Source organism: Methylobacterium sp. Leaf117 (assembly GCF_001422985.1).
GTDB lineage: Bacteria > Pseudomonadota > Alphaproteobacteria > Rhizobiales > Beijerinckiaceae > Methylobacterium.
The window spans coordinates 114,804-172,474 of record NZ_LMNL01000038.1; the positions used below are offsets into that span (position 1 = coordinate 114,804).

Here is a 57,671-nt window from a genome sequence, read left to right on the forward strand (position 1 = left end):
GTCACGGCGACCACCGGCAGGGATGCGGCATCCACATGCGCCAGACCCTCCGGCTTGATCGCCAGCATGTCGGCTGAGGCAAGGGCATACTCGGCATACCCATCCGTGAAGCGCTTGTTCGTCACACCGAAGACGGCGTCCGACAAACTGAACCTGGAAACGCCCTGGCCTAGCGCCGCAACGGTACCTGACACATCGGAGCCGAGCGTCAGCGGCAGGGGCTGAGGCAGCAAGCTTCGCCCCGCCCGGATCCAGGCATCCCAGGGCCCGACCCCAGCCGCATGGACCTTCACGAGGACTTCACCCTCGCCAGGCTCAGGACGCGGGATATCCTCCAGGGTGATGACGTTCGGGCGTCCGAACTGATGGACGCGGCAAGCCTTCATGGTCTGCGACGTGTGGGTGGTGTTCCGAGACTGATCGGGAAGCGATGTCGTCATGACGTGTCTCCTTCGTGTGCATGCGTGTGAGGCGTGCCTGCGGCGCGGCGGCGTAGGACAGGTTCAATGCGCGCCTCCCGCATCGAGGTGATCTGGCCTCTTGAGAAGGAGGCTTGCCAGCAGCGCCACCACGAGAGCGGCGCCGAGCAGGAAGAAGGTGTCACCGAAGGCCATGACGTTGGCTTGCTGCCGAACCCTGAGGGCGACGGCGACGACCGCCTTGTGGCCGGCCACGGCGGGGTCTGAGACGCCGTGGTCGAGGAAGTAGCGGGTCAGGCCCGCCAGGCGGGCGCGGGTGGCCTCCTCGAACAAGGAGACGTGGTGCGTCAGGATGTTCGAGTGGAACTGCTCGCGCTTGGACAGGAACGTCTGGAGCGTGGCGATGCCGATGGCGCCCCCGAGGTTGCGCATCATGTTGAAGAGGGCTGAGGCAGAGCCCGCGTTCTCCTTCTCGACGCCGGCGGTCGCCACGGCCGAGAGCGGCGCGAATACCAGCGCCTGACCGAGGGCACGCACCACGTTGGGCCAGAACAACTGGTCGGCCGCTGTATCGGCCGTCATGTAGATGTTCATGAAGTTGGATGCCGCGAACAGGGCAAATCCGGTCCCGATCACCAGGCGTGCATCGAAGCGCCGCATCAGACGGGGCACGAGCGGGATCAGGAGAAGTTGCGGGAAGCCGGTCCAGGCCAGCACGAAGCCGATCTGCTCGGCGTTGTAGCCTTGGATGCGCGAGAGATAGACCGGCAGGATGAAGACCGAGCCGTAAAGCGCGATCCCCAGCAGGAAGTTCGCCAGGATTCCGAAGCCGAAGTTTCGGCGGCCGAGCAGGCGGAGGTTCAACAGCGGCCGCGTCGTGGTCAGCTCGATCCAGACGAACAGGGTCAGTGAGACCGCCGCGACGACGGACAGGCGCACGATGAAGGGCGAGCCGAACCAATCGTCCTTGTTGCCTTCCTCCAGTGCGGTCTGCAGGGCGGCGAGACCGACCGCCATGGTCACGATGCCGGCCCAGTCACCCTGGCGCAGGAGGGACAGCTTCATCGGCGTGCGGTCGAGGGAGAACCACAGCAGCGCGACCATCAGGGCGCCGGGTACGAGATTGACGTAGAAGATGTACTTCCAGCTGTAGGTCTCGGTGAGATAGCCGCCGATGGTCGGACCGATGGCCGGGGCGAAGGTGGCCGAGAGCGCGAACAGCGCCAGTCCGACGGGCTGCTTGGCCTTGGGCAGGAGCGTGATGATGATGGTGAAGGCCATCGGGATCAGGACCCCGCCGGAGAAGCCCTGGACCGCGCGCAGCACGATCATCTGCGAGAGGTTGGTCGCGAAGGCGCAGGCCACGGAGAAGACCAGGAACAGGACCGCNTCGCCCTTCAGCTCCTGGGCCTTACCCTCGGCCTTCAGCTTGGCCATCGGGATCAGGACCCCGCCGGAGAAGCCCTGGACCGCGCGCAGCACGATCATCTGCGAGAGGTTGGTCGCGAAGGCGCAGGCCACGGAGAAGACCAGGAACAGGACCGCGTTTACCAGCAGGTACCGGCGCAGGGAGAACACCTGCGCGAGCCAGCCGGAGAGGGGGATCACGACGATCTCGGCGATGAGGTAGGAGGTCGAGATCCACCCGCCGTCGTCGGTGCCGGCTCCGATGGCTCCTTGGATGTCGGCGAGCGAGGCGTTGACGATCTGGATGTTCAGGACCGCCACGAAGGCACCGAGCGTGGCGCCGATGACCGCGGACCACATCTTCACGCCGGAAGGCGCATGGGATTGCTCAGCGTCGGATTCGCCGCGTTCCGCGAAAGTGGGGACGGCGGACTCGGTCGGGGTGGCATCGGCGACGAGGGAGGCCATAGGAAGCTCCTTCCTGCTCTGGTGAGGCAGGATGCGCTGCCGGCGCGCCAGCGAGAATGCAGTGATTGGGGGAAGGACTATCCGGCGAGAGTTGAAGATGGCGCCGGCTCAGGGACGGGTCCCCGTGTCGGTCGGGGCACCCTTCGTATCGATGATCGACTCGACCGACATGCCGGCGCGCAGCGCTCCGGATGCGGCCCGGTCCTCCAGCACGATCTTGACCGGGATGCGCTGGACGATCTTCGTGAAGTTGCCGGTGGCGTTGTCCGGCGGCAGCAGGGCGAACTCCAGGCCACTCGCCGGGGACAGGCTGTCGACGTGGCCCTTGAGCTTACGTCCGGCGAAGGTGTCGACCTCGACCTCGACGGNTCCGGCGGCAGCAGGGCGAACTCCAGGCCACTCGCCGGGGACAGGCTGTCGACGTGGCCCTTGAGCTTACGTCCGGCGAAGGTGTCGACCTCGACCTCGACGGGTTGGCCCGGGCGGACGTCGGTGAGTTGGGTCTCCTTGTAGTTCGCCACGATGTATGTTGCGTCGAGTGGAACCACCGCCATGAGCTGGGTGCCGGCCTGCACGTATTGCCCCACGCGTAGGGTGCGCGAGCCCACCGTTCCGTCCACGGGCGCGGTCACGATCGTGTAGGACAGGTTGAGCTCAGCCTGCCGGGCCAGCGCTCGGGCATGGTCGCGCTGGGCTTCGGCCCGGCCGACCTCGGTGCTCAAAACCTCGATCTGTTGTACCGCGGCGAGCTTGGCAGCACGATCGCGGCGTAGCTGCGCCGTCTTCTCGCTCAGGCCGGCCTCCGTCGCCTGTGCACGCTGGAGCGTGCCGGATCCGTTCCTGACGAGCGTCTGATAGCGCTCGGCCTCCGCATTCGCGAACTTGAGGGAGGCCTGCGTCAGGGTGATCTGCGCATCCTGCTGATCGACGACCGCTCGCTGGAGAACGATCTGGGCTCCGAGGTTGCGAACGGCGGCCTCGGCCGCGGCGACATCGGCCTCCGCTTGTGCGAGCGACGTACGCAAGTCGCGGTCGTCGATGCGGGCAAGGATCTGCCCGGTCTTGACGAGTTGGTTGTCCGCGACCTGCACATCGGCGATGTAGCCGGAGACCTTCGGGGCAATCGTCGTGTAGTCCGCCTTCACGTAGGCGTCATCGGTCGAGACGAGATACTGCCCGGTGCTCCAATACTCGTATCCGTAGTGCGTGCCGGCACCTGTAGCAGCGAGGAGGGCGATAGCGAGAAGCGCACGCTTGAGAGCGCGACGCCCAGACTTGGTCGTGTGAGGTCGAGCGTCAGCCGATGCTGTCTGGTCGGCTACGGCAATCGCCTTCTGAAACGTCGTAGAGCGTGGCATCTCGGACATGGCATCCTCCGGTCTAGCGAGGCGCCATTCCTGTTGAAGGATGCCTCAATGCATGACCTGAGAGTGCGCCTCAGCCCGTAAAGTGATAATCCTTGAAAACCGATAAGGACTGTCAACCGGGAGCGGATAATATCCGGTCGATCATGGATCGTCTGACGAGCCTCACCGTATTCGGCCGGGTGGTGGAAGCTGGCGGCTTCTCGGCCGCGGCCCGGCGCCTCAACATGTCCGTCACCATGGTGAGCAAGCACGTCCAGTCCCTGGAGGACCGGCTGGGCGCGCGCCTCCTGAATCGCACCACGCGTAAGGTCAGCCTGACCGAGATTGGACAGGCTTACTACGAGCGGTCCAGTCAGATCCTGGCCGAGCTCGATGAGGCGGATCGGATTGCCGGCGCCTTGCATGCCACGCCCCGGGGGCGGCTGCGGCTCCACATAGCCGGACACATCTCGAACTTCGTGGCGCCGGTCCTGCGCGAGTACCTCGCCCTCTGCCCAGCCGTGACGGCCGATCTGACTGTCGGGGACCGGATGGTCGACCTGATCGAGGATGGCTACGACCTTGCGATCCGCACCACGCCCCCGCCGGATTCGGGAATGATCGTTCGGCAGTTGACGCCTTGGCGGCATATCCTGACCTGCGCGCCGGGCTACATCGATGCGCACCCGAAACCCACGCAGATCGCCGATCTCGCCCACCATAACTGCCTGCGCTACGCTTTCTATCCTTACGGAGACGAGTGGCGCTTCGAGGGACCCGATGGCAAACATGCATCGGTCAAGGTTGCAGGTAATATGAGCAGCAACAGCGCCGACCTCCTTCGCACGCTCACGCTGGAAGGTGCCGGCATCTTCCTCGCGCCGACGTTCCTCGTTGGCGACGATGTCGAGACCGGCCGCCTGGTACGGCTCCTGCCCAAGCATCGACCGGTCGAATTCGCGATCAACGCGATCTACCCACACCGTCGCCATCTCTCGACCAAGGTGCGCAGCTTCCTCGATCTGCTAGCAGAGCGCTTCGCCGAGCACCGCCGCTGGACCGATCCCGCTACAGCTCACGCGTGAAAGAGTGTCGGCGCGAGTGACCAAGAGCAGACCGTGTTTTCCATCGGCGGGTATAGCGAGCGGATGATCGCTCGCGCCGAGAACGAACATGGCCGACAGCCAGCGGCGCAGGGTTTTTCAAGACCCTGGCTCTGGATCATACGTGCAAGTCATTTACGAGCTTGTAGAGCGCCATAAGGGAGCCTCATGCAGCTACAGTAGTAGACCCGTGAGAAAATGCAGTTCAATTTGGCAACGGGACACTGAGACCAACACAATTACTGGGTCAATTCGCACCAGCAGGACCTCCACGTTACTGCTTGACCCGCCTCGGAGCGAACAAACGGCTTCCGACCCAACCATGCGGCTCTCTAAACGCCCACTTCTCGAAACTCTCACCCGATGGCAGATAACCGGAGATCCAGCCGATCCGTTCGTAGGGCAGAGCGGCAGAAGGCGGCCCTTTGCAGGCTTGAGGAAGGTCCGCTTCCCTGCAGCTTGGTGGAAGAAGGGCTAAGCGCGCTTTAGCTTGGCACTAAAAAGGCTGTCAAAAACTACTTGGCAGCAATGCGGTTCGATCAAATTCAATTTGAAGCTGCGCTCGAAAATCTGTTAGCATTTCTGCGCCAGTGCCGTTGATCTTAAGGCTGCGGGTGCTGGCACCAAAAAGTGTGGCACTTGGCACCGTAGACGAGGGATATTTGCCGACCCAACCTCGCCGTAGCAGTCGGGGTGCGTCGCCCATAGGAGCCGACGTTGGTAGCATCGTTGTTGCGGCAGCAATGCGCCATGAACGGACATCAGCGGGCCGCACGGTAGCGGACATTCAGTGTCGGATAACCGTCGCCGTGCCGGCCCCTGGAGCGGGCCGCTCCTATGCGATCAGTTCTACCGAGCTATCAGCCGAACGGAGACACGAAGTGTCCTCTCCTCCTCTGGCGCTTCTGACAGCGCAAACCACTTACGGCTGCGGGTGGGCCTGTGGCGTGGGAGCCATTTTCGGCTTGGCGGGCGTCGGCGGAGCCGGATCGGGTGGCGGGCTTGGCTCAGGCGGCGACGCGTTCGTCGGTGTGTTGGCTGGCGAGACAGGCGACGGAGGCGTCGGAGCCGGTGCGACAGGCGTCACAGCCGGCAGGATCGGTGTTGGTGCCGACGCCGAGACCGCACCCGACCAACAGCTCATGTACGGGACGTTGGTCACTCGATACGCGACGAACGTCGCCACCGCTGCCCCGACGACTGCGAGCACGCCAACAAACCCCAGAAACCTTAGCTGCCATTTGATCCGACCGGCGAGGGTGACGAAAATCGTATCGAACTGATTGCTGAGCGCCGCAAAGTCCCGCTGAAACTTGGTTTTTTGGCGCGCGATATCGTCGGATATGGACGCCAGCGTCGCCCATTGGTTTCCGATGGCGATCGCCAAGAGCGCGACGAAGATCCACGCTCCCACGACGACGGCGAAGTTGGTCCAAAACTCGACGCCGCAGGCGGATGTGACTTTCAGCTGCGAGGCGACGATGACCGTCGCGACAGGGATACCGAGCAACTGCGTCTGGATATCAATAATCGTTTTATGGATCTTGTTGAGATAATCGATGCGTGCGGCTTCGATCTCGTTGCGGATCTTTGAGTAAGAGAAGCTGGACGCGAACAGCTGATAGCCGTTGCGAACTTCCTCGTTCACCGAACCGAGGTTTGCGATGAGGTGGCGAAACCGGACTGCGACCGGCTGAGACGCGCAGATCCCGATGACGGCTTCGGCGAGGATCGCGAGCTTCTGGTCTCGGTGAATCTCGTCGGCGCACGCGCTGAGAATGGCGTCGGCGTCGGAGACGCTCACACGGTCCAAGTCGGCGGCCTTATACGCCAGCGGAACGCTGAACTTGCCATCCTTGATGAAGATCAATTCCCTTTTGGATTGATCGACATAGGCCGCTGCTTCGCCGACGAGCTTCGTGAACTCGAGGACCTTGCGATAGGTCGCTAAGCGCTTGGGACAGGGATCGATGTCCGGTGTGATACTGCCGTCGATGACGAAGTAGGCACGCGGTTCTTTGACCCGCGCTTCCGGGGTATCGAGCAACCCGTCGAAGTCACGAACGAGGGAGCCGAGCGCAGTCCGGGGTGGGCCGACGCGGACTGATACGATCTGACCGACTTGAAGCGCGTCGTCGTCGAGCACCACGATGTCTGCGTCAACAGCGACATCCTGGTCATCGTCGATGAGTTGGATGACCTCCAAGACTTCTGGGGTCGCAATCGACAGCCTTCCCTGATCGCCGTTCTGATCGAAGGCGATATGACGATACAGCAGGGTCAGCTGGTCGAATGTGATCCTAGCCATCTTGGCTGTACTCAGCGCGCAGCTGCGCTGTGAGATCCTCGGGCAGGCCGGTCAACGTGAGGGTGTTGTCCTCAGCGTTGAACCGCACATTTCCGCGGGTGATCGCGTCGCGGTTGAACTCGATGCTCCAGGTCGGAGTCTTTCCCTTGAATTTAATCAGCGGTCCGAGGGCGCGGCGATCAGGCACGAAGCCGTCGTTGAGGCGCAGATCGGGATCGGCCAGAACGGTCATCAGCCTCTCGGGATCCTGCGGGCTCAGTTCGTTAGCCAGCGCCTCGAAGCTGAGTTCCTCCTGAGCCTTGGCAGAACGCTCGCAGATGGTTTTCGCGCGGGCAAGGAAATCGTCCTTGCTCGGGGTGTCCATGCCTTCATCGGTGGCGAATGCCATCAGCGCCTGGACGAGCTCGGCCGTGTCGCGGCGGTTCTGGACCGTGGTGTCACAGCCGAGGAATTCCATGAAGTACTCGGAGACCTCCCGCTTGCCCTTCAAGAAGCCGATGTAGCGCTCCTCGCCGTTGGCCCAGCCGGTCATGTTGATGCGGCCCGCGAACCGAAAACCGTCCATGTCGAGATGGCGGACATCCTGGACATCGAGGTCGCTCGTCATCGACGCGCCGAGCTTCTCGTTGACGATCGCGATGAGTAGGTACTGCCGTTCTTCGCGCTCGAAGTGAGCGAAGAAGACGTGGCCGCCCGTGGCAGCGCCCTTGTAGCTCGCCTGGGCTTTCAGCGTTTCCATCATCTTGTGCGTCAGCGTCGTGAAGTCACTAGGCTGGACGTTGAGGTAGGCACGGAGGTGCTTCTCGGTCGGAAATCGATCTTCATCGACCGCGAATTTCCCGTAAGATTTCGAGGTCCGCTTGGCGTAGAGAGCGGTGAGGTCGTCGATCACGCGTTGCATCGTCTGAGTAACTTTCAGGTCACTTTTTCCGTGCTTAACGACGAAGGACCCCTGGGTTTTGGTCAGGTCGTGGATCGCGACGCGGATAATGGTGTTTGTCACCTGCCCTCCCAGCGGCGAATGCAACGACCTCAGGTGTCGTTCACTGCGGCCGAGACTGGCTTGGCGCAAGGACGCTGACAACCCAGACGATACGATCGCCGCCCCCTGTCCCGAGCTCCTTTCGGAGTGAGTTGGACCGTGCAGAGCGCTGACCCCGCATCCCACGTGACCCCGCTGTTTTACATTGTGAACGAAACAAGAACAAGCGTGGGTAAGCAGCGGAGTGCTCGCTACGTCAAAGCGCAGAAAACCTGCGCCGCTGTATGCAAACTAGGGTTTTGGATACAGCACGTTTCGAAGTGTCGGACCGCGTGGGACTGACGGTCACTGTCGAGGATGCGACTGGCGAGAAGGCCCGCCATCTTGAAGAGCTTCGAATCTTGCCGCCATCGCATTGGGGTGGCGGCCGGAGCGCGCGGAGCGTCTCGCGGCGTTTGTCCGTCCCAATGGTCGCAACCTTTCCGAGCTGGCGGATCGATGATTGATAGGGTGTCGGTTTTGGGGAGGCTTGCCCATGCTGACACGGATGACGGACGCGGATTGGACGATTGCCCTGGAGGTGTTCCGCGCGGTTCGCTCGCGACGGGGCGACAAGGGGCGTGACGACCGCAGATTTCTGGAAGCGCTGCATTATTTCACAGTTCAGAGCGTCACGTGGCGGACACTGCCGGCCGAGTTCGGGAACTGGAATTCGATCTGGAAGCGGTTCTGGCGGCTGCGCGAGAACGGGACGATCGATGCCTTCTTCGAGGCGCTGGCCGAACTGAGCTCCACCGCGGACTTCGTGCAGATGTTCGACTCGACGGTGGTCCGCGCTCACGTCTCGGCGGCCGCCGCAGAAGGGGGCAGCAGCATCAGGCGCTCGGCCGCTCGCGAGGCGGCTTCTCGACAAAAATCCACCTCAAGACCGACTTTTCCGGCCTGCCCCTCGCGTTTGTCCTGACCGGTGGAGAAGCTGGTGACAGCCCACAGTTCGAAACGCTGCTGGATCTCGGGCCGGACGTGAGGCCCCGCGCCGCCATCACTGACAAGGGCTACGGCAGCAAACGCAATGGCGCCGCCGCCCGCATCCGCGGCATCGCGCCGATCATTCCCGACAAAGCCAACGCCAAGAACAGACCTGTCTTCTTCCCTAAAGATGGTGAACGCGGGATAGACGATCTCTCAGGATCTCGTCGAACGATCCCGACCTCTCCCGGAGGGTGATGCCGAAGGTCAACTCGGCGGAGACGCAGCTTTGATGGCAGGAATCATCGCGACGCGAACCGTCCTCGCGATCACCTCGATTCCTCGTGTGATGATCGGACTCGACCGGATCGGACTGCTTTGACATGGACCGGCGGTGCAGCCGAACGGCGACCGCTCACCCGCGGTGAGCGGCCTGCGAGCCGTCGCGGACCCGCACTGCGGAGTGCGTCATGTCTCGGCTGCGCGAGGCGCGACGAGCGCGGGTGCCCGGGTACCGGGACCGACCCAGGCGTCGAGGAACCGGCCGAGATGGGGGCGGCCCGCGCGTTCCGCCTCCAGGTACGCGGCTACGCGGTGGATCGCCTCTTGGTAGGCGTCGGCGTGGACGCGCCCGGAGAGATGGGCCCAGCGAAGATAGAGGATGGCGAGGTTGAGGCAGTCCGTCTCGCAGTAGTCGCGGACCCGCCCGATCTCGCCGGCCTCCATCAAGGCGGCGACGTTCGCGCCGTGCTCACCGAGCTTGCCCGGGGCTCCGACCAACGCGGCCGCTTCGTCGAGGGTCAAGCGCGGAGCCGCTCCGAAGTCGGCGAGAACCTCCATCAGGTCGATGTGCCATTCCGTGGCGTAGCGGTTGCCGTACCCCGCCCAGCGGGTACCGCGCCGGAACCAGGCGGGGGTGGCGATGCAGTGACGCATCGACCGAAGCAACAGCGTCGGCACGTCGAAGGACCGACCGTTCCAGGTCACCACACGGTAGTGCCCCGCCTCGAAGAAACGCCAGAAGGCTCGCAACAGGCGCGCCTCGTCCCAACCGGGTTCGCCTCCGCTGCGACAGGACCGCATGTGGTAGGCTTCCCCGCGACCGGCGCCGCCATGGGCGATGCCGATCTCGACGAAGCTGATCGCCACGACGCGGTGCCATGCCGGCTTGGGAAACCGTTCCGGGTCCCAGGCATGAGGCAGCAAGTCGGCATCGATCACCGTCTCGATATCCAGCGCGAGGAGCGCGTCGTGCGGTTCGCCTTCCCCGACGACCCGGGGCCGCGCGGCCTTGCCGGGTGACGGGCGAGTGCCTCCTCGGACACGGCGATCCGGGCTCCCGAGCGGGTCCGATCCGGAACCGGGACCCGCGGCCTGTCCGGGCGGAGGCGTCGCATCGGTGGGGGGCATCGACATGCGCTGGGTCCTCCGGGGCGGGGTGATGTCGGATCGTCCCGTCATCCGGCGCTCGGACGGGACGATCGCGCCGGGGCCCGGGCGTCACGCCGACGCGCCGCGCGCGGCCTTCCTTCGAACAGAGCCCGCACGTCGGCGTCGTCCAGGAAGCCGTGCGCGGCGAGGGCCCGCGTCATGCGGTCGAGGGCGGCGCGCTCCACCCTCATCAGATCCAGGGCCCGCTCGTAGGCGAAGCGCAGCCTGTCGCGAACGGGCCTGAGCAGCCAGGGCAGCCTGGTCAGGTCCACTCCGTCGCCCGAGCCGAGGCTTACGAGGGGATACTCGACCGAGAAGCCGTAGCGGCACTCCATCAGTGCCGCGGCTTGTGTGGCGGCGGAGAGATCGGCGGCGGCGCCGGCTGAAACGTCACCGAGGACCACTTCCTCGGCCGCGCGGCCGGCGAGGGTGACGACGAGCGAGAGGATGAAGGCCTCCTCGGTCGCACTTTCCGAGAAGTCGGAACAGCGGATCTCCGTCAGGCCGCCGCTGGCGCGTACGGAAAGCGCGATCGATTGCGCCGTGCCGAGTGCGAGGGCCGCCACCGCGTGGCCGGCCTCGTGGACCGAGGCGCGCAGGCGCATCGCCTCACCCAGGGGCGAGCTATCCCCGTCGATGCCCGCCTGCAGGTCCGAGAGCGTGAGGGTTCCCGGCGGCCTTCGGCGCGCGAGCCCGCGCGCGCGGCGGACGATCGCCGCGACGTCGGCTCCCGTCAGCCCCAGCGCCTGCCCGGCCAGCGGTCCGAGATCGATGCCGGGCAGGCTGTCCCCGAGATAGTGTCGGAAGATGCCCTTGAGCGCTGCGACGTCGGGCGGCGGGATGCGGATGTGCCGGTCGAGGCGGCCGGCGCGACGGATCGCGGGATCGACGCGCTCCGGATGGTTGGTCGTGCAGACGACGACGACGCCGTCGAGCGCCATGGCCCCCGAAAGGATCTCGAGCAGTGCGTTGACGACCTGGCTGCTGTAGTCCCGGTGACTCTGCGCGAAGGTCGAGCGGTCCCCGAAGGAATCGAGCTCGTCGATCAGTACGATGCAGGGCGCGCGCCGGGCCGCCTCGAAGAAGGCCCGCATCGCGGCCAGGGTGTGGCCGAGGTGGCCCTCGCGCGCCGCCTGCCACTGACCGAGGGATCCGGCGAGGACGGGCAACCCAGTGGTACGGCCCAGGGCGATGGCGAACTGGGTCTTGCCGCACCCGGGGGGCCCGCTGAGCAGCAGCGAGCTCTCGCAATCGGAAAAGGCGATCTCGCCGGCATTCCAGCGGACGAGGTCGGCCGCGAGGGCCAGACCCCATTCGCGCGCTTCGCCGTATCCGTGCAACTCGTAGAGGCCCGGTCCCGCATCGGGGCCGGAGCGCCGGGCGCCGAGGATGCATTCCAGGCGGTCGAGAGAACCGTCGGCCCCGCGGGACGGGTGGACGGACAGCCTGAGGTCGGCGATCTCGCAGACCTGCGCGAGCCGGACGTCGAGCTCGCGCCGCGGCCTGCAACCGACCACGGCCTCGATGGCGAGCGCGACAGCCGACGCGTCGAGATGTCTGGTCTCGATGTGGGCCTCGGCGGCGCGCACGAGATCGCGGGGCAAAAGACGCGACGGTTCGGGCGCGATGCCGACCACCGCATGCCCGGCCTGAACCGCCTCGCCGACCTCGTCGTTTCCCTTCTCGGGGCGCTGGGCTGTCGAGGTTCCGTCTCGCACGAACAGCAGGGCTTCACGCCGCTCCGCGGGTCCGTGGCCGGCCCTGTCGATGTCCCCGTCGCGGATACGGCAGGCCGAACCCAGGGCACAGACCTTCACGACCCGTTCGATCGGGTGGGTCCAGTCGGCGGAAGGTACCGCGATCGATACCACCGGGTTGTCCCGCCTCATGGCCCGGAGGACCCCCTCGCGGTCCTCCAACGCCCGCGCCAGCACGATCGCGGCGGCGGCGAGGTCGGGCCGCAAGGCCTGCAGGGGCCTTCCCGAAGGCGGTGCCGCCGGGTCGGAGGGCGCGCCGAGGATGGCATCCAACCCGTCGTCGAACATGTCGGGCGCGCGGCTGGCCTCCTGAGCGGCGTCCCGACGCAGGAGCTCGAGGAAGGCTCGGGCGAGGACGTCTGCCGGCGGGGCGTTGTCGGTCATGCGGAACTCCGTGCTGGGGGATCGCTCGAACTCGGTGGGACTAGCGGCGTCGAACGCGGGCCGGAGAGGCCGACGGCCGGAGGCGGCGTGGGTGGCGCGGGACACCACGGCTCCAGCAGTCGGCGAGGCGGGGCAGGGCGGGGTTGGTCGGATCGAACCTGCCGATCGTCCGCAAGGCGTGGGCGAGGATCACCGGCGCGGTCGCATCGCCCCGCATCGCCAGCACGACGAGGTTGCCGAGGACGAGGTCGGAGATGCGGTTCGCTTCCCGGAGGCCCCGAAGATGGTCGATGGCTATGGCGGTCGCCGCGGCGGCATCGCCCGCCCGCGCCCTGGGCCAGCGCCGCTCGTGGAGGATCTCAGTCACCGCGAGACGGCGCGCGAGACGGCCGACATCCGCCCGCGAGATGCGGGCGCGATCCGTGGTGCGCCAGAGCGTCAGGGGATCACGGAACCTCGGCGACGACCGGCGTCGGATCCGCAAGGGACGTTCGGGAGGGATCGGCCCGGGGTCGGGGACGAGGGGGGCGCGCATCTGGGTTCGCTCCGAAAGGAGGGCAGGGGGGAACGGCACACGGCGCGCCCGGACCGCGCCGTGGGGAGGACGTTCGGTCGCTCGCCACGACGAGCGGTCAGGCTTCGACGACGAGACCTGGATCAAACCCCGCGTTGCCGCGGGCGGGGTTCGTGAGCACCTGGGTGCCCTCGATCCGGTAGCGCACGCTGCCGGGCACGTTGCCGTGCACCCAGAGGGGAGGGGCGCCCCAGCCCTGCGCGATCTCCTCCAGGTTCGAGACCAGCGAGGCCGGCAGCCAATCGTCCAGCAGCCATCCCGGCCAGTCGTCGGGCAAGGAGTGCCTCGACGGTCCGTGGCAGCTCAGCACCACGCTTCGATCGCCTGGCCTCACCCCCGTTACGAGGGCCGCATCGGGCGCCGGGCAGCCGAGTGCCTGATGGGCGATCGACGACAGGACGTCCTCGACGTAGGCCCGCGAACGGGCGTGGACCCCGAGAGCGTCGAGGGGGGACCAAGGTCGACCTCGCCGCAGCGTGATCTGTCCAGCGTCCGGCCAGGACCGCCGGGCGGCGACCCGCGCCAAGCGGCCGCCGAAGCGCCCGTCGAGCGACCAATCGGTCCACAGCGTGGCTCCCACCACGTGGACGCCCGGCCCGTCGTCGGGCCCGATCCTCACCGTATCGTCGGAGAGGAGGTGGAAGCCGAGATCCGCCGCGAGGACGCGTCCCCGGGCGAGTGCCTCGACCAAGGGGACGTCGGACCAGAACTCGACGTTTCCCGGCACGAGGACGATGGGGCGCCGACCTTGCCGCCCCCCGAGTGCGTTCGAGAGCCAGCGTAGGGCTGTGTCGAGACCCGGGCGGATCCCGCCGGCGACGAGGAGGGCGTCGAAGGGAGGCAGCGGGTCGGGCAGCGCGAAGGCCGGATCGAGGTCGACGCGCAGGTCCGACAGGATCCACAGGCGCCGGGCGCGCACGATCCGCGGTGCCGCCAGGTGGTGCGGCGCCATCGGTCGCGAGGCGCCGCGCGAAAGCCTCACGGGCGGGAGTGGCGGGAGCGTGGCGGGTATGCGGCCGGAGGGATGCCGCGCCCCCGACCGGCCTGCTTGGCCCGCCACCGCGGAGGCGGCCGCCCCGATGCGACTCATTGCAACGCCGTCCGGTCGCCGCGCTCCCGCGCGCGCAGGACCCCTTCGACCGCGCGCTGAAGGCGACGAATGGATCCGCCCTTCCACCGTCTCGCCAGAGCTTCCCGCTCCACTGCGTCGGGCGGCGGCAGGAAACGTGGGTCCATCCCACGCTCCGCCGCCATGGCACGCATGAGGCCGGGCAGGAGGCCGTCGAGGTCGGACGCGGCGGGAGCGGGAAACCGGACGACCCGCATCCGGTCGAGCAACGCGCCCGGCATCCCCGCCGTATCGTTGGCGGTGCAGACGATGGAGACCCAGGATATGTCGAGGTCGGTCTGTAGGCAGGGATCCGGGAAGCGTGCCGCGTTCTCCGGCTCCAATGCCTGAAGCATCGAGTCCCATATTCGCCCATAGTCGGAGCGTGTCGGCGCCTTGTCGACCTCGTCGACGAGGAGGATGGGATTGGCTTGCGAGAACCGGGCGATGGCCATGAACGGCCTGCAGGGCTCCGAGGAGAACCAACGGCGCTCGGTTCCCCCGAAGGAGGCCCCGCCGTCGTTGGTGGCGTCGACGCGGAACACGCCCAGGCCCATGGCCTCGCCGAGACGGCGGACGAAGCGGGACTTGCCCGCGCCCGGCGGTCCCGCGACGACGAGGGGACCGCACTGCGCGTACGGCTTTCCGACGAAGGCCCCGAGCACGCTGTCGAGCGCGGCCTCGGCGTAGGGGAACTCTGGAAGGAGCTCGCGCCGCACTTCGGAGAGGTCACGCGTCGCGATCAGGGGAAGGGGCTTGCCGATGGCATGTCCGTAGCCGCGCGTGACCTCCTGGCCTTTGCCGGCGCCCGTGAGCGGGGTTCTCGTGCAGACGACGACATGGCCCGGGGGCACGGGTTCGTCCGCCGGTCCCGCCACTTCGCTACGAGGCTCCGGGACGGGTTCCGGTTCCCGCGGCGGCGACGCGCGGGAGGCCTGCGCGGCATGGGACACCGCGGAGCGCGCACGCTGGCGAGCCGTTGCCTGGCGCTCGATCTCCCCGGTTTCGGCCTGTCCGACGGAGCGGGCGAGCGCGGCCAGCGAGTCGTCGCCGTAGTACGGGAGCACCCGTCCGACGCTCAGCGCGGAGAGGCCGAGGGCGAGGACGTGGGCCTCCACCGAGAGCGTCGCGAACGCGAGGAGCATGGAGTTCTGGCGGGTTCCCGGGCGGGGCTCGCCCGAGGCGCGCGGAGCGAGGGTGAGCGCCGCGTTCAGGTTGTCGAGGTCCATGGCCCACGGATCGATGGGTTCGCCGAACTCGCGGTCGCCCGGGGGCAGCAGCGCGAGCCGCCGCAGCGTGGATTCGACCTCGGGAAGCCGGTCTATGGAGTTCCAAGCGCTGAGAGCGAGCCGCGAGGCCTCCAGTTGCACGGCGCCGGAAACGCCGAGCAGAAGGAGGGCGTCGGCGATCTCCCGGACGACCCCGTCGTCGAAGGCCGCGGCATGGGCGTCGAGCGCCTTGAGGCCGTCCGGTCCCGGATCGACTTCGCGGTCGGCTCGCGATTCGACCGCGATGCCGACCGCACGCAGCATCGCCACGATCCGGGATGACTTGCGGTTACCGTCGATCGGAGGCGCCGGCGGGGTCGCCCCGGATTGTGCCGCGAGCCACAGCTTCGCTGCCGAGCCGAGGTCTGAGCGGATCGCCGCGACGTCCCGCACCAATCCGGCGGCCACCGCGCCGTTGCGTCCGTCGGCGTCGAGGCCGGCGCGCAGAACCCGCGGGAAGTGGCGCAGCACCATGGAGCGAGCGAGATGGGTCGGAAGCTGTGCCATGATCGTCCTGGGATGAGGGGGCGGGAGCGCACGCGCTCGGGACGGTGGCCTGGGCTTAGGAGGGGATCTCGACGACGAGGCCGGGGTCGAATGCCCGGTTCTCCGTGCCGTAGCCCTTCGGGTTGCAGACGACGCGCGTGTCCCCGATCCGGTAATCGAACGACGTGTGGGTGTGCCCATGGACCCAGAGGTTCGGTCGGCAGGTCTCGATCAGGCCTTCGAGGCGCGAGACGTAACAGGGATTGAGGGACTTCCCCTCGAAGGCGGGGGCGATCGACCGCATGCTGGGGGCGTGGTGGGTCACCACGACCTTGGCTCGCGCAGCGTGCGTCGCGGCCGACGGGTCGGAGAGGGCGCGGGCCAGGAAGGCGGTGGAGGCCCGGTGGAGGCCATAGGCCTCCTCGGGCCGGAAGCGCTTCCACTCCGGCTTGCGCGTCCACGCGATGAGGCGGTGGTCGTTCATGCCGCGGCGAGCGTCCTCCATGGAGGACCGCATCAGTTCGTCGCCGTCCGCGCGATAGTCGGTCCAAAGGGTGCATCCGAAGAAGGCGACCCCGTCGATGTCGACGGTCCCGTCCTCCAGGAAGTCGACGCCCTGCAAGCGGGCCGCCTCCCGGCCCAGGGGGAGTTCCTCCAGGAAGGCGCGACGGTAGAACTCGTGGTTTCCGGCCACGAGGACGACGCGCATGTGCGGACGGATGGTGGCCGAAAGCCATCCAATGGTGTCCACGAGCCCCTGCCCGACATCACCGGCAACGACGGCGACGTCGGCGCGGGGAATCGCGACGGGGTTCCAGGGCGTGCCGACCTCGCGATGGAGGTCGGACAGGATCCAACAGCGCATGGAGTCTCCGTTGTTCGGGATTGTCGTCGGGGCCGACCGGGCGATGCGGGGCAAGGGCTCCCGCACGACATGATCGAGGCGAACGCGAGCCCCCGGCGGATCACCGTCGGGCCGTTCGGAGAAGGCCTCGCGGCCTGCTACTGAAGGAGATGCGCGGGCGGGCGCTCTCCAGCGGCCGAACCGAGTACGTAGTACCGGGAAAGGGTACGTGCCCACGTCGCGTTGTCGGTCGCCATGACCTGCGTGGTGACGACGAGCCGCCCGGTCGCGATGCTCGGATGTCCGCTCGCCACACCGCGCAGGACGGGCACGGGAACCGTTCCGACGGCCCAACCTTCGAGGACGGGAGCATCCGCGAGGATGTCCGCCGTCGGACGCTTGCCGCGATCCAGCGTTTCCAGGTCGTCGGCGAGTTCGCGAAGCCGCTCCGGGAACGAGCGGGAATCCCTGGCAGCGTCGTTCGAGAAGCCGTCACCCGAACCGATGGTCGCGAGCGAGGGATCGGCCGCGATGCGCCGCAACGTCGAAACGAGGGCCTGCGAGACCGCGAGGAGGCGCGCACCGATGACGCCGGTGCCGAGGTCCTCCCCTTCCAAGCGGCTGAGCACCGGCAGCGTGCCGGGGATCAGGCGGTTCGGCCGTCCGAGGTCCGACATCCGCGCCGCGAACCTGGATGCGGCCGGCTGCCCGCCGGAGCGCCGGCAACCGAGGTACCAAGCGGGCGGTGCACCGTCGTGGCAGGCGAAGGGATCGGGCCCAGCGGCTTCGCGCTCGTCGTCGGCATGAGGTCCGACCGTGACCACGAGCGCATCGACGAGCCGTCGCAGGGCCGGGTCGCTCCGGGCCGCGTGGGGTACGTTGAGCACGACGTCGTGGTCGTTCCGGCGCGCTTCGCGAACTACGTGGACGGCGTCGACGAGCATGTGCGTCCGAACGCTGGCGACGGCCGGCATCGCCGGTTCCGAGGCGGGTGTGAGGACCCGGATGTGCGAGACGGACGCGCCCGAGGCTCTGATGGCGCCCGAGACGAGGAGGGACGCATGGAGGGCGTCGGTTCGAGACCCGAGATCGGTGAAGGCGACGATCATGATGGACGGCCTCCGAGTGGCTTGGACACGCGCCCGCAGGCCGGCAAGGGGCCGGTGTGCGTGCGATCGCGATGCTATTTCGAGAGAAGTCGAATTATAGGATAGAGAGGGATGGCTGTCCATCTTTTCCGCACCGCTTTCCAACGCGCGGCAGGTCCTATGTCGATCGCTGTGGACAAGGGGCGATTCCGGAAGTGGCTGGCCGTCTCTCGACCCTCGTCGAGGGCACGACGAACGCCGCCCCCCTCGCACCCGTCTTCGGGTCGCGGCGTGTCCGTTGTGATCCTAGGAAATCGGCCCCGTGACACGCCATGCCGGGGTCGCCTGTGTCGCCGTTACGCCGAAGATGCGATCGCATCGCTCCGACGGGGGGACCTGCGCGGTACGTTCGGTCCGGCAGCCGGGGACGCCGACGCGCGATACGGGAGTCGTCTTCCCACGCATGATGATGCCTGGTGCGGACGGCCGCTCAGGCGCGCGATTCAGTCGAGGCCTCGGGCGGAAAGGCGTCCGCATGCTGCCCTGCCGCCTCGCTTCCTTCGAGGAGGAACGCGGTCAGACCACGGATGACCATGGCGTCGGCCCGGCAGATCAAGGTCGTGGAACGACGCTCCTGTGCCACGAGGCCGGCGGCGACCAGACGCTGCAGGTGATGCGACAGCGTGGAGGCTGACGCGACTCCAACCTGCTCCTGCAGCCGACGAACCGAGATCCCGGACCGACCTGCACGAACCACGTTGTGGAAAACAGTCAGCCGCGTGGCGCTACCGAGGGCGTCGAGTTGCTTCGCGGCCAATTCGATATCCATCGAATTATCTATCTTCCGTCCGGGATCGCCGTCAACTCGGATCGCGAAGGCCAAATTCGTCCGATCACCACTCGGAACGGCGTGCCGTCGAAGGAGAGCGGGTACGATTTGCCTGCGTCGAACCTTCCGAAAAAGCGAGCCGCATGGCCCGGCCCCGTAGCCACACGCATCCTGCCTCCGAAGGCTCAGACCGCGATTCTGGGCTGCCGACCATGGGACATCAGGTACGCATGGCCAAACAGAAGCGTCCGGGATGCGGCGGCCAGGGCTCAGGCATGGGGCGGCGCGCATCGACCCGGCCGTCGGACGCGATGCGCGGGGCGGCTCAGGAAATCGCCGGACGAAACAGACGGCGCCCGAAGGCGAACGCACCGGGAGGCCCCTCCGCCCGTCGCCTGATCGAGAACCGTCCCTTGTCGTCTGGACGTCGGCCGCGGGCAGCGTCAAACAGGCGCCCCCTTCCTCGCCTCGAGGGAGGATGCACCTCGCTGCATCAGCCCAGGGATAAGTCGCGACCGCGCGCTGCCGACACTGGCGCCTTTCGCGCAATCCGGGATCATGGTCGAACGCGGCCGATTCGGACACACGAGGAAGACACTCCTCGACGATCACCGCCGACCTCGCGTGCGTCCCGGCCTGCTTCCGCGTCGGGTTTGCACGCGTCACAAAAAATCACTCGACGTCACGATGCGGCAGGCCTCGCTGCAAGGTCACGCTCCACCAGATCCGCAGGATGTCAGGCGTCTCCGGGCCCCTCGTCGAGGAGGAAGGCGGCTCGCCTGCACGACCATCAGGTCACATGGCGCCCGAAACCACCGGCTATGCTTGAGCAAGGTCGTGGGGGCGATCCGTTGACGGTACCGCTGCTGCTCATCCGGGGCAGAGGCGACGGCGAACGTTGGGCCTGACGGCCCATCCGCCTTAAGCGCTCCTCATGGCGCGCATGCCTAATGCTCGGTCCCGCCGCGCGGACGGCCTTTCCGGGCCCGCGGGCGATCCGTCTCCGCGAACAGGGCCTCGCGCTCGAACTCAAGCGTCGCGAAGGCCCTGCGTAGGATGTCGCCGTTCTCGTCCGCCCCCAGCGTTGCGGGGGAAGGCATCGGAGGCTTGAGGGTGCCCTTATCCAGGTCGCGGTAGTAGGCAAGTATCAAACGGACGCCATGGAGGAGCATCTCCGTCCGGTCCTCCGGTTGTGGCCGCTGGTCAGTCCCATCCGACAGGAATGCGATCAGACGATCGTAATCCAGTGCGCCGGACTTCGCCACGAAGCTCGCCATGAGTCCGATGACGGCCACAACCGCCTCACGGGATTGCACCTCGCCGCCATCCACGATGGCACGGAGGTATGCGAGGTCGGCCTCCATCCGAGAGACACGTTGCGCCAGGGTCAGTCGCGTTTCCATGCCAACAATGTCCTCTTGCCTCTTATGCAGGCCATCCGCCGATCGTTTCCTCGGCGCCGAGCCGCGTCCCGACCGGTTGGCATGCCCCAGCCAAGTGTTCGCCGATTCGGGGCATCGAGCAAAATCCACCGTGGGGCAGCCAGCCGACCGAGCGCTCGCGCGTACCTTTGCGAGAGGATCCCCGGGGGCATCGCGCGTAGCCGGCTCGATCGGAGTTGCTGTCAAAGGGTTCGTTCTGCCCGGGGCGAGCGTGGAAATGGACGCCGCAGCAGTGACGCTCGGCGACGTCAACCGTCACACCATGTGCAGCCTGACCTGCCCAAGCCGGTGCTGAACACGGGTCGAGGTCCTCGGCCACTGGATGCCCGGGCCCAGGCGTTGCGGGTGCGGTCGAGCAAACATACGTCCGTACGAGTGGCGATGTCCGAGACCGTGAGCTTGAGCCTCGGCAAGCCGACCATCGATGTATCGGTTCAATCGACGGTCAAGCTCGCCGGAACCACGCGGCTCTGTCTGCTGGCCCTTGATCCGATTGCCATGGGAGCATTTCATCTGGAGAGCGCCGCACGGATCTCGGCACCCGAGTGCTCGTTCTATTCAAACTTCATCGGTCCGGTCGGTATCTAGTGGTCCAAGTCAGACACCTGGTACCCACCGCGAGGGGCGCTTCCAACGCCGTGCTATCCTTGACAGCAGCCGCGTAATTGAGCCGATGGCAGCTATGGAGCCACGCATCAGTCTCGTGACCCTGGGTGTCACCGATCTCGTTCGCGCCACGACCTTCTACGAAGGGTTGGGATGGCACAGGAAGGTTATCGCGGCCGAAGGCGTCGCCTTCTTCCAACTCAACGGCATCGGCCTTTCGCTGTATCCCCGTGCCGACTTGGCCGCCGATGCCGGGGTTGCCTTGCAAACCGCACCGTCACAGGGCCTGACCTTGGCCTACAATACGCGAAACCGAGACGAGGTGGACACCGTGCTCTCCCAGGCGGAGGCGCTGGGGGGACGCGTCACGTGCCCCGCACGGGAATCGGTCTGGGGCGGCTATCATGGCCACTTTGCCGATCCCGATGGCTTCCTGTGGGAGGTCGCATGGAACCCGGGCTTTGCCCTCGCGGCCGATGGCGGTCTCAGCCTACCGCAATAGCGGCTTGGGTGTGTCGCTGCCGATGCAGGTTCATCACCCCAAGCCGACCTCACGAGTGGGTACCAAGTGCCAGATTTTGTCCACTAGGCTGAGAACGCATCCGTCGCGACAGTGCTCTCCACCTGCTCCGCCGGGTCCTACTCCGGTACGGGCGCGAATTTCACGCCGCCGGCCACCGGCTGCCCCGCACCGCGCCCCCCTGGGCGACCGTAAGCGCCCCGCCGCCGGGCCCCGCGTCATCCCGTCGGCCGGACTCGACCCCCTTCTGTCCCGGCTCGCGCTCGACGACCCACGCTACGGCAAGAACGTGGTCAGCATGCGCGCGACACTGAAGCCGGGCACCTATTGCGAAGGCCTGCATGTCACGCGGGGCGCCCAGGTCACGCTGGATCCCAGCGTCTATGTCATGAAGGACGGCCTCCTTGCAGTGGACGTCGCCGAACCCGACTGTGCCCGAAAGGGGGCGATCAGCCTACACCCGGTCCGCTACGATGTCGTTCCCGGCACGCGGGTCGAGCGCGAGTTCAGATGGCCTAGGCTGGCGGCGAGGGCCGCCGTCGAGTCGGAGACCGCACCGGAAACGATGTTGAAATTCCGTCCCCTCAGTGCATCGGAGAGGTCGGCGAGCGCGGCTTCGAGCTGACGCGTGAGGACGTGCTCGCCGAGGCTCGACAGTGCACGTCGGGAAACTTCGGCCAGCCGTTCGGCGGTGGGCTGGCTGACGTGGCGCAGCAGGATGGCGAGGGTCGTGACAGCTTCGGATAGGGTCTGGGACTGCATCGATTCGGAGGCGGCCACGATAACGGCTTCCAGGGCATCGGTGGCTACGGTCGGCGTAGCGTCATGGTAGACGATGCAGGACATCGCATCCTCGCTCGTCCCGGTCTCGCCATCGCTCCACTGCGAGATGATGTCCCGCAGCGCCTGGATGACCGAGATGCCGGGACTCGGATTGGACTTCGACGTTGAAACCGACGTCCAGGCGATGGTCGCGAGTTGATAAAGGCCGTACGCGGCATCTCGCTCCAGGTTGCGCCCGTCGTCGTAGTCGAGCGCAGCAAGCGTCTCATCGACGATGAACCTGCGTGCGTCTGAGCCCAAGGTGACGCCGGGCAAGCACCGGACCCTGAACACGGGGTCCTGGACGGCGCGATACGATCCAATCGCGATGTCGATGTCGATCTCGACCTCACCCTTCGCATGACGCTCGACGGCCTTCGCGATGCGAGCCAGGTCGATCCCAACGACGTATCCGCTTTCCCGGGACCGCACGGACGCGACGACGGTCCAACCCGGCCGGCAGGCCCTACGTGTCGCCCCGAGCAGGCGGAGGTCCTCCGTGCGGGCTTCGAGCACCCTGCCGTGGATGAACTGGATGATCTGCTCAGGTCGCATCTGGTCGATGGTGTTGTAGATCATCACGATGATGAGGCAGAGGGCCGAGGTCGTGAGCAGCAGGGCCAAAGTCGTTCCGAACACGGGTCGATGAAAGCCGGTGTTGGTGACGAGCGTCATCAGCACGAATACGGATAGGCCGACGAAGTAGCCGAAGTACAGCTGGTTAGTGCGCCGCGCCATGAACTGGTCGGTCACCTGCGCCGTCAGGGCTGCGGATCCTTGCTGAACCGCGATCAGCAGGAGCGAGAAGGTGATCGACGTGACCGTGATGATGCTCGATGCCACGGTCGTCAGAAGGCTGCCGAGCCCGGCACTGTCTCCCAGAAGGTCCCCGAGCCAACGGAAGCCGGCCGGCGCCTCGCCTCCGGACCAGGATCGGTCTGCGAGATAGACCACGGCGTTCAGCCCGACGAACCCGAGCACGGTGGCGAGGGGCAAGGCGAGGAATTGCCGGAACGACCGCTTGACGGCATTCAGGAAGCGCCGTGGGACCGACTTGATGGTTTTCATGTTCGAATGAGCGCCACCGGTTCGTGTCGAAAACGTCGAGAAGGAACGCATGACCACCGAGAGGATGTTCACGCGTCTAAGCTTTTTGGGGACATGAACCGGTGGTGGCCCATCGTGCAACTACCCGCATCTGTCGACGTGTCCTTGCGCTACCGCGCCAAACCACATCGTCGGGGCAGTTCACCCCTTGGATTTCCTCGTTGCGCAGTGGGGAGGCCGGCGGCGCACTTGGCGCTTGGGGTCACCTACCGGTCAAGGCCGACGCGTGCCGAGACGAGAAACGCCAAGTCCCAGACGATCGTGCCACCAACCACGCGATGCTCTTCCCGGAGGCGCTCCGCCAGCGTGTCGAGGCCCACCTCCTGCGCGCTAGCCACGCCGCGCTCGACCATGCGGGGAAGCATCGCTTGGGCAAGCGTCGGTAGGAAGGATGGCTCGCCGGCCTGGAGGAGTATCCCCTCGCTTCGCGCCACCTCAATGCCATGCCCCGCACTGAGCATGAGGTCCGCTAGACGCAGCGCGAGCCCGGTATCGCCTTCCTCCGCCGCGACCGTATCCCACAACAGATCGTAGAGCCGGCGATGGAGCGGCAACCCGCCGAGCCCGGCGGGAAGTCCGGCACGCCCGTGTTCCTGGAACGCCATGATCGCCCCGGGTGCCGCGAGGGCGGCGAGACGCGCGAGGGTCGCGCTGGCGTCTGGCAGGTACATGAGAACGCGACGCCCGATGACCGCATCAAAGCGACCCAGTTTGGGCAGCGCACCCGCGAGGTCCGCTTGCTGGTAGCGAATGGGTGCCGCCTTCGGACCTGCTTCTGCCGAGCGGCCCATCGCCATTGCCTCCGGGCTTCGGTCGATGGCGACGACCTCGCCGTCCGGTCCCACCATTCGGGCCACGAGGCGGCTGAGGTCCCCGTTTCCGCACCCGACGTCGAGCACGCGCATGCCGGAGGCGATGCCGATCTCGGCGAAGAACCGGCCACTCGGCGCGTTGGCGGGGTTGGGTGCTGCCTGTTGGATTGCCAGCGGCGTTTCGAGGAGGGTATCGGGCGAGGCGGTATACGACATGGCGTTGTTAGTAGGATCGAAGGGCTTCTCCACCAAGTCGCCCACCCCACGCAGTCCTCGGTCGCGAAACCTTTCCATCGCAGCGATTCTCATCTCCCGGTTCCCGAAACCGAGCGGGCACGAAACAACCCTTCCCGAACGTTCGGGGGATCGCCGCGCGTGATAGCATCCGGCATGGACGCTTTCTCGGACCCCCAGGCCGTCGCCCGCTACGCGGAAAACCCGCCGCGCATGGTCCCCGGCTACGCTGACATGCAGCGCATGGCGAGGCTTCTCCTCGCTGAGCGCGCCCCGGATGATGCCAAGGTGCTGGTTCTGGGTGCGGGGGGCGGCCTCGAACTCAAGGTGTTCGCCGAGGGCCGACCAGGATGGTCGTTCGTCGGGGTCGACCCGTCCGCGGCCATGCTCGACTTGGCCCGTAGGACAATGGGCGACCTCGCGGACCGTGCGCACCTTCATGAGGGACTGATCGACGACGCGCCACAGGGGCCGTTCGACGGGGCAACCTGCATCCTGACCCTCCACTTCATCGAGCGTCGGGAGCGGTCCCGCACGCTTCGGGAGGTTCGTAGGCGCCTGAAGCCGGGCGCGCCCTTCGTGGTCGCTCACTTCAGCATCCCGGAGGGGGAACGGCACCTCTGGCTTGCGCGGTATGCGGCCTTCGCCACGGACTCCGGCATCGAACGCGCCCGGGCCGAGAGTGCCAGGACAGGCATCGAGGAACGCTTGCCGATTCTCTCGCCCGACGAGGACGAGCGGCTTTTGCGGGAGGCCGGGTTCACCGGGGTCAGCCTCTTCTACGCCGGGTTCGCGTTCCGCGGCTGGGTCGCCTCGGCCTGACATCCAAGTCCGCCCGTGCGAGGGGCCGACCTGGACGGCCGGCGAACTTGGATGGGCGTCCGCCGAGATCCCCGCGAAGTTGAAAAGGCAACTTGGAACGAGAAAGGCGCGGCCTTTAGGGCCACGCCAATCGACTTGGGTCTGGGCTATCAGGGTGCCATGGCAAGGCCCATGGGCCCGCGGCACCATCGTGCCACTACATAGCGAGCAAGCGCTTCATGAGGTGGCACCTGGGTCGGCACAAAGGGTCGAAGTGGATGACGAACAAGCGAACGGGACGGTCGAGGGGCACGTCCTCCCGAGGATGAGGAAGGCAGCCTGCCCTGCGTGACGAGTGGTGCTCACGACGACCTGCGCACGACGCTGACGCACATGGATCAGGGCCTAATCGTGTTCGGCCCCGACCAGCGTGTCCGCCTGCTCAATCCACGGGTTCGCGAGCTTCTTGCAATGCCTGAGGCGGTGCTGCGCGAGACGGCAACCTTCGAGGACATCCGCGCCTTTCAGCAGGCGCGCGGCGACTTCCTGCGGCCTTCCGGCGAGATCGACCCACACGTCCAGGTCAGCGGGCTCCACGACCTGCCCCGCGTCTTTGAATGGCCCAGCCTCGATGGAGGCATTCTCGAGGTTCTGCGGGCCGATCTGCCGGACGGCAGCGTCCTGTTCACCTGCTCGGACATCACCCAGCGCCGGGCCTCGGAGGCGGCCGTTCAGGACAGCGAGCGCCGCTACCGTCTGCTTGCGGAGAACGCGACCGATATCATCGTGTGGTGCGATCTCGACACCACGCGGCGCTACGTTTCGCCCGCCATGACGTCGGTTCTGGGCTACGACGCGGAGAAGCTCGTCGGCACGCGTCCGATGGACTACGTGCATCCGGAGGACGCGCCGGCCTACCAGGCTGTCCTCGACGACCTGACGCGAGGAAAGACGGATCGCGCGCTGACGCGCCTGCGCTACCGACACCGGAACGGCGCGTGGGTGTGGCTGGAGAACTCCTTCAACCTCATGCGCGATGCCGAGACCGGCGCGCCGACCGGCTACGTCGCGACACTGCGCGACATCACCGCCAGCAAGGGCATGGAGGACGCCCTTCACCAGAGCGAGGAGCGGCTGGCGCTTGCCCTCGACAGCGGCTCGGAGGGACTCTGGGATTGGGACATCGCCACCGGCCAGACGTGGTTCTCGGACCATTGGTACGCGATGCTGGGCTACGCCAGCGGCGAGTTGGATCGCGATCTTTCATCGTGGATGCGCTTGGCACATCCGGAGGACACCGAGCGGGCCACGACAGCCATGTCCCGGCATCTCGATGGACTGACGCCTGCCTATGAATGCGAGTTCCGGCTCCTGAGGAAGGACGGCGCGTACGCCTGGGTGCTCGTGCGCGGCAAGGTCGTCGGCCGGACCTCAGAGGGTCGGGCGGTACGCATCGTCGGCACGCAGATCGACATCAGCGCGCGCAAGCGCGCCGAGTTGGCCCTTGCGGAGAGTGAGGCTCGCTACCGTGCCCTGTCGGACGCGCTGCCGCAGATGGTGTGGGTCATGCGCCCGGAGGACGGTCGTGCCAGCTACACCAACCAGCCGTTCCAGACCTATTACGGCTCGGCCGGCGTGACCCGCCAGGAGCGCCTGGACCATAACCATCCGGACGACGCCGAGCGGATGGAGATGGCCTGGCGGGATGCGCTCGCCCGAGGCGGTACGTTCGAAGTCGAAGGCCGCCTGCGACGCCACGACGGGGCCTACCGCTGGCACAAGCTCATGATGCTCCCGATCCACCAGCGTGAAGGCATCTCGGGCTGGATCGGAACGGCGCTCGACATCCACGACAGCGTCGAGGCGCGGCACAAGCTCGAGGAAACCGCCGATTTCCTGCGCCTCGCGCAAGACGCTGCGGGCGCGGGCATCTGGGACTGGAATCTCCGGACGGGCCTCGTCCGTTACCCGCTCCCGAGTGCCCGTATGCTCGGCCTGACGGTGCCGAACGGCTTGGGCGAGGATGACGCCGTCGAGGTCAGCATCGAGGACTGGAAGGCGCTGGTCCATCCGCAGGGAGTCGACGCAGTCCGCGCGGGGGTCGAACAAGCGGTCGCGGCCCGATCAACCTACGCCTCCGAGTTCCGGCTTCTGTCCGATGGGGCCGATGGGTCGGAGCGTTGGCTCCTTGGCTTCGGCCGCGTGGTGTTCGACACGGCGACCGGCGAGGCCACGCGCATCGTCGGCCTCAACCTCGACATCAGCGATCGCAAGCGCGCGGAGCAGCAACTGGCGCACCTTGCCCGTCACGATACGCTGACGAACCTGCCCAACCGCGCCCTGTTCCGGGAGCGGTTCGAGCAGAAGCTGGCGGAGGTTCGCCGCGAGGGCAAGAAGCTCGCCCTGTTCTGCCTCGACCTGGATCGCTTCAAGCAGGTCAACGACACCCTCGGCCATCCCGCGGGCGACGCGCTGCTCATCGAGGTGGCCAAGCGCCTGAAGTCGGCCCTTCGCACGGAGGATACGCTGGCGCGCCTAGGCGGCGACGAGTTCGTCATCCTGCAGACCGGGGTTCATGGCGGGGACGATGCGGCCGTGCTGGCGAACCGGTTGATTACGGCGGTGGGGCGCCCCTTCCTGTTCGAGGGGCACGCGATCACGGTGGGCCTGAGCGTCGGCATCGCGTTGATCCCGGAACACGGCCTCGACCAGGACGCGGTGTTCAAGCGTGCGGATGCTGCGCTGTACAAGGCCAAGGCGTCGGGTCGGAACACGTCCCGCGTTCATCGCAAGATCGAACACGAGGCCGCGTGAGCGTCCAGCGTTGTCCGGGCGCCGCCCCCTGTCCAGGTCGGGCGGGTTTAAAGGACTACTATGTCCTTGATCCTGCCGGTTTGCCCCACAGTACGATTGCAAATCGGTAGAATTCAGAAATTTCCATCCCGGCGAAGACTATATTCGAGCCGGCAAATGTGACGGATCGCTAACGATCATGCCGAACGCCTTGCGCCGAACGGTCCATGGAGCTCGACAACAACGGCGACAACTCCTATAATTCGATTGTTCCCGAAGTTTGGAATGAAAGTCGCAAGGGGGGTTCGAATGCTGCGTGTCGGTGTGTTTTCGGATGATCTCGGTGGGCCGATGGCCGCCATCCTCATCGCGCTGGGGCTCGCCGAAGGCGGCGATCCGGTTACGCTGGCCGCGCCGGCGCTTCCTGCCGACCGGCGACGGAGCGACGCCGATGCGTCGTCGGTCCGTATGGTGACCCTCGAGGAGGGAAGGGAGGCAGAACGGCTCGGCGGGCGGGACCTCGCCGAGAGCGACCTGGTCGTTTCGCTCGGGCTCGCGTCCCTGGGCGATGTCACCCTCACCTCCGGCCTCGATGTCAGCGTCGTCGTGGGCAAGGGACATCCCGCCGCGTCGAGGGCCTTGCGCGCGGCTCGTTGCGAGCCGTCCCGTGGGACCGGCGTCCCCTGGTTCGTCCCCTTCGCCACTCAGTCCGTGCTCCGCACGGAAGCCACCCTGCTGCAGAGCAGCATCCCCCTCCCTTACTGCACGCGCGTGCTTCCGACGACGCTACCCCGCCTGGACGCCATGCGGGAGGATCGCTTGTTGGGGGGCGAAACCCTGGAGGAGGCACGGCGTACCGGGATTATTCTCGCGGCCCTGTCTACCACGGCAGCCGCGATGCCCGCGGCGACGCGCATCGGGGCGGGGGACCTCACCCGCCTCATGGAGGCGCGGGCGACCGCGGGCGAGAGGCACGTGGCAGCGCGCCTGCTTCGGTTGGCGAACGCATACGAGCGGATCGAACCGCTCGCGGCGACGCGGGTGGCAACTCCCCCGAGGCCGACCGAGAGGCGGCTGAATGCCCGGCGCTGGTACCCCGCACGTGCCGTGGTGAGCCCGAATGCGGATCGCCCCGCCGCGACCTGGCTGCGCAAGCCCTGCTGAGGTCCTCCTCGATCCAAAGGCGGCTGCGGCCGCGTCCTGCACCATGCGACACCTGGAGACTTTCCCGATGGCCTCGAACAGTCAGACCGCCCGCACCCGGGAGCGCGACCGCCACCTCCGCAGTCTGGACGTGAAATCCGATCGCCGGAGGCGGCTCCTCGGAGACGCCTCCCGCCGCCGCGTTCTCATCCCGGGGTGGGCCGAGCGCTCGGTCCAGGCGATCGACGCCGACATGCCCGATCTGGCGACGGACGAATACCTCGACGCCTGCCGGCTGTTGGACCCCGGCTTCGACGACATCGACGCCCCGGCGGGCATCGGGCTCGGCCGCTGGCTCGGATGTACTGCCGCATTCGCGGCGGTCGCCGAGGACGAGGAGGATGCGTAGCGAGCCGAATGACACCGGGCGGGGCGGGGACCCGCCCCCCGACACGGCGACCAGCCGGGAACGGGTGAAACCACCCTGATCTTCCCGATAGCCGAAACGTGCCGACCGCTCGATGTGTCGGTCGGCGCGAAAGTGGGAACGGGGATCGGTGTCCGACAGGGCCCCGCCTGTAGCCCTCGAGTGGACCTGATGGCTGCGTACCGGAGATCCGCATAGACCCGACGTCCCTTGCGCGTGTCCCGGCTCGCCCCATGTCTCCGACCCGATCGGCACATCGCCGATCGCTGAGCACGGGACATCCCATGACCGACGTGCCTTCGGAACGATCATCTGCCGCGCAGGTCGGCAGGAGGCCGGACGAGTACCATGTCTACGTCAGGCATGCCGGCGTCACGTACTTCCTCGCGGACGACGGCACCTTTGTTCCCGAGCAACGCAAGGGGAGGAAGTTCATGGACATCGAGGATGCTCACGCCGTGCTCAACCGGATAGCCGATGGACGGGAGTTGGGTAAGGACGAGCCCGGGATCGTGCGCAACGCTTGGCGCTGGGTCGGCGAGTAGCTGGCGCTGCGGGATTACCGCAGAGTCCTCCACCTGTCCGATCCGCTGCGGCGCGAGAGCCTCCTTCCCCTGCCGGGGGGACCAACTCTGCGCGTGCCCCGAGACGGGTGTCGGCCCTTCAGGGAGCATTTTCGGCGATCGAGCAGAGACCGGTCGGGCGTCCTCTCCGTCGAGTTTCGAGCACGCCGTACGAACCGCATGCCGATGATCGGACAGCGGACCGGCTCGGGGCAGAGATCGGCCCGAGGGGCAAGCGCCGCGACAACCACGACGCTGCCCGTGGCGCCGCCTCGGCATGTCCCTGGAATGCAGTCAGGGAGACGGAGGTGAGCCTCGGGACGTCCCTCCGCCTCCAGCCACCGTGGCGACTTCGGGGGTACCCGGCCGGCATGGACAAGGCAGGGATCAGGGGCATCGCGGGTTCGCAGGTGCGGCCGCTGCTACAAGGAACAGCCGGACGACGGCCGGAGGATCGGCGTCCCGGTGTCGACGATGCGCGGTCCGAAGATCGGACCGGCGGCCACCAGTAGGTGGTTGTTTCGCTCTAGGGGGCAGGTTCCGGCTCAACCCGACCGACCGAACATGCATCGTTCGGACCGAAAGCGGGATCGTCGCATCTATCAGCCCCTCCATCCATCCGACCGGTATGCATCTTCGACGATGGATCCCTACGACCCACCGGCAGGCGGACGCCGGCTCGTTCCGTTAACCATGAACGACTTTCGAGCTGGTGCACGCAATCTTCCGACTGCAAGACGTCACAGCGGGCCGCATCGGTCGCCTGCGGGTACGTATGGGCTGATGATGGAGAGGAACGCGAACGACAATCCGATGCCGGAACACGCCGATCGCGTTCGGGCTTTGGAGCTGGTGAGACGTATGGCGGCGGCGCAGGACATGTTTGTCGTCGGCGCGGAGGAGGGGCCCACCTTCTTCATGCGCCTCGGATCCATCCTGGGAGTACTCGAACGGGCGGGCTTGGCGATTGTCCGTCGTGAGGCCGACGAACGCCCCGCCGGTGCGACCCTTACGGATTCGGGGATGGATGCCGGATGCAGGCTCCTCGCGGGCCACGTCGCGCTCTTCCCAGCCGGAGGGGGCATCAAGCTCGTCGCGAACCCCATCTCACTCGAGGATGCGCAGGTTCCGCAAAGGGGATCGGGTGTGCCCGTCTGGGTGAGGGCCGTCGCCCCGTCCCACTACGGTCCCGACGTCGTCGAAGGGTCGGCAACGGTGGTCATCGCTGACCCGATCGAACGTTGGGAAAGCCATCCTGCACTCCGCTGGTGCAGGCGCGACGACTGCCCGGTCCAGTGCGCCTGGGAAATCTTCACGCGTAGCGGACGATCGCTCGGCCTGATCCTGGGGACCGCCGGAGGGTTCGACGGCGTCGATGCGTTCGGCGGGTACCACACGGAGCACGAGTTCGCGGCGGTGGCCTGGCAGATCGCGGTCAACTGTTGACGCCGAAGTCTCCGTCGAGGGTGCGGTGAGTTTACGAACAACCACGGAGGGTCGACGACTTGGCTGGATGGAAGTTGCAGGCGACCACCACTGCGGAGCTCTACCAATCGGCCATGCGCCGAACCGGGGAGCCACCCAGCGACAAGGACACCATAGACCTACGCGGACGCCAGGCGCAGCAGACCCACCTCGCCCTCCATAGGCACATGCGGTCCAGACCTGACGACCTCCTGGGATTCGTCGAGGGACTTGTCGAAGCCAACGACCTGGTCTGGACGCTGTGGGGAAGCTCCGATGCCGGATTCGGCTGGGATCTGATCAAGGGTCGGAAGATGCTGGACGCGGCGGCGATGTTGGAGGAGGCCGGGATCCCGGAAACCGGAGGATGGAAACGGTCCGTCGAGACGACGGTCATGGTGCCGGATGCGCTGGCCTCGCAGCTTCTGTTCGCCAGCTACGGCGAGGGCAGGTCGATGACGAATCCGTTCGGCGCACGCGGCGCCGCGCTCTGCATGAGCCTGCCGTCCGAACGGAGGAACCCCTTACGATTCGCGGTCGTCGCCGCATCCGAGCCGGCCTGATGCGGAAGGACCGGTATCGCGCCTCGGAGTACCGGACGTGTTCGGCGCCATCGACGAAGTGCGTTGCACCGTACCTTCGCTGAAGACGTGGAACCGTGAGGCGTCGTGCCATGGCGGACGCCGGCTCGGCGAAGGGTGCCGGTCTCGTTCGCGTCGGAGGTCCCACGCGATGGCGTGGACCAGATCCGACCGTCGGCCACCCGAGCGCGACGCTCACCCAACGCAGACGACCTCGCTCCAGTCACCGGCAGACAACATTCCTGTGAGGGGTTGCCGACAGGCCGCTCGTCAATGTCGTCACGGACATGGCTGGACGTAATGGCGTTGCCGGGATGCCGCATGATCGAATGCTTAGGCCCGCAATACACAGGCACTCGACACCGAGGAGGTCGACGCTGCCCACTGGAACCTCTAAAATATTTCCTTTCCCCAATAGTTTGCGGCACTGGCGATCGGCTCCCCGAGTCGCAGGTCGGTATGCTCGCCTGTAGCCCGGACCGGGACAGCGAAGCGCACTCCGACAGTACGACGGCGTCGGCTGCGTACCGCGACCCGAGCGGCGCGCCAGGCGTCCGCGCGGAATCCACGTGAGCTGGTCGGCATCCCCCGGTGCCGCTCCAAACCCGGAGGTCGTTTGTACCATTCATCGCCGACACGACAATCCTTCGGACGTCCCATCCACGGACGTCGCGCCGAAGGGTCCCCGATACGACCCGACCGGTGCGCCCTCGCGCACCGGATCCATCCATGGACGTCGAACGAAACGACGCGGGCCGTCCCGACCTCGCCGCCGCACTGGATGCGGTCCTGGCCTTGACCCCGTCGGACCAGCGCAAGACGGCCGCCGGGACATTCGGGCGCCTCACCGATGCCGTCACCGACCGCGGCGTGGCGGTGTCCAATGTCGTGGGGCTGCGTTACACGACGCGACGGCACATCCGAAACGCATGGCATGCCGGCTTCATTCTGGCCATGGCTCGATCTCGCGACCCGGAGGTTCGTGAGAAGCTTCGGCTGCTTCCGTCAACGCTCGACTTGAATCGAGCGGAGGCTGTCGCCGAGACGATCGAGCAGGGCATCCGGGGCATCTCTCGTTCATCAGCTCCCATCCGGCAGCACCTGGAGATGGGCTTGGCCCTCGTTCGGGCGACCCCGACCATCATTGAGGCGCTGGACGGCCTCGCCGCGATCGCGTTGCCGCCAGCCATCCGTGCCGACCCGCCTGCCTCGAACGGGCGAGGCTCGGCCAGCGCCGACTACCGGCGCGTCCGCCGCCGCATACGCCAACTCTGCTCGACGCTCCTGAGGAAGAGGGTGGGACCGGCAATACAGACCTTGGAGGCCGAGCCCTCGGCAATCCGCCGGCTGTTCGAGGAAGGGACGACCGGCGCCCGACGCTTCAAGTCCGTCGCCTCGACGCTGGGCGGCCTCGCAGCGAAGCGTGCAGCATCTACGCCAAGGGGCGCCACATGGCGGCATGCGGTGGCCGAAGCACTCTGCAAGGACCTCGTAGACGCCATGCTGCTCACCCTCGTCGACCGCCTGCTCACACGCCATGCCGGACTGACGCATCGAGGGGAGGCATGCTCGATGGACGGGATGCGCGGATGGGTGGCCGTCGACCTCGGGCGCGGTTCCTCGACCCTGAGGGTCGGCGTCGCGTTCGACCTGACAGTTCCCGCTGCCGCAACGGGACTGACTATTCTGGGCGACGCCGCCGAGACCCCGCTGACCTTCGGGGAGGCAGAGCGCAGGCTCGACATGACGATACCGGAGGACTTGGACAAGCCGGCCTACCGCGCATTGAGGCATCTCACACGATGCGACCCCCACCCGGTCCGAGGCGACGTCCTCGATGCGGATACCCTCATGATCGCTACGTCAGCCGATGCTGCCACGGATCCGGTCCTTGCGGACCGCTTGGCCAATGCCTCAGAACGCTTCCAGGTCACGATCATGATGGCGCCCGGAAGCGACGCCGGCCTGGCGTTTCGGTTGGCGGAAGCCGGCTTCGCCTGGGAGCCCGACGAGCGCGGTTCCCGCCCGCACATGTGTCAACGGGCCCGGGACACAGACGAACCTTGTCTTCCATGATCTCGGGCCGCAGTGCCGAGCAGTGTGCGCATGGACGAACACGTAGGGATTCCTTCGGCGGAGTGGGGCGGCGGGTCGTGCAATCGGGAGTGCGAGCGGGGGACGACGTCCTGGATCGTGCGGGACCGCAATCGCCCGGCAGTAGGCGCGCAGGCTGGATTACCGGCTACCAACCGGTACGTTAACCAAGCGCGTATCGGGAGCCACCTCAAATCACAATACGGTTTGCCTTACGTACTGGTCTACCGTATGTCCGGTCGGAAGGCCATCTGGCGACCCGACAGGCAGGCGATGAACCTCGACAAGAACTTCCGGGCGGAACTCGCCCGACTCGACGAGCAGGAGCGCGAACTCATAGCGATCCGATTGAAGGAGGACGAGGCGGACGAGGCCGAGGCCAGGAAGCGGAGAATTGCCCGGGATGAACGGTTCGTCGCGCAGATGCAGGAGATCGCAGGCACGCGCGTCCGCTTGCAGACCGTCATCGCCTCGCTGGGTGGCACAGAGGGGTTACCGGCGATCGGGGCCTCCTCGAACCGCTCCGCACGCGCCAGGAAGGCGAGCGGGGACGTGAGGGAGGGCACGGTGGCCGCGGCGATCCTCAAGGCCCTCGACGAGGCTGGTCCGGCGGGATTGTCGGGCCGCGCCGTCAACGACGCCGTCGAGGTCGCCGGCTTCGGCATCCACAGCTCGGAGAAAGTCAAAGCCCAGCTGAAGCGTGAGATGCGGGTACGCCACGACGCGGACAAACGGTGGTGGTACGCCCTCAACGTGGACGCCACCGCTTCGGACAGCGCCGAAGACTGAATTCAGCGAAACGGAGATGGCACGATGACCCGTCACACACCGAGGGCGCGCGGCCCGCCGATCAGGACCAAGGGTCCACTCGACGTAGGGGAACGCGCGGCCCGTCGCAGGCCACGCGCTCCATACCTGGCGTTTCCGCTCGAGGAGCCAGGAAGGACGCGACCACGCTCCTAAGGTCTGAACACCCGAGGATATGCGGAAGGCATCCACGTCGACCAAAGACCACGCCCGACAGGCAAGCTCTGAATCCGACCGATGGAGCATGCCACCTCGCGCACTCCTGCGCAAGGGGCTGCACCGCTCTCGGATCAACGCACTCCATCGACCGGCCCCCCACGACGGGCCCGCCCCCGATGCCTCGCGCCACGAGAGACCCATGACCGAAGATTTCACCGCGCGCCCCGACGGTGCCCCGATCCCCTGGCCGCTGTCGGACCCCGAGTGGGACGAAAGCTCCCAGACCCCCCGGGAAATGCTGGGCTTCCAAACCTCCGAGACGGGCGGCGTGACGGACGACGATCCCACGTAACCGCCCTCGGCGGCGGGGATCCCTCCGCCGCCGTCCCTTGCCGCCGATCGCCCGACCGACATGGAGACGCGCCATGCGCATGCCTACGCAAAACCTGTTCACGTCCTGCGGGATCGTCCTGCCCGAGCAGAGAAGGCCCCCTCTCGCGCCGAAGCCGCCGCGCCGCGTGAAGTCCGCGCCCGCGCGGGACGAGGGGGTGGCAGAGGCCGAGGGACCGGACCTCCCGAAGACCGCGTGAGGACATCCCGCGCCGGACCAAGACGGCCGGCGCGGGACGCCATCCGGAGACTGCGCGATCCATGCCTGCCCCTACTGAGGCGGCGATCGCTTGGCCTCGCGGAAGCGCCCACCGCGCGCAAACTCCCGGACGTCCTCCGTGACGAACGGCATCATCGCGCCAACACGGGAAGGATCGGGTCGTCATGTCGAACGATGGGGTAAAACTGAAGAGGGCCGGGCACCGGCCGACTTCGGACGCGGGCCGAGCCCCGGGGTCCGCCGGACCGAACGGCTTCGTCCCGCCGAGTTTTCCGGAGGACCCGCTGTCCGCGTTTTTCCGCTCCCTCGCCCGTTCCGGACCGCCGGCCCGGATTCCGGACGTCTCGCCCGAGCCGATCGAACGTCATTGGCCCGCCTTCCCGAGCTCCGGACCGCTCCCGAACGGGACCTCGGTCATGTCCCGGCATCCGGCCTTCGAGGGTATCGGGAACGAGCCGGAAGTCGTCCTCGGCCGAAGCTCCAGGAGCGCGGCCCGGGGACGGCAGACCCGTTTGCACAGCCTCAAGAACCGGAGAACGATGTTTCTGCGTTCGACCCTCGAATACCGACATGCGCTAGATCTGGAGCTCGACGCCGAGGTCCTCGCCTTCTGCGAAGAGCCGGTGGCGTTGCGCTATCTGCTCGGGCAGCAGCTGGCGCGGCACCGGGTCGATGCGTTCGTCCGCACGCAGGACACGTGCGAGTTTGTTGAGGTCAAGTACGAGAGGGACGCCTGTCTGCCGAAGAACGAAACCCGGTGGCCGGCGATAGCCGCCGCCTTTAACGCCCTGGGCTACGGCTACAAGGTCGTCACCGAGCGGCATCTCCGCAGGGCGGGACGCGACGAGACGGTCGGGGCGATCTTCGAGCGTCGGCAGGCGAAGCTTCCGGACGCGGGGCGGATCGAGGAGATCGTCGCCGCGCTCCGAAGCGGCGGCATCGCGGACGTCGGCGCGCTGACGTCGGCCTTTCCCGACTGCATCGACCTGGCGACGGCTTGCGCGATGGCGCGTCACGGTCTCCTGACGCTGGGCCTCGACCACGGCTTCGGGCCGCAGATGCCGGTAGGGATCGGGCCGGGTTGCTACCGCCGCATAGGCTTGGCGACCCGGGGGGTATGGAAGTGAGGGCAGAGCGTTGAGGAAAGTCGCATTCGGCCCGGGTACCGTCGTCAAATCCGACGACGGTACCTTCGAGCTCCTGAACCACTACACGATCGAGGGCATCCCCAATTGGCAGATGCGGGACCAATCCACCGGGATCCTGTGCCACCGTCCCGAGGCGGAGATCCGCGCGGCCTACGACGTCGGAGTGGCGACCTTCGACAGCAGGCTTGAGCCGGAGACGCCCGAGGAGCGCAAGCGACGCCGCAAGAGGCACGGCGTGCCGCTGTCCGACTTGTCAGAGAAGAAGCGTCGGCGCGTCGCGTATAGGAAGGAGGTCATTCGGGAAGTCGAGAAGCGCCTTGCGCCCGGCACCGTGCATGCCGTCGTCGGCTGGGTGGAGCGCGGCGGCAAGAGCCGGCCCGTCACGAACCTGGACCGCCTCTGTGCCGAGCTGGGACGCGAACTCGGGCAAAAGCATTACGGGAAGCCGGCACCGTGCAGCGCAGCGTCCTATGCGCGCTGGGCGGCTCTGTATGCCGAGCATGAGGATTCGCGCGACCTTCAAGGCAATTTCGACAAGCGAGGCAGGAAGGCGAAGGTCGATCCCCTGGTTTCCGACGCGATCAAACGAGTGATGGCGCGTCTCCTGGAGGCGGCCAAGTACCGCAAGCCGGTGGGACGGAGGCCCGTCCTCTCGATGGCTCAGATCATGACCGCGTCGCTGGACGAGGTGAAGATCGAACGCAAACGGCATCCGGATCGGCCGCTCGTCCTACCGGACCGCTCCACATTCTACGTGTACTACAACCGATTTCCGGCCGAGCTTCGTTCCATCGCCCGTCACGGGGCGACCAAGTCCCGGATGCTCCATCGCCGGCCCGGCGACCGGGATGCGCCGGAGGCTGCCCTTTCCCACCTGATGTTCGACGAGACGCGGCTACCCTTCTTCGTCGTCCACGAGACGCTGGGCATCCCCCTTGGCCGACCGTGGCTCGCGATCCTCGTCGACGTGTTCAGCAACGCGATCGTGGGATTCTACATCGGCTTCGAGCCGCCCGGTGACCTCGTCATCGCGGCCACCATTCGCCATGCCTGCCTGATGAAGTCGTATGTCGCCCAGGACTATCCCGACATCGTCAACCCTTACCTCTGCGGCGGGGTCGGACGCTTCTTCACGTTCGACAACAGCCTGCAGGCGCACGGCAATTCGATCTTGCAGATCACCGCCGACCTCGACGTCCAGTACGACTTCACGCCGCCCCGGAGTCCTTGGGTCAAGGGCGAGGTCGAAGGAGCGTTCGCCGTCGCGGCCCAGACGTTCCTACAGGAGATGCCGGGCTACGTACTGTCGCGCGACCTCCATATCGACAACCACGACTACGACCCGACCCAGCACGCGGTGATCGGGCTGAGGCACCTGATGTGGCTCTGGCACCATTGGCTCCTCGGCGTCTACCATCCGAACGCGCCGCGCAACGGGACGCGTCTCAGCCCTAATCAGCGGTGGCTCGACGGGACGCGCATCGTGAAGCCCTGCTTCCTCGAACGCGGCACGGATCTCGACTTCATGTTCGGAATCGTTCGGGAAGGGCGCCGCCTCGACAATCGCGGGGTCGTATACGAGCAGATCTACTACTACTCCGACGGCATCGACATTTTGAGGCGACGTCGCGGCGCCTCGATCAGGGTGAAAGTCAAGGTCAACCCGATCAATCTCGCCAGGATCCACGTCTGGGATCCTGACGAGGAGATTTGGATACCGGCATTCGCACGCGACAGGTCCTATGCCGACGGGTTGGACCTCCATACCCATACGCTCTACCGGAGGCACACGGACCGGCTCTCGGGTCGCGACGACCTCGAGGGCTGGATCGAGAGCCGTGCCCATCTCCATGGCCTGATAGACAGGGCGCTGCCCGACGCGCTCGGGATCCAGATCCAGGCCAAGATCGCCCGCTCCATGGGGATGGGGTCCGACCGCATGTACGCGGAACTCGACCCGCTCGGTCGGCGGCCCGGGTCCCCGACGCCGCTTCTCGGTCCGACGGGACGCCCCCTTGCGATCGAGGGACCGCCGGCCGATCGCGGCGCCGGGCTCGCGGTCGGCGTCGGACCGGCCATGACGGAAACCGCCGCGGCGCCGCGCCAGGTCGCCCGGCGGGCACGGGCGATCCCGGTGTTCAGCACGGACCACTCGCTCGGGTAGCGAGCGAGCGTCACGAATCGGGTCCGATGCGTCCCACCCCGCGCGGACCCCGTCGGGCCGCAGGCCGCGACATCCATTCCAGGGAGACTGAATTGGCCGGGAACCTCTACCAGGAGATGCACGCCGTCTTTGTCGGCCACACGCACTTCCAGTCCGTCATCCAGGCGCTGGATTCCGCCTTCGAGCTCAGGGTCGAGGACGGCGACCCGGGCACGCTGCCGTGCATTCCCGTCGTCGGCCCTTCTGGGGTCGGCAAGACGACCGTCTTCAAGCGTTTCAAGCGATCGCACCCCATCGAGAAGGACGGCAGACGACAGATCGACCGCTCGGGCCTCGTCTCCGTCTCGGACCGGGTGCGGCTGCTCTGCGTCACCATGCCGGTCACCGTGAGCCCCACGAAGCTCGCCCGGGAGATGCTCCACGAGCTCGGCGACCCCCTCTACGAGTCCGGAAAGGCCGAGGGCCTCGACGACCGGGTCGACAACCTGATGCGGCGGTGCGCGGTCGAAGGCGTCCTGATCGACGAAGGCCAGCGTGTGCTGGATCGGGCAGGCGTGCTGACGGCGGAAAAGATGATCGATTGGATCAAGGACCGGCATGCTCGGAACAACGCGGTCTTCGCCCTCTTCGGCCTTGCCCGGATGCGCAAGCTCTTCGAGCAGGACGTCCAGTACGACAATCGTTGGGACGCCGAGTTGAGGATGGAGCCCTACGCTTGGGGTGGGGACGACGCGGTGGACTTGTCCAGCCGTGACAACTTCATCGGACTCCTCGCAGGCCTTCGCAGTGGTTCGCCCGCTCCCTGGGCCGCCGAGCTGACCATCGTGGACGAGGAAGGCGCCGTCTTGGACGAAGACGTCGCAAAGCGTTTCTTCTATGCGTCGCGCGGGTTGATGGGGGGCGTCAAGAACCTCCTCAAGATGGCGGCGCGCATCCTGATCGAGGACAGGAAGAACCAGACCGAAGGCGGAACCCCGGGGGTGATCGACATGAAGCTGCTCGAACGCGCCTTCGACCGGGAGGTCAGGAAGGAGAAGGCGAACGAGCGGCTCATCAACCCCTTCGGCGTGGAATGGGACGGGCGCCTGCCTCCTCCCATCCCGGAGGAGAACGAGGCGACCGCATTGGCCAAGTACAAGCGCCGCTCGGGTCAGGCCAGGGCGAGGCGAGGCGCGTCGAGGTCCGACCGTCGGCGGGAGATCGACGCGGCCCTGACGAAGGGATGAGCGCGGCCACGCGGCTCGTCGTCCGGAGCAGACCGGGCGAAGGCGAAACGCTGCACGGTTTCCTGCTGCGCCTTTCGGAGCTCAACGGCTATGCCGGGACGCGGACGATCCGAGAGCTGACGGGGCTGCCGCCGACCTTCGCGTCGGTCCCGTGCGGGCTCGAACGCCTCGACGCGGTCCTCGGTGGCCCAGCCGGCGCCGACACGCTCGCCGGGTCGGCTTGCTGGCCGGGCCGCGACGGGCTGATCGGGGTCGGAAGGGCGCGCCTCTCACCCGCGCTCATCGACCTCGCTCGGGCGCGGGTGTGTCCGGCCTGCCTCGCCGAGGGGCTCCGGGAACGTCCGGCCTGGGACGTTCGCCTCGTGACCGCGTGTTCCAGGCACGGCGTGAGGCTCGTGGATGCCTGCACGACCTGCGACCGTCCACTGCGCTGGGGACGAGCGCGGCTGACCGACTGCGACTGCGGATCGTCCATCTCCTCGCATGCCACGATCCGGGCAGGCGACGGGGCCCGGCTGATGAGCGCGACGTTAGAAGGCGAGGTGGGAGGTGCGGACCTGCCGCCCGGGCTGCGTCTGCCGGCCCTCGGCGACGCATTGGGGCGTCTGGCCTGGTTCGTCGGGACCGCCGCCGACGCCGGTTCGGACTGGCGGACACGCTACATCGCGAAACCAGACGTGACGGAAACGGAGTCGATCATGGAGACGGCGGCCGCCGTGCTCGTCGATTGGCCGTCCGGTGTCGGCGTCTGGCTCGATCGAATCCGCCACGTCCACGGGCCCCTCGGCCTGACGCGTACCGTCGCACGCATTCGGCAAAGCCTCGAAGGGGTCCAGTACGCGGAGTTTCTGTCGGCCGTGAGCCGGCACGTCGAGGCCTTTCCCGAGGCTCCCAGGAAAGGATGGACCCGCAGCATCGGCGTCGGTGCCGGCCAGACCTGGATCGACGCAACCCGCGCGGCAGGGAGGCTCGGAACCACGGCCGGACGGGTCGCCGACATGATCGAGGCAGGCGAGCTGACGGGCAGCTCCTCCGCGGCCGGGGGCCGGCGCCGCCTGCTGATTTCGAGCAATTCCGTGACGCAGCTCGCCTACCGCTTCGCGTCCGCCATTCCGGCCCGGGAGGCCGCGGCGAGACTCGGCGTGAGCAGGCATGCCCTGGAGGATCTTCGCGGAACGGGCCTTCTGCCCTACGTGAGGCCGCCCCGGCTCGGAGGCATCGCGCGTGCCTATCTCCCCGACGACCTCGACGCGCTGGCGGATCGCGTCGCATGCATGGCGACCGCTGCTGGGCCGAGCGAACCGACTTCGCTGTTCCGGATGAGCCTGGCGCGGAGCCGACGTCTGTCCGAGGTGCTCAGGGGCATATTGACGGGTACGTTCCCGGTCCATGCCATCGCGGGGGTAGATGATCGGCCACCGTTCGAACGTCTCGGCGTCGATCCCGCGAAGGTTCGCGGGATCCGTCTAGGCGCCGACGACGTCCCGACCCTGGACGTCGCGCGGACGGCGAGGGCGCTTCGCGTATCGACGCGGATGGTGCCGGTGTTGGTCCGCGCCGGATGCCTGAGCGCCACCGGCGGGTCGCGCCTCGGGCGGAACTCCGTCGATTCACGGTCGGTGCGAGATTTCCCTGACAGGTTCGTCATGGCGAGGACGTTGGCTGCTAGTCATACGACGAGCACCAAGGTGGTCGTACGTCTGCTGGCTGCCGCCGGGGTGAGCCCCGTCGTTCCGTCGAACGCGTCGGACGGGATCTCGGCCGTATGGCTACGCACGGACATCGAGGCCGCTCGCGGCGTGCCGTGGCCCAGAAGACGGCTTCGTCGGACCTCGGTCCGGAAGATCCCGAGCTTAACGCGGCGACCGGGCGAGACGTTACCTTGAGACCGGCTCCGCGGACCACCCCGCGCAGGCGTCGCCCGGCACCTCACCGGCGGGAGCCGCGCCGGGAAACGGACGGGTCCAGTCTCGGGTCGTCGTGATCTCGGCGCGGCCTCGGTTTCGAAGACCATGCGGAAGGACGGCATGGCTTCCGGGAACCGGCGGGACCGGATTCGAACAGTGCCATGCGATCGCGGCCATGCGGTCGTGGACGCGTCGGCCGGCACCGCACGACGGTCCAGCCGGGAAAAATCTCCGGTTCGGCGCACCTGCCCGAGAGCCTGTCGCCCGCCCGACCACGCGTTCGAACCACGGGGTCGAGGCGTACGACCGAGGGTAGCGTCGGCATCGAGCTTCGAGGCGACGCGAGGCCGGCCTCGAAAACGGGCCCGTCGCCTGGTCAAACCAGAGCAGATGGGGTGCGGCGGGCCGTTACCCTGTCCGTCGGGCTCGGGAGAAGCAGGTTCGAAGTGGATGACGTGATCGAGGCGAAAAAGCCTTCGTGTTCGAGGCGACATCGGGACCTGTCCGAGCCAATCCGATGCGAACGCGCGGACCTCGCCCGGCTCAGTCGCTCGCATCGCAGCCGCGGCCGATCCCGAGAGCCTTCGCGAACATGGCTCCAATGATCGGATCGGCCCAGTCGTTCGGCAGGCCCATGTATCTGCCCGGGCGACGGGTCATATCGCACGTGTAGCGGCCATCGTCGCGGACCAAGGCGGGGCAGGGCCCGTCGGCGAGGTCCGGTATGTACCCGCGAGCGATCGCGCATGGTTCGAGGAAGCAACACACGCCGCATCCGTTGCAGGGTTCCATGTATCCGGGCTTCGCAGGCGCATCGCGCCGGATGCGTCGGCCCAGCAGAGTCGACGTACGACGAGCGGCACCCTCGGCGGAAAGTTCGATGCCCGCGACGTCGCGCTTCGAGGGCCGTTCATCGTCCCACACCGTGATCTCCTCCGATCCGCTACTGCCTCGCCCAAGATCAGGATACCGATTCGCGCCGGCTGAGCCCATGCAAAAGCGAGAATATGCCGAACGTGACGCTCGCCGGCGCTTCGGTGGTCATCTTCTCGGCATTCCGAGTTGGAACGTAGGGTTGGTCCGATCCGCTCGGAATGGCGCACGCCCTTTCCTGAGCCTCCCACCTCGGAGGGGCCGAGCACGGGCGCCTTGAGGATGGTCACTCCCTGGCGAGCGGACGCTCTCTATCCAACCGCTGGTCGGCGAACATCAGTCGGCAGAGGCCTCTGACGGTGCCCATGGCCACTATTCCCGATGAGGCCACCTGTTGCCCATGTCCGTTCGACAAGCCCGGCTGCAGAGGTGTCCGTGTCGACCGGAGGAAGGGCAGGCGCGGGGGAGGGCCGAGCAGGCTTCCGAAAGAGTGATGACCGGGTTTCCCGATCTGGATCCGGCCCATCACCTCCTGGGATTGTGCACCACGAGGCCGGCCATGGCCATGACGATGCTCCTGGTTTCGCAGATGCGCCGGGGGTAGGAGGTTCCCGCGAACCATCCTCACGAGCATCGACCGAATGGAGCATCCGCCGCCACCCCATGGCAGTTCCCGGTCGCGGGGGAAGCCACCCGAGGCAATGTTGCCCGGTGCCGTTCCTGCCCGGCTTGCGGTGAGATTCGGCCCGGAGGAAGACGAGGGCCTGATGGGATGGATCCTACGCCTGTCGGAAGCCAACCGGTATCCCACGCCTTTCTGGATCCTCAATGCGGTCGGTGTAGGTGCACCCGACGCCGCGGAACGCGCCGACGTCGTGGCGAGGCTCGTTGCGATGACGGAAGCTCGGAAAGCGCTCGTCGAGCACGTCGTCCCGACGAGGCGTGGTTCGCGTCAGCCTCGTACCGACGTACTGGGGATGGGACTTCCCTCGGTCACAATGGACTGCTTACGTCCGAAGGTATGCCCGCGCTGCCTTATCGCTCGTAAGGTCTTGTCGTACTCGTGGGACCTGCGCCTCTGGACCTGCTGTCCGATTCACTTCTGTCGACTCGTCTCGACGTGCCCGGCCTGCTCGAAGCCTCTGACCTGGCGAAGGAGGGGAGTGGACGCCTGCGTGGATCCCGCCTGTCAGGGCCGTCCCTCGTTATCCGAGGTTGTCGAAGCGTCGCAGGCGGAGGCCGATCTTGCCGCCCTTCTCGCCGAGACGGTCGACGTCGAGTCAAGACCGGCCCTTTCGGCCATCCCCGAGGTTTTTCGAACCCTCGATTGGCACGACAGACTGGTGGCCATCTCACGCCTCGGACTAAAGCGGGGTAGTCAGTCCCGGACGCGCGAGGGGAACGTGGGGATCGGCCCTGATGCAGAGCCGGCGCGGAAAGCCGCGTCTCTCCTTCTCGATTGGCCTCGCGGTTTTCATCGGTTCCTCGATGCACTGGTGCCTCTGAGCCCATCGGGGCCCCGCACTGTCTCGTCCTATCCGGAGGTACGCCTACTGATCGCCTCGACCGGCAACAGGGATTTCGTCATGCCGGAGAAGGCGCGGACGGTCTTTCTCAACGAGTACCTGGCGTATCTCGACAAGATCGGGGCTCCCGTGAGCGTACGGACTGCGGCCGCTTCGTCGGAACAGCGGTGGATCTCGAGGCGAGCGGCCGCGAAAGCGCTCGACGTCGATCAGAGAACCCTGCTGCGCATGATCGACACGGGCGAGTTCGACGGTAAAATCTCCAAGGCCGGAGGTCGGAACCGCGTCTACCTCGATCGATCAGACGTCGTCCGATTGGCCGCTCGTCAGGTTCCCCGATCCGCCCGCGAGATCCTTCGCGAGCATGGGAGTGCGATGACCCTGGTGGAGGCCGGCGGGATGCTCGGCATTACGCCACCGAAAGTCCGATCCCTGATTGAGGAGGGATTGTTGGACGTCATGAGGTCGGGGGTCCGGGTACACGTGCCACGCCTCTCGGTGAAGGGGCTGCTCGATCGACTGCGCGAATGCGTTCGGCCCGCCGAGGATACCGTCGACGCCGGCGCGACCTACGATGCCATCCAAGTGGTTCAGCACATGCGCGGCCTTCGGCTCGGCCCCTTCCTCCGCGCGGTGCTCAAGGGCGAGATCGAACCTGCACGTATCTCGGAATCTGCCAGGGGATTGGCGGCGATCGAGTTCCTACGCTCGGACGCCGCGGCCTACCTTGCACGGAATAGGGCAGCAACCGGAAACATGCCCTTCCCCGAGGTGCTCGCCTTGCTTAAGTGCGACAAGCCCGGACTGCGGGGGCTGTTGCGGGATGGGCTCGTTCGTCAGGGGCGCACCAAAACCGACGTCGACGAGACGACGGTTCACTCGTTCCTCAGAAAGTATGCCTCGGCTCGCATGCTCGCGTACGAAGCCGGAACCAGGCCCAGTGGCCTCGTCCGACGCTTCGATGCCGCCGGCATACGGCCGGTTTCGGTTTCGCCAGGGGAACCCGGGGGCACCACGTTCTGGAGTAGGCAGGCAGTCGCAGCCATTCTGTCAGCCCATTTTTCGGACGACGACGTTGCTGGGGAGGAAGGGCGTGCTCCGGACGCATGATGCAGGGGATTCGACATGGAATCTCCTGGGGGCGGGAATGGGATCGATCGGGCCGAGCGATCTACCGTCAGCTGAGGATTGATCGAATCCATCCGATCATGAGGCTCCCGCGCGACGCGGCCTCACATTGGCGAACCGCGATGCGACACTCCGGTGCGAGTCTGCGGTAATCGGATGACCCTCTACCAGGGTGCATGGCCATCTGACGCCCCACTGACGCAAGCCCGAGAGTTCAGCACGAGCCAAGCGAGCTGCGAGCGTCGGCCAAAACGATGTTCAACAGAATTGTGTGCTTCAGGGCAAAAACAGACCTGAGAGGCGGCTTACCACTTTTGTCCCGACAGCAACTGCATTTTCGCAATTTCTCTGAGACACCCTCTCAATCTTAATCCGACAGACACACCCTAAGTTATTGAATAATCAAGGCGCTATCTCTCATTTACTCTACGACAGACCACTGGGCCAGCGCGCAGGCGCACCGGCGCACCACGGCGTGGCCGCCGGGCGTCGGCGCCTGTTCAAAAGGCGAGACCGCCGCGAGGGCCGGGCCCGTCGGGTTCCGCCTCGACCCGCTGCCGTCTCGCATCCGGCCGTTGGGCCGGGTCCGGTGCCGGCCCTATCGCGCAGATGCTCGGGCCTCATCGCCGTCGCGCGACACGGCGAAAGCCTTGACCCTGCGCCGTGACGATCCGGTCCGGCTGGTGCGCACAATCCTCGCGCAGGAGGCGCTCCGTGCGCCGCAACGGCTTCTCGGCGGCGCCGCCTTCGCGTCCAACCCAGGCCGCGCCGTGAGAATTCCCTGTCGGCACCCGTGATCGGCCGCCATTCCGGCAATGGCTCTCCCGGGGAAAATCTCTGAGCAGAACGCCACAGAAACGCCACGCCGGACGGGCTCGCCCCACCTCCGCTCTGCGGGTTGCCTAGCGGGTGATCCGCTTCGGGGCGATCGGGTCGCTGGCCGGGAAGGTTTCCTCGATCGCCTCGTCCAGAAGCCGTTCCTGACGGGCGCGAAGGTCCGCGTCGGGCGTCCATGGTCCGGGCGCCCGTTCGGCGGCCAGATCCGCGCGGGACCGACCCTGCGACCGGTCCGGATGGTCCTGCGGCGTCCGTCCGGTCCCGGACATCCTCGCGCCGTCGTCTCGCGGGGCGGGGGCAATCTCGCGCAGCGGCGGTTGTTCGACGACGCGCGTCCACCGCTGCCTGCGACGCATTCCGGACCATCCGGCGAGGCTCGCCGCCGCGAGGCCTAATCCGGCGAGGCCCACGGCGACGATCACGACCGGCCGGACACCCAGGCGCCGGGCCGTCCGGTCCAGCGCGACTTCGAACGCGCCCGCGGCATTGACGGCCACCGGGACGATCTGCGTATCGAGAAACATCTTTGGCACCGATGGTCGAGCGGGCTTCTTCCGCAGATAGTCTTGGGTAATCATGACGACAACCTTCGTTAAGCCCAGAGCATAATCTCTCGAACAAACGCCAAGTTTCGAACAAACGCCAAGGCGGCGGGTTGGAGGTGCAACCTGGGCAGGCGGGCAATGTTTCCCGGCTCCGACGGGAAAGGTCGATCCGGCCGGTCGGCCTCGGCCCCAGCGCGTCGTTCAGGTCGCGGCGACAGGGAGATCATTCGTTGAAAAAGCCCGTTTTCAAGCCCTACCGCATGCCCTCCGGTGGATGGGGGTCGGCCCGTTCGGTCGGCAACATCCTGAGGCGCGAGGGTGTGCTGGCGAGCGTCCCGATCGCGCTGACCCGCCACAACAAGGTCGACGGCTACCAGTGCACCAGCTGCGCCTGGGTGAAGCCCGCGAACCCGCTGCCGTTCGAGTTCTGCGAGAACGGCGTCAAGGCGGTGGCCTGGGAACTGACCGCGCATCGCTGCACGCCGAAGTTCTTCGCCGAGCACACCGTCACCGAGCTTCGGGGCTGGGACGATTACCACCTCGAACAGCCGGGGCGCCTGACCCATCCGCTTCGCTACGACGCCAGCAGCGACAAGTACGTGCCGGTCTCCTGGGGGCATGCCCTCGATGAGATCGCCCGCGAACTGCGCGCCGTCGACGATCGCCAAAAGGGCACCGTGTTCTACAGCTCGGGCCGCCTGTCGAACGAGGGGAGCTATCTCTATCAGCTCTTCGCCCGGCTCTACGGCAACAACAACCTGCCGGACTCGTCCAACATGTGCCACGAGACCACCTCGGTGGCGCTGCCCGCCAGCATCGGCCAGCCGGTCGGGACGGTCAATCTGGAGGATTTCGGCAAGACGGACTGCATCCTGTTCTTCGGCCAGAATCCGGGCAGCAACGCGCCCCGCATGCTCCATCCGCTTCAGGAGGCGAGCGAGCGCGGCGTCCCGATCATCACCTACAACCCCTTGCGCGAGCGCGGGCTGGAACGGTTCCTGAACCCGCAATCACCGACCGAGATGCTGACCGGGAAGGACACCCGGATCAGTTCGCAATATCACCAGGTCAAGGCCGGTGGCGACCTCGCGGCCCTCGCCGGCATCTGCAAATCCGTGCTGGAAGCGCACGAGGCCTCGCGGACGGCGGGCGGCCCGGGGGTGCTGGACGAGGCCTTCATCGCCGAGCACACCCACGGCTTCGACACCTTCGCCGACTGGCTCCGCGCGCAGAATTGGGACGAACTGGAACGGCGCTCGGGCCTGCGCCGGGCCGACATGGAGGCGACCGCCACCGTCTACGGCCGCTCGCACGCGGTGATCGGCGTCTACGGCATGGGGCTGACGCAGCACCGGGCCGGGGTCGAGACCGTGCAGATGCTGGTCAATCTCCTGCTGATGCGCGGCAATCTCGGCCGCGTCGGCGCCGGCATCTGCCCGATCCGCGGCCATTCCAACGTGCAGGGCCAGCGCACGGTGGGGATCACCGAGAAGCCCGAGCTGTTTCCCCTGGACCGGCTCGGTGCGCAGTTCGGCTTCGAACCGCCACGGGAGGCCGGCTACAACACGGTCGAGGCCTGCGAGGCGATCCTCAAGGACGAGGTCCAGGCCTTCTTCATGCTGGGCGGCAACTTCGTCCGGGCGATCCCCGATCACGGCCAGATGGAGCCGGCCTGGCGCCGCCTGCGCCTCACCGTCAACGTGATCACCAAGCTCAATCGCTCGGCCCTGCTGCCGGGCGAGATCAGCTACATCCTGCCGGTGATCAGCCGCATCGAGATCGACGAGACGAAGATGGGGCAGCAGGTCCTCTCGATGGAGGACACCTCCGCCTGCATCCACGGCAATCGCGGCGTGCGCCGGCCGGCCTCGCCCCACCTCATCAGCGAGATCCGGCTCATCTGCGAGCTGGGCCGGCGGGTGCTCGACCCCAATCCACGGGTGCTCTGGGACGTCTGGCAGGAGGATTACGCCGAGATCCGCAAGGCGATCGGCGAGACGCTGCCCGAGTCGTTCTGGGACTACGAGCGGCGGATGTGGGAGCCGGGCGGTTTCCAGCGTGACCTGCCGGCGCGCAAGCGCCAGTGGCACACCGAGACGGGCCGGGCCAACATCGTGACGCCCGGCGGCCTCGACGAGGATGCGGACATGCCGACGGTGGGGCACGACGTGCTGCGCCTGATCACGCTGCGCTCGAACGACCAGTTCAACACCACGGTCTACGGCTACGACGACCGCTTCCGGGGCATCAAGAACACCCGCAAGGTGGTGCTGATGAACCGCTCGGACATCGACCGGCTCGGGCTGAAGATCGGCCAGGCCGTGACTCTGAAGACGGTGGCGGACGACGGCATCGACCGCCGGCTCTCCGACATGCTCGTCGTCGCCTACGACATCCCCATCGGCTGCATCGGCGGCTACTATCCGGAATGCAACGTGCTTCTGCCGATCTGGCATTACGCGATCGGCAGCAAGACCCCGGCGGCCAAGACCATCCCGGTCACCGTGCAGGCCGACGACGACCGCGTGCTCGCGCCGCAACTGGAATACGCGACCGGCTGAGAGCGGGATCGCGACGAATGCCGCGGGGGAGGCGGCAAGGCACGCGCGAAAGGCAGGCGCGAAAGGCAGGCGCGAACAGGTCACACGCGAACAGGTCACGCCAGCACATCACCAGCCGGCATGATCGATCCGAGGCGATCGGGGCAGTCATCGCAGCCGTGATGGCACGACCTTGACAGTGAAATCCATGAAGAAACTGCTCTTTCTCAGGCGAAAGAACCGATTATAACATGCGTTAAATCCGTATTTTATCGAACATTGGGGAAGTGTCGGACACAACACCATCAGACACTGAGGGATAACAAACGCATACACTTTGGATTACGGTCGCGGACATCGCCCGTTTGTCTGCCGGCCTGCTCTGATGCTGCCGGCGTTCTGGGAGCCGCATCCATGAACGCCCGTCTTAGCCTCGTTCCCGCTACTCCGGTCAGGACGGCCGAGCCTGACCCCGGTCGCAACCCGCTCGTCCGGAAGCTCCGAAGTCTGGTGAACCTGAATGCGGCGGATGTCGCGGCCCTGGAGGAGATCAGTCTCCCGCCGCGGCTGCTCGGGCCGCGCGTCGACCTCATCCGCAGCGAGGAGGGATCGGGGGATGCCGTCATGCTGCTCGAAGGCTTCGCCTGCCGCTACAAGCAGCGTCAGGCCGGCCAGCGTCAGATCATGGCGTACCTGTTGCCGGGCGATCTCTGCGATGTCGATGCGTCCTATCTCGGTCGCATGGATCATGCGGTGGGGACCCTGGCCTCCTCCGTCGTGGTCCGTATCCCCCGCCAGGCCCTGGCGGATCTGGTCTCCCGCCACCCCAACATCGCGCAGGCGCTGCGCATGGCCAGGCTCTTCGAGGAGGCGACCACGCGCGAGTGGGTGGTGAATCTCGGCTGCCGCTCGGCCATGGAGCGGATGGCGCACCTCTTCTGCGAGCTTCTGACCCGCTTCCAGATGGTGGGCATGGCCGAGGGCGATTCCTGTCCCCTGCCGCTGACGCAGGCGGATCTCGGCGACACGCTGGGCCTCTCGAACGTCCACGTGAACCGCACGCTTCAGGAGCTGCGGCGCCAGGGTCTGGTCGAGCTCAGGGGCAAGAGCCTGCGGCTTCTCAAGGTGAGGCGCCTCCAGGAGATCGGGGAGTTCAACCCGGCCTATCTGCAGCCTGTCGACGGCGCGAAAGGGCATGCTGCCGTCGGGCTGGTCAGCGGGTTGGCCTGAGGCGCGGACAACCCCGTGCCGATTCCCCGCTTCCCGTCCCCGGCCGGTCGTTCAGCCGCGCGCGCACCTCGCGTCGCGCCGTGACCGCCGCCGTGGACATCGAGGCGCTTCGGAGCCGACTCGCGGCTCTCGAAGCGGCCCTGCGGGAGAAAGAAGCGGCCCTGCGGGAGAAAGCCGGTATCGAAACCGCCCTTCGAGAGAGCGAAGCGCTTCGCCGCATCGCTCTCGAGGGCGGCCGCATGGGCACCTGGTGCTGGAACCTGCGCGAGCGGCTGATCTGGGGCGACGCGGCGTTCCTGGCGCTGTGGGGATTCTCAGCCGCCGAGGAGGCTCGCCCCCTCTCCGCCTTCACCGATCGCATGTCTCCGCAGGGGCAGATCGCGATGAGCGAGATGGTGACCCGCGCCATCGCCAACCGTGAGGAGTTCGACGGCCTGCTGGAGGTCGTCGCGGGACCCTCCCGGGGGCGCTGGGTGCGCTGGCGCGGCGTTGCCGAGGCGGAGCGCCCCTGGATCGTCAACGGCGTGAGCTTCGATGTCACGGAGGAGCACCGATTCGACGAGCGGCTTCGCGCGAGCGAAGCACGGCAGGCGTTCCTGCTGCGCCTCTCCGACACGCTGCGCCTCCACACCGATCCGAACGCGGTCATCGCGATGGTCACGGCGGCCCTCGGCCAGCATCTCGGCGCCGGCCAGGTCACCTATGCGGAAGCCGACCCCTCCGGCGATCACGTCACGGTCACGCAGGATTGGAACGACGGCACCATCCCGAGCAACGTCGGCCGCCACCGTCTCGAGAATTTCGGCGCAGCCTTCATCGCGGAACTGCGGCAGGGACAGACCGTCGCCATTCCGGATGTGGCGCTCGATCTCCGCACCGCACCGGCGCGCGCGGCCTTCGCTCGGATCTCGGTCGGCAGCCTCGTCGACGTGCCGCTCGTCAAGACCGGCCGCCTCGTCGCCGTGCTGGCGGTTCACAGCCGCGCGCCGCGGGACTGGTCGCCCCACGATCTCGCGCTCATCGAGGAAGTGGCCGAGCGCACCTGGACCTCGGTCGAACGGGTCCAGGCCGAGACGGCCCTGCGGGAGAGCGAGGGCCGTCTGGCCGCGGACCTCGCCGGCATGCGGCGGCTGCACGACCTGCAGTCCCGGATCTCCGACACGGCGGATTTCGAGGCGGCTCTGGACGAGATCCTGGCCGCCGCCGTCGCGTTCACGAAGACGGATCGTGGCGTCATCCAACTGGTCGCCAACACCGGAGAGACCCTGGAGATCGTGCGCGCGCTCGGCTACGAGCCCGACGCCCCGGTCATCGAACGCTTCCGCCAGGACAGCTTCACCAAGGGCTGCGAACTCGCCCGCGTCCGCCGGCAGCAGCTGGTGGTGGCCGATATGGCGGACATTCCCGGCTTCGCGGGGACGCCGGACGGTGACCTCATCGCCGCTTCGGAGGTGCACGCCTTCCAGTGCACCCCCATGATCAGCCGGAAGGGCGATCTCGTCGGCGTCCTGAGCACCCAGTTCCGCCAGCCCCACCGCCCGAGCGACGACGCCTTGCGGCTGGTGGACCTACTCGCCTGGACGGCGGCCAACTACATCGCTCGCCACCGCGGCGACGAAGCGCTGCGGGAGAGCGAGGCGCGGTTTCGACAATTCGCCGAGGCCTCCTCCGAGGTTCTCTGGATCCGGGACGCCACCACCCTCGAATGGGAGTATCTGAGCCCTGCCTTCGAGGCCATCTACGGCCTGTCCGTCACCGATGCGCTCACCGGCGACACCTTCCGCAACTGGACCGACCTGATCGTCGCGGACGATCGCGAAACGGCGGCGGCCTGCATCCAGCGCGTCCGCGAAGGCGGGCATGCCACCTTCGAGTACCGGGTACACCGCCCCGACGGCGGTCTGCGCTGGCTCAGGAACACCGATTTTCCGATGCGGGGGCCCAGCGGAGCCGTCGAACGCGTCGGTGGCGTCGGCCAGGACGTCACCGAGCTGAAGCGGGTCGAGGCCGCGCTGCGGGAGAGCGAAGGGCGGCTGCGCACGCTGATGGAGGGCATCCCCCAACTGGTCTGGCGCTCCCGCGACGAGGGTGACTGGACCTGGGCGGGGCCGCAATGGCTCGCGTTCACCGGCCAGAGCCAGGAGGCGTCCCACGGCCTCGGCTGGCTGGACGCGGTCCATCCCGACGACCGCGAGGCGAGCCTGCGGGCATGGGACGAAGCGCGCCCGCACGGCCGGCTCGACACGGAGTTCCGCGTCTGGCGGGCGAGCGACGGGGCCTACCTGTGGCATCGCACCCGCTCGGTCCCGGTGCGCGACCCGTCGGGGCACATCCTGGAATGGCTCGGCACGACAACCGACGTCGACGACCTGCGCCGGCTGCAGGAGGAGCAGACCGTCATGGTCGCCGAGCTGCAGCACAGGACGCGCAACCTGATCGCGGTGGTCCGCTCCATCGCGCAACAGACCATGGCCCAGACCGGCCCCGGCGTGGATTTTCGCGAGCAGTTCAACGCCCGGCTCGGGGCGCTGTCGCGCGTCCAGGGTCTGCTCTCCCGGGCGCAGAGCGAGCCGATCACGATCGGCCAGCTCGTCCGGCTGGAGCTCGATGCGCTCGGCGCCCGGACCGAGGGTCATATCGCGCTGGAGGGGCCGGAGGTGCTTCTGCGCCCTTCGGTGGTGCAGACGCTGGCGCTGGCGCTGCACGAGCTGGCCACCAACGCCCGCAAATACGGTGCGCTGAGCACCGAGCGTGGCCGGCTCGCAGTGCGCTGGTTCGTCAAGGAATCCGAGGACGAAGGCCGGCGCCTCGTGCTGGCATGGATGGAGCACGACATCGGCCATTCCACGGAGGAGCGTTCCAGCCGGCGCGGCTACGGGCGGGAGCTGATCGAGCGGGCGTTACCCTACGCGCTGCAGGCCCGGACGCGCTACGAACTCGGGGCGACGGAGCTGCACTGCTCGATCGACCTGCCCCTCACCGAACGAACCAGGAAGGTCAGCCCATGAGTCGCGTCAGTTCCATGAATCCAACCCATCCAACCCATCCAACCCATCCGGCCGGTGCCTCGCATTCCGCCGCTCCCTCGCTCGCCGGCCGCCGCGTGCTGGTCGTGGAAGACGAGTACTTCATCGCGGACGACCTGCGTCATCAGTTGGATGCCTGCGGGGCCGAGGTGCTGGGGCCGGTGCCGCGGGTGGGGGAGGCGCTGGCGCTGATCGCGGCGACGCCCGAGATCGACGCGGCGGTGCTCGACATCAACCTGCAGGACGAGACGGTCTACCCGGTGGCCGATGCCCTGCAGGCGCGCGGCGTGACGTTCCTGTTCGCCACCGGTTACGACAAGGCTGCCATCCCGAGCCGCTACGCCGGCGTGCGCCATTGCGAAAAGCCCCTCGAGCTGTCGATGGTCACCGACGCGCTCTTCGGCTGACGGGGCGCCCCGGAACGACTTCTTCCTTCAAAGCAGGGCAGCTTTCAGGGGAGGGCGGCTTTGAGGCGAAGGCCGCCGTCAAGGGAGGGCGGCTCCCGCGCAGATCCGGTCGGAGAGCGGCAGGATGATGGTGCAGGCGAGACCCGCCGGTTCGAAGCGCAGATCCGCGCGGGCCTTCAGCTCGTAGGGCAGTCCATCCTCGAGCAAGCCCAGGCCGAACCCCTTGCGCGGCGATGCGGCGACGGGCGGTCCCCCCTGCTCGCGCCATGTGACGACCAGGTTCGGCCACGGATCGGCGCTGACATGCCAGGACACGGTGATCCGCCCCTCCGCATGGCTGAGGGCCCCGAACTTGACCGCGTTCGTCGTCAGCTCATGGAAGACGAGACCGAGGGTCCCGGCGACCTGGGGCTGCAGCAGTACGGGCGGCCCCGACAGAGCGACCTGCAGGCCTTCCTGAGCCTGGGCCGACAGCAGCTCGTCCGAGATCAGCGCGTGGAGATCGAGCTTCGCCCGCGGATTGAGCGTCATCGCGCCCTGTACGCGGGCAAGCGCCGCGAGCCGCCCGTCGAGATGCATGGCGTAGTCCTCGACGCTCTCGCTGGTCTCGGCCGAGCGCTGCGCCACGGCACGCACCACGGCCAACATGTTGCGGACATGATGCTGGAGGTCGCGCGCGAGCTGATGCTGCTCGGTCTGCAGGGCGGTGTAGCGGGCCTCGGACTCGATCAACCGGCGCTCCGCGGCCGCCGCCTTCGCATTCGCCACGGCCAGAGCCTGCCGTAGGGTGGTGTCTTCGGCGTTCAACGTTGCCCCCGAAGGTTGCGCGCTAGCGGAAGATCCGAGCCGGTGCGGCTCGAGCAGAAGATCCGAGCCGGTGCGGCTCAGGCTTCCGAACCTGCCGGCAAAACACGGTGGGAGCGTGACGGCTCCATCAAGGTTCGGTGAAAAGGTCGGCCGCCGCGTTTCGCGCCGGGAACCCCGAACGTCAGGGCGAACACATCCCCCTCGATCCAACGACAGCCCGGTCTCGCCTCGGGCCCTTTGCCGAAAGTTTGTCAGGGATCAGTGGAAACCGGTTGTCCCGACGAGACAAACGAAAACAACAGACTCCAGGGAGTCCACCGGGCGAGCCGGGACCGCCGCGGGACTTGGGGTCATGAGGTTCAGGCGGTGACGGCGGCGCGGGCCGCTTCGATCAGTTCCTGGGCCAGCGTCTCGTCGTCGACGGCCCGGGCCAGCACGATGGCGCCGACCAGGGTCGACAAGGTCGCCAGGGAGCGCTGCCGCCGGCGCGCGCGGGCGGCTTTCGGCGACAGGTCGGCCAGGAGGGTGGCGAGCGTCTCGACCCCTCGGGTGAATCGCGCACGCACGGGGCATCCCTTCGGCTCCCGCGCGACGTCGTTGGCGAGGGCCGCGAGCGGGCATCCTTTTCCGGGGGTCTGGACGTGGGCCTCCGAGAGGTAGTTCGCCAGAAGGGTCTCGGGACCGCCCCGGTACTCCTCCGCGATCGCGGCGTCGAACGCCTCGGCCGCCAGGGCCTCCTTGTTGGCGAACTGACCGTAGAAGCCGCCATGGGTCAGGCCGGCGGCCGCCATGATGTCGGCCACTCCGACGCCGTGCAGACCGCGCTCGCGGAACAGGGCCGAGGCGACCTCGACGACGCGCTGGCGATTCAGCCGGGCCTGCTCCTGGGATACCCTCGGCATCTGCCGCTCCTCGTCCGTCGCCACCCTCGTCTGCGCCCCCTCATATGGATGCGCGGCATCATTTAAAACAGCTTCCGCTTCCTCCGCCGATCGACCGGCCCGCGCGAGGGGGCACAAGCGTGGGCCGGTCGATGGACCGCGCGCGCCGATCGGGCCGCGCGATTCCGGAACGCCCCGCCCCGGACCGGAGGGCCGGGAGGGGTTCGATCAGCTCCGTGCCGATCAAGCCTCGGCCGGGTTCGCCAGCGGGGCTTGTCCGGCCGGCACCGGCGCGGGGGTTCGGGCCACCCGGAACCACAGGGCATAGAGGGCCGGCAGGAACAGCAGGGTCAGCAGGGTGCCGACGCCGACGCCGCCGATCAGGACGTAGGCCAGAGCCCCCCAGAACACCGAGTGGGTCAACGGGATAAAGGCCAGCATGGCCGCGGCCGCCGTCAGGATCACGGGCCGTGCCCGTCGCACCGTGGATTCCACGATGGCCTCGTAGTTCGACAGCCCCGCCGCCTGATCGTGGTGAATCTGGTCGACCAGGATCAGGGTGTTGCGCATCAGGATGCCCGACAGGGCGATCAGCCCGAGGATCGCGTTGAAGCCGAAGGGCTGGTGGAAGAGGAGCAGGGTCGGCGCCGCGCCCACGAGGCCGAGCGGGGCGGTGGCGAAGACCATGAACATGGTGGCGAAGGAGCGCACCTGGATCATGATCACCGTCAGCGTCACGATCAGCATGATGGGGAACACCGCCACCAGCGACAGCATCGCCTTCTCGCTCTCCTCCACGGCGCCGGCCGTGTCGATGCGGTAGCCCGGCGGAAGCTTGGCCTTGATCGGCGCCAGCAGGGGGAAGACCTGGGCGTGGATGTCGGGCGGCTGCTTCCCGTCGAGCACGTCACCCTGGACGCGGATGTAGGTCTCGCGGTTGTAGCGCTTGAGAACCACGTCCTCGGTGCGGCTCTCCAGCCGGGCCACCTGGGAGACCGGCACCTGCCGTCCGTCCTTCGTCGCCAGGGTCAGGTCGCCGATCTCGCCGAGCGAGCGCCGCTCGGGGCCGGGGCTGCGCAGCAGCACGTCGACGGAGCGCAGGTTTTCCCGCACCTGGGTGGCGGGCGTGCCGTTGAGGTAGGTCTGCAATTGCTGGCCGGCCTCCTTCGGGGTCAGGCCGATCAGGCGCAGGCGCTCCTGGTCGAGGGCGAGATGCAGGCTCGGGGTCTTGTCGCCCCAGTCGAGGTGGACGAGGCGCATGTTGGCATTGGCCGCCATCACCTCCCGAACCTCGGCGGCGATGCCCCGGATCACGTCGAGATCGGGTCCGACCACCCGGAAGGCGACAGGAAAGCGGATCGGCGGGCCGAACACGATCTGCAGCACGCGCACCCGGGCCTCTGGGAAGCGGCCCTCGTCCACGAGTGCGCGGACCTTGCCCCGCAGGGCGTCGCGGGCCTGGGCGTCGGCCGTCTGCACCACGATCTGCGCGAAGGCCGGATCCGGCAGTTCGGGGTCGAAGGAGAGCACGAAGCGGGGCATGCCCTGACCGATGTAGCTCGTGATCTCGCCCGCTTCCGGCAGATCGCGCAACGCCGCCTCGACCCGCTGGACGCTGGCCTCGGTAGTCCTGAAGGCCGAACCCGCCGGCAGGGTGACCTCGACGATGA

44 protein-coding genes and 3 pseudogenes (2 of these 47 cut by a window edge) are annotated in these 57,671 nt (G+C 67.2%); 25 read left to right on the plus strand and 22 right to left on the minus strand.

Features of this window, described 5'->3' with window-relative positions:
• From ASF57_RS22595 to ASF57_RS22605, 5 genes and pseudogenes are all read right to left on the minus strand, one after another.
• A protein-coding gene (locus tag ASF57_RS22595; RefSeq protein WP_244477072.1) for an NADP-dependent oxidoreductase crosses the window boundary here: on the minus strand, window positions 1-440 show its 5' portion. 547 nt of this gene lie to the left of the window's left edge; 440 of the gene's 987 nt are visible here — the first part of the coding sequence; the start codon lies at window positions 438-440; its stop codon lies off the left edge, out of view.
• Between the two features lie 63 nt (window positions 441-503).
• The coding region (locus tag ASF57_RS22600) for a DHA2 family efflux MFS transporter permease subunit (protein WP_156376297.1) at window positions 504-1,808 on the minus strand (1,305 nt) is incomplete at its 5' end.
• A 1-nt stretch (window position 1,809) separates the two neighbouring features.
• Window positions 1,810-2,192 (minus strand): annotated as a pseudogene (locus tag ASF57_RS26045) (MFS transporter); the annotation flags it as partial.
• A 210-nt stretch (window positions 2,193-2,402) separates the two neighbouring features.
• Window positions 2,403-2,662: pseudogene (locus ASF57_RS26635) on the minus strand (HlyD family secretion protein); the annotation flags it as partial.
• Between the two features lies 1 nt (window position 2,663).
• Window positions 2,664-3,661: pseudogene (locus ASF57_RS22605) on the minus strand (HlyD family secretion protein); the annotation flags it as partial.
• A gap of 143 nt (window positions 3,662-3,804) precedes the next feature.
• On the opposite strand from ASF57_RS22605, the gene ASF57_RS22610 reads away from it, so the two are divergent.
• A complete protein-coding gene (locus ASF57_RS22610; RefSeq protein WP_056487806.1) occupies window positions 3,805-4,725 on the plus strand; it encodes a LysR family transcriptional regulator in 921 nt (306 codons plus the stop codon).
• Window positions 4,726-5,665: 940 nt separating this feature from the next.
• On the opposite strand, the gene ASF57_RS22615 is transcribed toward ASF57_RS22610, so the two are convergent.
• Both ASF57_RS22615 and ASF57_RS22620 read right to left on the minus strand, forming a co-directional pair.
• A complete protein-coding gene (locus tag ASF57_RS22615) occupies window positions 5,666-7,051 on the minus strand; it encodes a hypothetical protein (protein WP_056487809.1) in 1,386 nt (461 codons plus the stop codon).
• Window positions 7,044-8,054 carry a nucleoid-associated protein gene (locus ASF57_RS22620; protein WP_162241586.1) on the minus strand — a complete coding sequence of 337 codons (1,011 nt, stop codon included), beginning with the start codon at window positions 8,052-8,054 and terminating at the stop codon, window positions 7,044-7,046. Before ASF57_RS22620 ends, ASF57_RS22615 begins: the two co-directional genes overlap by 8 nt.
• Before the next feature lie 514 nt (window positions 8,055-8,568).
• Here ASF57_RS22620 and ASF57_RS22625 point away from each other — a divergent pair.
• Window positions 8,569-8,997 carry a transposase gene (locus ASF57_RS22625; RefSeq protein ID WP_056487815.1) on the plus strand — a complete coding sequence of 143 codons (429 nt, stop codon included), beginning with the start codon at window positions 8,569-8,571 and terminating at the stop codon, window positions 8,995-8,997.
• Window positions 8,976-9,260, plus strand: coding sequence for a transposase (locus tag ASF57_RS26535; protein ID WP_244477080.1), 285 nt, complete (start codon window positions 8,976-8,978; stop codon window positions 9,258-9,260). The genes ASF57_RS22625 and ASF57_RS26535 overlap by 22 nt, the downstream gene beginning before the upstream one ends.
• Window positions 9,261-9,470: 210 nt before the next feature.
• Here ASF57_RS26535 and ASF57_RS22630 read toward each other — a convergent pair whose 3' ends face one another.
• The 9 genes from ASF57_RS22630 to ASF57_RS22670 form a co-directional block, all read right to left on the minus strand.
• Window positions 9,471-10,418, minus strand: coding sequence for a 3'-5' exonuclease (locus ASF57_RS22630; protein ID WP_056487818.1), 948 nt, complete (start codon window positions 10,416-10,418; stop codon window positions 9,471-9,473).
• A gap of 41 nt (window positions 10,419-10,459) precedes the next feature.
• A complete protein-coding gene (locus ASF57_RS22635) occupies window positions 10,460-12,574 on the minus strand; it encodes an AAA family ATPase (RefSeq protein WP_056487821.1) in 2,115 nt (704 codons plus the stop codon).
• Between the two features lie 40 nt (window positions 12,575-12,614).
• A complete protein-coding gene (locus ASF57_RS22640; RefSeq protein ID WP_156376287.1) occupies window positions 12,615-13,109 on the minus strand; it encodes a hypothetical protein in 495 nt (164 codons plus the stop codon).
• Window positions 13,110-13,206: 97 nt separating this feature from the next.
• Entirely contained in the window at window positions 13,207-14,100 is an 894-nt protein-coding gene (locus ASF57_RS22645; protein ID WP_244477073.1) for a metallophosphoesterase, read from the minus strand.
• 134 nt (window positions 14,101-14,234) lie between these two features.
• The gene (locus tag ASF57_RS27110; RefSeq protein WP_244477074.1) at window positions 14,235-16,031 is read right to left on the minus strand and encodes an AAA family ATPase; all 1,797 of its coding nucleotides are present in this window, start codon (window positions 16,029-16,031) and stop codon (window positions 14,235-14,237) included.
• Between the two features lie 55 nt (window positions 16,032-16,086).
• Window positions 16,087-16,875 carry a metallophosphoesterase gene (locus ASF57_RS22655; protein WP_056487827.1) on the minus strand — a complete coding sequence of 263 codons (789 nt, stop codon included), beginning with the start codon at window positions 16,873-16,875 and terminating at the stop codon, window positions 16,087-16,089.
• Between the two features lie 137 nt (window positions 16,876-17,012).
• Window positions 17,013-17,963: a hypothetical protein gene (locus tag ASF57_RS22660; protein WP_056487831.1), complete on the minus strand. Its 951-nt coding sequence runs from the start codon at window positions 17,961-17,963 to the stop codon at window positions 17,013-17,015.
• A gap of 469 nt (window positions 17,964-18,432) precedes the next feature.
• The gene (locus ASF57_RS22665; protein ID WP_056487835.1) at window positions 18,433-18,771 is read right to left on the minus strand and encodes a helix-turn-helix domain-containing protein; all 339 of its coding nucleotides are present in this window, start codon (window positions 18,769-18,771) and stop codon (window positions 18,433-18,435) included.
• 947 nt (window positions 18,772-19,718) lie between these two features.
• The gene (locus ASF57_RS22670) at window positions 19,719-20,174 is read right to left on the minus strand and encodes a hypothetical protein (RefSeq protein ID WP_056487838.1); all 456 of its coding nucleotides are present in this window, start codon (window positions 20,172-20,174) and stop codon (window positions 19,719-19,721) included.
• Between the two features lie 420 nt (window positions 20,175-20,594).
• On the opposite strand from ASF57_RS22670, the gene ASF57_RS22675 reads away from it, so the two are divergent.
• Window positions 20,595-20,801, plus strand: coding sequence for a hypothetical protein (locus ASF57_RS22675; protein ID WP_156376288.1), 207 nt, complete (start codon window positions 20,595-20,597; stop codon window positions 20,799-20,801).
• Between the two features lie 115 nt (window positions 20,802-20,916).
• Window positions 20,917-21,321 (plus strand): VOC family protein, encoded by a 405-nt coding sequence (locus ASF57_RS22680; protein ID WP_348528157.1) that lies wholly within the window; start codon window positions 20,917-20,919, stop codon window positions 21,319-21,321.
• A 486-nt stretch (window positions 21,322-21,807) separates the two neighbouring features.
• On the opposite strand, the gene ASF57_RS22690 is transcribed toward ASF57_RS22680, so the two are convergent.
• The gene (locus ASF57_RS22690) at window positions 21,808-23,229 is read right to left on the minus strand and encodes a DUF2254 family protein (RefSeq protein WP_162241587.1); all 1,422 of its coding nucleotides are present in this window, start codon (window positions 23,227-23,229) and stop codon (window positions 21,808-21,810) included.
• 245 nt (window positions 23,230-23,474) lie between these two features.
• Complete coding sequence (locus tag ASF57_RS22695; RefSeq protein WP_244477081.1) at window positions 23,475-24,329, minus strand: methyltransferase domain-containing protein; 855 nt, start codon at window positions 24,327-24,329, stop codon at window positions 23,475-23,477.
• A gap of 141 nt (window positions 24,330-24,470) precedes the next feature.
• On the opposite strand from ASF57_RS22695, the gene ASF57_RS22700 reads away from it, so the two are divergent.
• The 16 genes from ASF57_RS22700 to ASF57_RS27115 all read left to right on the plus strand — a co-directional run bounded on the left by ASF57_RS22700 (window position 24,471) and on the right by ASF57_RS27115 (window position 45,710).
• Window positions 24,471-25,136, plus strand: a complete 666-nt coding sequence (locus ASF57_RS22700; protein ID WP_056487859.1) for a class I SAM-dependent methyltransferase — start codon at window positions 24,471-24,473, stop codon at window positions 25,134-25,136.
• 327 nt (window positions 25,137-25,463) lie between these two features.
• A complete protein-coding gene (locus ASF57_RS22705; protein WP_156376289.1) occupies window positions 25,464-27,929 on the plus strand; it encodes a PAS domain-containing protein in 2,466 nt (821 codons plus the stop codon).
• A gap of 330 nt (window positions 27,930-28,259) precedes the next feature.
• Window positions 28,260-29,072: a hypothetical protein gene (locus ASF57_RS22710; RefSeq protein ID WP_056487865.1), complete on the plus strand. Its 813-nt coding sequence runs from the start codon at window positions 28,260-28,262 to the stop codon at window positions 29,070-29,072.
• Window positions 29,073-29,139: 67 nt separating this feature from the next.
• The gene (locus ASF57_RS22715; protein ID WP_156376290.1) at window positions 29,140-29,460 is read left to right on the plus strand and encodes a hypothetical protein; all 321 of its coding nucleotides are present in this window, start codon (window positions 29,140-29,142) and stop codon (window positions 29,458-29,460) included.
• Between the two features lie 302 nt (window positions 29,461-29,762).
• The gene (locus tag ASF57_RS22720; RefSeq protein ID WP_056487874.1) at window positions 29,763-30,023 is read left to right on the plus strand and encodes a hypothetical protein; all 261 of its coding nucleotides are present in this window, start codon (window positions 29,763-29,765) and stop codon (window positions 30,021-30,023) included.
• 801 nt (window positions 30,024-30,824) lie between these two features.
• The gene (locus ASF57_RS22725) at window positions 30,825-31,487 is read left to right on the plus strand and encodes a hypothetical protein (protein ID WP_056487877.1); all 663 of its coding nucleotides are present in this window, start codon (window positions 30,825-30,827) and stop codon (window positions 31,485-31,487) included.
• 59 nt (window positions 31,488-31,546) lie between these two features.
• The gene (locus tag ASF57_RS22730; RefSeq protein ID WP_056487880.1) at window positions 31,547-32,068 is read left to right on the plus strand and encodes a hypothetical protein; all 522 of its coding nucleotides are present in this window, start codon (window positions 31,547-31,549) and stop codon (window positions 32,066-32,068) included.
• 747 nt (window positions 32,069-32,815) lie between these two features.
• The gene (locus tag ASF57_RS22735) at window positions 32,816-34,162 is read left to right on the plus strand and encodes a hypothetical protein (protein ID WP_056487883.1); all 1,347 of its coding nucleotides are present in this window, start codon (window positions 32,816-32,818) and stop codon (window positions 34,160-34,162) included.
• Between the two features lie 291 nt (window positions 34,163-34,453).
• Window positions 34,454-34,969, plus strand: a complete 516-nt coding sequence (locus ASF57_RS22740; protein ID WP_156376291.1) for a hypothetical protein — start codon at window positions 34,454-34,456, stop codon at window positions 34,967-34,969.
• Window positions 34,970-35,345: 376 nt separating this feature from the next.
• Window positions 35,346-35,498, plus strand: a complete 153-nt coding sequence (locus tag ASF57_RS26060) for a hypothetical protein (protein ID WP_156376292.1) — start codon at window positions 35,346-35,348, stop codon at window positions 35,496-35,498.
• A 79-nt stretch (window positions 35,499-35,577) separates the two neighbouring features.
• Window positions 35,578-35,736 (plus strand): hypothetical protein, encoded by a 159-nt coding sequence (locus ASF57_RS26065; RefSeq protein WP_156376293.1) that lies wholly within the window; start codon window positions 35,578-35,580, stop codon window positions 35,734-35,736.
• A gap of 559 nt (window positions 35,737-36,295) precedes the next feature.
• Complete coding sequence (locus tag ASF57_RS26070) at window positions 36,296-36,883, plus strand: hypothetical protein (RefSeq protein WP_156376294.1); 588 nt, start codon at window positions 36,296-36,298, stop codon at window positions 36,881-36,883.
• Window positions 36,884-36,893: 10 nt separating this feature from the next.
• The gene (locus ASF57_RS22750) at window positions 36,894-39,068 is read left to right on the plus strand and encodes a DDE-type integrase/transposase/recombinase (protein ID WP_056487892.1); all 2,175 of its coding nucleotides are present in this window, start codon (window positions 36,894-36,896) and stop codon (window positions 39,066-39,068) included.
• A 92-nt stretch (window positions 39,069-39,160) separates the two neighbouring features.
• A complete protein-coding gene (locus ASF57_RS22755; protein WP_056487895.1) occupies window positions 39,161-40,294 on the plus strand; it encodes a TniB family NTP-binding protein in 1,134 nt (377 codons plus the stop codon).
• Between the two features lie 395 nt (window positions 40,295-40,689).
• Complete coding sequence (locus tag ASF57_RS22760; protein WP_244477075.1) at window positions 40,690-42,180, plus strand: hypothetical protein; 1,491 nt, start codon at window positions 40,690-40,692, stop codon at window positions 42,178-42,180.
• Window positions 42,181-44,660: 2,480 nt separating this feature from the next.
• Entirely contained in the window at window positions 44,661-45,710 is a 1,050-nt protein-coding gene (locus ASF57_RS27115) for a helix-turn-helix domain-containing protein (RefSeq protein ID WP_244477076.1), read from the plus strand.
• A 920-nt stretch (window positions 45,711-46,630) separates the two neighbouring features.
• On the opposite strand, the gene ASF57_RS26540 is transcribed toward ASF57_RS27115, so the two are convergent.
• A complete protein-coding gene (locus ASF57_RS26540) occupies window positions 46,631-47,089 on the minus strand; it encodes a hypothetical protein (protein WP_200935918.1) in 459 nt (152 codons plus the stop codon).
• 281 nt (window positions 47,090-47,370) lie between these two features.
• Here ASF57_RS26540 and ASF57_RS22775 point away from each other — a divergent pair, with 281 nt between their 5' ends.
• The 4 genes from ASF57_RS22775 to ASF57_RS22790 all read left to right on the plus strand — a co-directional run bounded on the left by ASF57_RS22775 (window position 47,371) and on the right by ASF57_RS22790 (window position 54,313).
• Window positions 47,371-49,671, plus strand: a complete 2,301-nt coding sequence (locus ASF57_RS22775; RefSeq protein WP_056487958.1) for an FdhF/YdeP family oxidoreductase — start codon at window positions 47,371-47,373, stop codon at window positions 49,669-49,671.
• Between the two features lie 393 nt (window positions 49,672-50,064).
• Window positions 50,065-50,880, plus strand: a complete 816-nt coding sequence (locus ASF57_RS22780; RefSeq protein WP_082504335.1) for a Crp/Fnr family transcriptional regulator — start codon at window positions 50,065-50,067, stop codon at window positions 50,878-50,880.
• A gap of 80 nt (window positions 50,881-50,960) precedes the next feature.
• Window positions 50,961-53,888 (plus strand): PAS domain-containing protein, encoded by a 2,928-nt coding sequence (locus ASF57_RS22785; protein WP_056487905.1) that lies wholly within the window; start codon window positions 50,961-50,963, stop codon window positions 53,886-53,888.
• Window positions 53,885-54,313, plus strand: a complete 429-nt coding sequence (locus tag ASF57_RS22790; protein WP_244477077.1) for a response regulator — start codon at window positions 53,885-53,887, stop codon at window positions 54,311-54,313. The genes ASF57_RS22785 and ASF57_RS22790 overlap by 4 nt, the downstream gene beginning before the upstream one ends.
• A 78-nt stretch (window positions 54,314-54,391) precedes the next feature.
• On the opposite strand, the gene ASF57_RS22795 is transcribed toward ASF57_RS22790, so the two are convergent.
• From ASF57_RS22795 to ASF57_RS22805, 3 genes are all read right to left on the minus strand, one after another.
• Window positions 54,392-55,120 carry a sensor histidine kinase gene (locus tag ASF57_RS22795; RefSeq protein WP_056487908.1) on the minus strand — a complete coding sequence of 243 codons (729 nt, stop codon included), beginning with the start codon at window positions 55,118-55,120 and terminating at the stop codon, window positions 54,392-54,394.
• Window positions 55,121-55,479: 359 nt separating this feature from the next.
• A complete protein-coding gene (locus tag ASF57_RS22800; RefSeq protein WP_056487969.1) occupies window positions 55,480-56,022 on the minus strand; it encodes a TetR family transcriptional regulator in 543 nt (180 codons plus the stop codon).
• A 222-nt stretch (window positions 56,023-56,244) separates the two neighbouring features.
• Window positions 56,245-57,671: the 3' portion of an efflux RND transporter permease subunit gene (locus ASF57_RS22805; RefSeq protein ID WP_056487911.1), read on the minus strand. It continues 1,675 nt past the right edge of the window; the window shows 1,427 of its 3,102 coding nt (coding positions 1,676-3,102); the start codon falls outside the window, past its right edge; the stop codon is at window positions 56,245-56,247.

Coding starts and splice junctions, on each gene's coding strand:
- ASF57_RS22615 (WP_056487809.1), bottom strand. CDS start 7,051: ATGGCTAGGATCACATTCGACCAGCTGACCCTGCTGTATCGTCATATC.
- ASF57_RS22660 (WP_056487831.1), bottom strand. CDS start 17,963: ATGATCGTCGCCTTCACCGATCTCGGGTCTCGAACCGACGCCCTCCAT.
- ASF57_RS22700 (WP_056487859.1), top strand. CDS start 24,471: ATGGACGCTTTCTCGGACCCCCAGGCCGTCGCCCGCTACGCGGAAAAC.
- ASF57_RS22675 (WP_156376288.1), top strand. CDS start 20,595: ATGTCCGAGACCGTGAGCTTGAGCCTCGGCAAGCCGACCATCGATGTA.
- ASF57_RS22635 (WP_056487821.1), bottom strand. CDS start 12,574: ATGACCGACAACGCCCCGCCGGCAGACGTCCTCGCCCGAGCCTTCCTC.
- ASF57_RS22655 (WP_056487827.1), bottom strand. CDS start 16,875: ATGCGCTGTTGGATCCTGTCCGACCTCCATCGCGAGGTCGGCACGCCC.
- ASF57_RS22780 (WP_082504335.1), top strand. CDS start 50,065: ATGAACGCCCGTCTTAGCCTCGTTCCCGCTACTCCGGTCAGGACGGCC.
- ASF57_RS22715 (WP_156376290.1), top strand. CDS start 29,140: ATGGCCTCGAACAGTCAGACCGCCCGCACCCGGGAGCGCGACCGCCAC.
- ASF57_RS22645 (WP_244477073.1), bottom strand. CDS start 14,100: ATGGCGCCGCACCACCTGGCGGCACCGCGGATCGTGCGCGCCCGGCGC.
- ASF57_RS26070 (WP_156376294.1), top strand. CDS start 36,296: ATGTTTCTGCGTTCGACCCTCGAATACCGACATGCGCTAGATCTGGAG.
- ASF57_RS22630 (WP_056487818.1), bottom strand. CDS start 10,418: ATGTCGATGCCCCCCACCGATGCGACGCCTCCGCCCGGACAGGCCGCG.
- ASF57_RS26540 (WP_200935918.1), bottom strand. CDS start 47,089: ATGTTTCTCGATACGCAGATCGTCCCGGTGGCCGTCAATGCCGCGGGC.
- ASF57_RS22610 (WP_056487806.1), top strand. CDS start 3,805: ATGGATCGTCTGACGAGCCTCACCGTATTCGGCCGGGTGGTGGAAGCT.
- ASF57_RS26065 (WP_156376293.1), top strand. CDS start 35,578: ATGCCTACGCAAAACCTGTTCACGTCCTGCGGGATCGTCCTGCCCGAG.
- ASF57_RS22670 (WP_056487838.1), bottom strand. CDS start 20,174: ATGGAAACGCGACTGACCCTGGCGCAACGTGTCTCTCGGATGGAGGCC.
- ASF57_RS22735 (WP_056487883.1), top strand. CDS start 32,816: ATGGACGTCGAACGAAACGACGCGGGCCGTCCCGACCTCGCCGCCGCA.
- ASF57_RS22640 (WP_156376287.1), bottom strand. CDS start 13,109: ATGCGCGCCCCCCTCGTCCCCGACCCCGGGCCGATCCCTCCCGAACGT.
- ASF57_RS22625 (WP_056487815.1), top strand. CDS start 8,569: ATGCTGACACGGATGACGGACGCGGATTGGACGATTGCCCTGGAGGTG.
- ASF57_RS22740 (WP_156376291.1), top strand. CDS start 34,454: ATGAACCTCGACAAGAACTTCCGGGCGGAACTCGCCCGACTCGACGAG.
- ASF57_RS27115 (WP_244477076.1), top strand. CDS start 44,661: ATGCCGGAGAAGGCGCGGACGGTCTTTCTCAACGAGTACCTGGCGTAT.
- ASF57_RS22710 (WP_056487865.1), top strand. CDS start 28,260: ATGGCCGCCATCCTCATCGCGCTGGGGCTCGCCGAAGGCGGCGATCCG.
- ASF57_RS22800 (WP_056487969.1), bottom strand. CDS start 56,022: ATGCCGAGGGTATCCCAGGAGCAGGCCCGGCTGAATCGCCAGCGCGTC.
- ASF57_RS22790 (WP_244477077.1), top strand. CDS start 53,885: ATGAGTCGCGTCAGTTCCATGAATCCAACCCATCCAACCCATCCAACC.
- ASF57_RS27110 (WP_244477074.1), bottom strand. CDS start 16,031: ATGGCACAGCTTCCGACCCATCTCGCTCGCTCCATGGTGCTGCGCCAC.
- ASF57_RS22725 (WP_056487877.1), top strand. CDS start 30,825: ATGATGGAGAGGAACGCGAACGACAATCCGATGCCGGAACACGCCGAT.
- ASF57_RS26060 (WP_156376292.1), top strand. CDS start 35,346: ATGACCGAAGATTTCACCGCGCGCCCCGACGGTGCCCCGATCCCCTGG.
- ASF57_RS22665 (WP_056487835.1), bottom strand. CDS start 18,771: ATGGATATCGAATTGGCCGCGAAGCAACTCGACGCCCTCGGTAGCGCC.
- ASF57_RS22775 (WP_056487958.1), top strand. CDS start 47,371: ATGCCCTCCGGTGGATGGGGGTCGGCCCGTTCGGTCGGCAACATCCTG.
- ASF57_RS22720 (WP_056487874.1), top strand. CDS start 29,763: ATGACCGACGTGCCTTCGGAACGATCATCTGCCGCGCAGGTCGGCAGG.
- ASF57_RS22690 (WP_162241587.1), bottom strand. CDS start 23,229: ATGAAAACCATCAAGTCGGTCCCACGGCGCTTCCTGAATGCCGTCAAG.